The organism is Methanomicrobia archaeon (assembly GCA_016930255.1).
Taxonomy (GTDB): domain Archaea; phylum Halobacteriota; class Syntropharchaeia; order Alkanophagales; family Methanospirareceae; genus JACGMN01.
This window is the reverse complement of record JAFGHB010000066.1, coordinates 1-47,397: the sequence shown is the minus strand read 5'-3', so window position 1 is coordinate 47,397 and position 47,397 is coordinate 1. Positions and strand designations below refer to the sequence as shown.

General features: G+C 48.6%; 50 protein-coding genes, 1 tRNA gene and 1 pseudogene. 31 read left to right on the top strand and 21 right to left on the bottom strand.

Going from position 1 to position 47,397, the window contains the following annotated elements:
* Together JW878_09190 and JW878_09185 are read right to left on the bottom strand one after the other, a co-directional pair.
* On the bottom strand, positions 1–778 hold a 778-nt coding region (locus tag JW878_09190; protein MBN1763228.1), incomplete at its 3' end, for an alpha/beta fold hydrolase.
* 60 nt (positions 779–838) lie between these two features.
* Complete coding sequence (locus tag JW878_09185; protein MBN1763227.1) at positions 839–1,012, bottom strand: hypothetical protein; 174 nt, start codon at positions 1,010–1,012, stop codon at positions 839–841.
* Between the two features lie 141 nt (positions 1,013–1,153).
* Here JW878_09185 and JW878_09180 point away from each other — a divergent pair, with 141 nt between their 5' ends.
* The 5 genes from JW878_09180 to JW878_09160 all read left to right on the top strand — a co-directional run bounded on the left by JW878_09180 (position 1,154) and on the right by JW878_09160 (position 8,817).
* Positions 1,154–1,435, top strand: a complete 282-nt coding sequence (locus JW878_09180; protein ID MBN1763226.1) for a hypothetical protein — start codon at positions 1,154–1,156, stop codon at positions 1,433–1,435.
* A gap of 148 nt (positions 1,436–1,583) precedes the next feature.
* Complete coding sequence (locus JW878_09175; GenBank protein ID MBN1763225.1) at positions 1,584–3,032, top strand: MBL fold metallo-hydrolase; 1,449 nt, start codon at positions 1,584–1,586, stop codon at positions 3,030–3,032.
* A 151-nt stretch (positions 3,033–3,183) separates the two neighbouring features.
* Complete coding sequence (gene polC / locus JW878_09170; protein ID MBN1763224.1) at positions 3,184–6,384, top strand: DNA polymerase II large subunit; 3,201 nt, start codon at positions 3,184–3,186, stop codon at positions 6,382–6,384.
* Positions 6,385–6,549: 165 nt separating this feature from the next.
* The gene (locus JW878_09165; GenBank protein MBN1763223.1) at positions 6,550–7,890 is read left to right on the top strand and encodes a nodulation protein NfeD; all 1,341 of its coding nucleotides are present in this window, start codon (positions 6,550–6,552) and stop codon (positions 7,888–7,890) included.
* Positions 7,891–7,956: 66 nt separating this feature from the next.
* Positions 7,957–8,817 (top strand): sugar phosphate isomerase/epimerase, encoded by an 861-nt coding sequence (locus tag JW878_09160; protein MBN1763222.1) that lies wholly within the window; start codon positions 7,957–7,959, stop codon positions 8,815–8,817.
* A gap of 164 nt (positions 8,818–8,981) precedes the next feature.
* Here the strand turns inward: JW878_09160 and JW878_09155 are convergent, their stop codons facing one another.
* Complete coding sequence (locus JW878_09155; protein ID MBN1763221.1) at positions 8,982–9,509, bottom strand: nucleoside-diphosphate kinase; 528 nt, start codon at positions 9,507–9,509, stop codon at positions 8,982–8,984.
* Positions 9,510–9,772: 263 nt separating this feature from the next.
* On the opposite strand from JW878_09155, the gene JW878_09150 reads away from it, so the two are divergent.
* Entirely contained in the window at positions 9,773–10,093 is a 321-nt protein-coding gene (locus tag JW878_09150) for a hypothetical protein (protein MBN1763220.1), read from the top strand.
* 62 nt (positions 10,094–10,155) lie between these two features.
* On the opposite strand, the gene JW878_09145 is transcribed toward JW878_09150, so the two are convergent.
* Entirely contained in the window at positions 10,156–11,445 is a 1,290-nt protein-coding gene (locus tag JW878_09145) for an ArgE/DapE family deacylase (GenBank protein MBN1763219.1), read from the bottom strand.
* Between the two features lie 86 nt (positions 11,446–11,531).
* Here JW878_09145 and JW878_09140 point away from each other — a divergent pair, with 86 nt between their 5' ends.
* Entirely contained in the window at positions 11,532–12,215 is a 684-nt protein-coding gene (locus tag JW878_09140) for a phosphoribosyltransferase (protein MBN1763218.1), read from the top strand.
* An 85-nt stretch (positions 12,216–12,300) separates the two neighbouring features.
* Here JW878_09140 and mch read toward each other — a convergent pair whose 3' ends face one another.
* Both mch and JW878_09130 read right to left on the bottom strand, forming a co-directional pair.
* Positions 12,301–13,263 carry a methenyltetrahydromethanopterin cyclohydrolase gene (gene mch, locus JW878_09135; protein MBN1763217.1) on the bottom strand — a complete coding sequence of 321 codons (963 nt, stop codon included), beginning with the start codon at positions 13,261–13,263 and terminating at the stop codon, positions 12,301–12,303.
* Positions 13,264–13,563: 300 nt separating this feature from the next.
* Complete coding sequence (locus tag JW878_09130; protein MBN1763216.1) at positions 13,564–14,817, bottom strand: DUF460 domain-containing protein; 1,254 nt, start codon at positions 14,815–14,817, stop codon at positions 13,564–13,566.
* A gap of 74 nt (positions 14,818–14,891) precedes the next feature.
* Between JW878_09130 and JW878_09125 the strand changes: the two are divergent.
* From JW878_09125 to hdrB, 3 genes and pseudogenes are all read left to right on the top strand, one after another.
* Positions 14,892–15,404: pseudogene (locus JW878_09125) on the top strand (metallophosphoesterase).
* Positions 15,405–15,527: 123 nt separating this feature from the next.
* Positions 15,528–16,079, top strand: coding sequence for a CoB--CoM heterodisulfide reductase subunit C (hdrC, locus tag JW878_09120; protein MBN1763215.1), 552 nt, complete (start codon positions 15,528–15,530; stop codon positions 16,077–16,079).
* Positions 16,076–16,966, top strand: coding sequence for a CoB--CoM heterodisulfide reductase subunit B (gene hdrB, locus JW878_09115; protein MBN1763214.1), 891 nt, complete (start codon positions 16,076–16,078; stop codon positions 16,964–16,966). The genes hdrC and hdrB overlap by 4 nt, the downstream gene beginning before the upstream one ends.
* Positions 16,967–17,062: 96 nt before the next feature.
* Here hdrB and JW878_09110 read toward each other — a convergent pair whose 3' ends face one another.
* The 3 genes from JW878_09110 to tuf form a co-directional block, all read right to left on the bottom strand.
* Positions 17,063–17,287: a hypothetical protein gene (locus tag JW878_09110; GenBank protein ID MBN1763213.1), complete on the bottom strand. Its 225-nt coding sequence runs from the start codon at positions 17,285–17,287 to the stop codon at positions 17,063–17,065.
* 106 nt (positions 17,288–17,393) lie between these two features.
* Positions 17,394–17,705, bottom strand: coding sequence for a 30S ribosomal protein S10 (locus tag JW878_09105; protein ID MBN1763212.1), 312 nt, complete (start codon positions 17,703–17,705; stop codon positions 17,394–17,396).
* A gap of 87 nt (positions 17,706–17,792) precedes the next feature.
* Complete coding sequence (tuf, locus tag JW878_09100; protein MBN1763211.1) at positions 17,793–19,058, bottom strand: translation elongation factor EF-1 subunit alpha; 1,266 nt, start codon at positions 19,056–19,058, stop codon at positions 17,793–17,795.
* A 366-nt stretch (positions 19,059–19,424) separates the two neighbouring features.
* On the opposite strand from tuf, the gene JW878_09095 reads away from it, so the two are divergent.
* The 3 genes from JW878_09095 (at position 19,425) to JW878_09085 (ending at position 23,596) form a co-directional block, all read left to right on the top strand.
* Complete coding sequence (locus JW878_09095; protein ID MBN1763210.1) at positions 19,425–20,729, top strand: DUF1015 family protein; 1,305 nt, start codon at positions 19,425–19,427, stop codon at positions 20,727–20,729.
* Positions 20,730–21,454: 725 nt separating this feature from the next.
* A complete protein-coding gene (locus JW878_09090; GenBank protein MBN1763209.1) occupies positions 21,455–22,675 on the top strand; it encodes an MFS transporter in 1,221 nt (406 codons plus the stop codon).
* A gap of 90 nt (positions 22,676–22,765) precedes the next feature.
* On the top strand, positions 22,766–23,596 hold the full coding sequence (locus JW878_09085; protein MBN1763208.1) for a hypothetical protein: 831 nt from the start codon (positions 22,766–22,768) through the stop codon (positions 23,594–23,596).
* Between the two features lie 54 nt (positions 23,597–23,650).
* Here JW878_09085 and JW878_09080 read toward each other — a convergent pair whose 3' ends face one another.
* Positions 23,651–24,412 (bottom strand): diphthine synthase, encoded by a 762-nt coding sequence (locus tag JW878_09080; GenBank protein ID MBN1763207.1) that lies wholly within the window; start codon positions 24,410–24,412, stop codon positions 23,651–23,653.
* Between the two features lie 133 nt (positions 24,413–24,545).
* Between JW878_09080 and JW878_09075 the strand changes: the two genes are divergently transcribed.
* The gene (locus JW878_09075; protein MBN1763206.1) at positions 24,546–26,237 is read left to right on the top strand and encodes an arginine--tRNA ligase; all 1,692 of its coding nucleotides are present in this window, start codon (positions 24,546–24,548) and stop codon (positions 26,235–26,237) included.
* Between the two features lie 173 nt (positions 26,238–26,410).
* On the opposite strand, the gene JW878_09070 is transcribed toward JW878_09075, so the two are convergent.
* Positions 26,411–26,998, bottom strand: a complete 588-nt coding sequence (locus JW878_09070) for a hypothetical protein (protein ID MBN1763205.1) — start codon at positions 26,996–26,998, stop codon at positions 26,411–26,413.
* Between the two features lie 181 nt (positions 26,999–27,179).
* Between JW878_09070 and JW878_09065 the strand changes: the two genes are divergently transcribed.
* The 4 genes from JW878_09065 to JW878_09050 all read left to right on the top strand — a co-directional run bounded on the left by JW878_09065 (position 27,180) and on the right by JW878_09050 (position 32,007).
* A complete protein-coding gene (locus JW878_09065) occupies positions 27,180–28,001 on the top strand; it encodes a hypothetical protein (GenBank protein ID MBN1763204.1) in 822 nt (273 codons plus the stop codon).
* 445 nt (positions 28,002–28,446) lie between these two features.
* On the top strand, positions 28,447–28,965 hold the full coding sequence (locus tag JW878_09060) for a hypothetical protein (protein ID MBN1763203.1): 519 nt from the start codon (positions 28,447–28,449) through the stop codon (positions 28,963–28,965).
* A gap of 222 nt (positions 28,966–29,187) precedes the next feature.
* The gene (locus JW878_09055) at positions 29,188–30,984 is read left to right on the top strand and encodes a KamA family radical SAM protein (GenBank protein ID MBN1763202.1); all 1,797 of its coding nucleotides are present in this window, start codon (positions 29,188–29,190) and stop codon (positions 30,982–30,984) included.
* Positions 30,985–31,041: 57 nt separating this feature from the next.
* Positions 31,042–32,007, top strand: coding sequence for an ExsB family transcriptional regulator (locus JW878_09050; GenBank protein MBN1763201.1), 966 nt, complete (start codon positions 31,042–31,044; stop codon positions 32,005–32,007).
* Between the two features lie 110 nt (positions 32,008–32,117).
* On the opposite strand, the gene JW878_09045 is transcribed toward JW878_09050, so the two are convergent.
* Both JW878_09045 and JW878_09040 read right to left on the bottom strand, forming a co-directional pair.
* Positions 32,118–32,510, bottom strand: a complete 393-nt coding sequence (locus JW878_09045; protein ID MBN1763200.1) for a 30S ribosomal protein S8 — start codon at positions 32,508–32,510, stop codon at positions 32,118–32,120.
* Between the two features lie 105 nt (positions 32,511–32,615).
* Positions 32,616–32,771 (bottom strand): 30S ribosomal protein S14, encoded by a 156-nt coding sequence (locus JW878_09040; GenBank protein ID MBN1763199.1) that lies wholly within the window; start codon positions 32,769–32,771, stop codon positions 32,616–32,618.
* Between the two features lie 221 nt (positions 32,772–32,992).
* Between JW878_09040 and JW878_09035 the strand changes: the two genes are divergently transcribed.
* Entirely contained in the window at positions 32,993–33,754 is a 762-nt protein-coding gene (locus JW878_09035; GenBank protein ID MBN1763198.1) for an AAA family ATPase, read from the top strand.
* Positions 33,755–33,773: 19 nt separating this feature from the next.
* On the opposite strand, the gene JW878_09030 is transcribed toward JW878_09035, so the two are convergent.
* The gene (locus tag JW878_09030) at positions 33,774–34,349 is read right to left on the bottom strand and encodes a nucleotide exchange factor GrpE (GenBank protein MBN1763197.1); all 576 of its coding nucleotides are present in this window, start codon (positions 34,347–34,349) and stop codon (positions 33,774–33,776) included.
* 216 nt (positions 34,350–34,565) lie between these two features.
* Here JW878_09030 and JW878_09025 point away from each other — a divergent pair, with 216 nt between their 5' ends.
* The gene (locus JW878_09025; protein MBN1763196.1) at positions 34,566–34,859 is read left to right on the top strand and encodes a hypothetical protein; all 294 of its coding nucleotides are present in this window, start codon (positions 34,566–34,568) and stop codon (positions 34,857–34,859) included.
* Here JW878_09025 and ruvC read toward each other — a convergent pair.
* A complete protein-coding gene (gene ruvC, locus JW878_09020) occupies positions 34,842–35,345 on the bottom strand; it encodes a crossover junction endodeoxyribonuclease RuvC (protein MBN1763195.1) in 504 nt (167 codons plus the stop codon). The two genes, JW878_09025 and ruvC, sit on opposite strands and share 18 nt — an antisense overlap.
* A gap of 71 nt (positions 35,346–35,416) precedes the next feature.
* On the opposite strand from ruvC, the gene JW878_09015 reads away from it, so the two are divergent.
* From JW878_09015 to JW878_09005, 3 genes are all read left to right on the top strand, one after another.
* Positions 35,417–35,980, top strand: coding sequence for an exosome complex RNA-binding protein Csl4 (locus tag JW878_09015; protein MBN1763194.1), 564 nt, complete (start codon positions 35,417–35,419; stop codon positions 35,978–35,980).
* 39 nt (positions 35,981–36,019) lie between these two features.
* A complete protein-coding gene (locus JW878_09010) occupies positions 36,020–36,331 on the top strand; it encodes a DNA-directed RNA polymerase subunit L (GenBank protein MBN1763193.1) in 312 nt (103 codons plus the stop codon).
* Positions 36,317–36,387: transfer RNA gene (locus tag JW878_09005), tRNA-Gly, on the top strand. The genes JW878_09010 and JW878_09005 overlap by 15 nt, the downstream gene beginning before the upstream one ends.
* Before the next feature lie 99 nt (positions 36,388–36,486).
* Here the strand turns inward: JW878_09005 and JW878_09000 are convergent.
* Positions 36,487–36,804, bottom strand: coding sequence for a hypothetical protein (locus JW878_09000; protein ID MBN1763192.1), 318 nt, complete (start codon positions 36,802–36,804; stop codon positions 36,487–36,489).
* A 117-nt stretch (positions 36,805–36,921) separates the two neighbouring features.
* Between JW878_09000 and JW878_08995 the strand changes: the two genes are divergently transcribed.
* Positions 36,922–37,830, top strand: a complete 909-nt coding sequence (locus tag JW878_08995) for an acetylxylan esterase (protein ID MBN1763191.1) — start codon at positions 36,922–36,924, stop codon at positions 37,828–37,830.
* A 198-nt stretch (positions 37,831–38,028) separates the two neighbouring features.
* Here JW878_08995 and JW878_08990 read toward each other — a convergent pair whose 3' ends face one another.
* Positions 38,029–38,625, bottom strand: a complete 597-nt coding sequence (locus JW878_08990; GenBank protein ID MBN1763190.1) for a hypothetical protein — start codon at positions 38,623–38,625, stop codon at positions 38,029–38,031.
* Positions 38,626–38,704: 79 nt separating this feature from the next.
* Here JW878_08990 and JW878_08985 point away from each other — a divergent pair, with 79 nt between their 5' ends.
* A complete protein-coding gene (locus JW878_08985; protein ID MBN1763189.1) occupies positions 38,705–39,067 on the top strand; it encodes a hypothetical protein in 363 nt (120 codons plus the stop codon).
* Here JW878_08985 and JW878_08980 read toward each other — a convergent pair.
* From JW878_08980 to JW878_08970, 3 genes are read right to left on the bottom strand one after another with little or no spacing between them, the layout of a single operon-like run.
* Positions 39,057–39,629, bottom strand: coding sequence for an aldolase (locus tag JW878_08980; GenBank protein ID MBN1763188.1), 573 nt, complete (start codon positions 39,627–39,629; stop codon positions 39,057–39,059). The two genes, JW878_08985 and JW878_08980, sit on opposite strands and share 11 nt — an antisense overlap.
* Positions 39,630–39,685: 56 nt before the next feature.
* Positions 39,686–40,291, bottom strand: coding sequence for a HEAT repeat domain-containing protein (locus tag JW878_08975; GenBank protein ID MBN1763187.1), 606 nt, complete (start codon positions 40,289–40,291; stop codon positions 39,686–39,688).
* A 14-nt stretch (positions 40,292–40,305) separates the two neighbouring features.
* The gene (locus JW878_08970; protein ID MBN1763186.1) at positions 40,306–40,725 is read right to left on the bottom strand and encodes a hypothetical protein; all 420 of its coding nucleotides are present in this window, start codon (positions 40,723–40,725) and stop codon (positions 40,306–40,308) included.
* Between the two features lie 182 nt (positions 40,726–40,907).
* Here JW878_08970 and JW878_08965 point away from each other — a divergent pair, with 182 nt between their 5' ends.
* The 6 genes from JW878_08965 (at position 40,908) to JW878_08940 (ending at position 45,415) form a co-directional block, all read left to right on the top strand.
* Positions 40,908–41,729 carry a glutaminyl-peptide cyclotransferase gene (locus JW878_08965; GenBank protein MBN1763185.1) on the top strand — a complete coding sequence of 274 codons (822 nt, stop codon included), beginning with the start codon at positions 40,908–40,910 and terminating at the stop codon, positions 41,727–41,729.
* Positions 41,730–41,823: 94 nt separating this feature from the next.
* A complete protein-coding gene (locus JW878_08960) occupies positions 41,824–42,489 on the top strand; it encodes a PIG-L family deacetylase (GenBank protein ID MBN1763184.1) in 666 nt (221 codons plus the stop codon).
* Positions 42,490–43,248 carry a 50S ribosomal protein L11 methyltransferase gene (locus JW878_08955; GenBank protein ID MBN1763183.1) on the top strand — a complete coding sequence of 253 codons (759 nt, stop codon included), beginning with the start codon at positions 42,490–42,492 and terminating at the stop codon, positions 43,246–43,248.
* The gene (locus tag JW878_08950; protein ID MBN1763182.1) at positions 43,223–43,741 is read left to right on the top strand and encodes a hypothetical protein; all 519 of its coding nucleotides are present in this window, start codon (positions 43,223–43,225) and stop codon (positions 43,739–43,741) included. The genes JW878_08955 and JW878_08950 overlap by 26 nt, the downstream gene beginning before the upstream one ends.
* Positions 43,680–44,042: a DUF692 family protein gene (locus JW878_08945; protein ID MBN1763181.1), complete on the top strand. Its 363-nt coding sequence runs from the start codon at positions 43,680–43,682 to the stop codon at positions 44,040–44,042. The genes JW878_08950 and JW878_08945 overlap by 62 nt, the downstream gene beginning before the upstream one ends.
* 2 nt (positions 44,043–44,044) lie before the next feature.
* Entirely contained in the window at positions 44,045–45,415 is a 1,371-nt protein-coding gene (locus JW878_08940; GenBank protein ID MBN1763180.1) for a hypothetical protein, read from the top strand.
* Between the two features lie 62 nt (positions 45,416–45,477).
* Here the strand turns inward: JW878_08940 and JW878_08935 are convergent, their stop codons facing one another.
* Positions 45,478–47,250 carry an aldehyde ferredoxin oxidoreductase family protein gene (locus JW878_08935; GenBank protein MBN1763179.1) on the bottom strand — a complete coding sequence of 591 codons (1,773 nt, stop codon included), beginning with the start codon at positions 47,248–47,250 and terminating at the stop codon, positions 45,478–45,480.
* Between the last annotated feature and the right edge of the window lie 147 nt (positions 47,251–47,397).

Genomic DNA, 47,397 nt, shown 5'->3' with positions numbered 1-47,397 from the left:
CATCCCGGCTTAGTTTCGCGCATGGCTGGATCGAGCGGTTTCTAGGCGAGGGTGTTAAGTATGAATTGTTTGGTTTTTGACTATAAATGAGATACGTTTTAAACCACTCCAAACTCAGGTTGATCACCAGATCTAAGTGCTCACGCTGAGAAAACACATGGTCTGCATCTTCTACGATCTCCAGTCGTTTTGGTTCCGGTGCAGCCTCATAGAGCTTCTGTGCATGCTCGGGCGGAACAACTAAATCCGAGCTGCCGTGCAGAATGAGGATGGGCGGCGCACCGCGTACAGCTTTTAGCAGATCATAGGCCCGCAGATCGTCGTAGAATCCTTTTTTAAATCGGCTCCCTGCGGGGATCTGAAGTATCGTGTACGGAGTGGCTAGACTTACCATGGCTTTGATTCTGTTATCCGGGACCGCTACGGCGACCATTCCGCCAAAACTAGAACCAATAACGCCCACTCTGCGCATATCAACCTTGCCTGTTTCTTCTAGAAATCGTAAAGCACAGTTGTAATCTCTTATTCTCCCCGTCAGGCTTACCTCCTCAAACTCCCCCTCGCTTTTTTCTGACCCGCTCCCGCAGCCCCGAAAATTGAATCGCAAGCATGCGTAGCCTTCCGCAGTAAGTCTCGCGGCTATGATGGGCCATTTACCGCTATCCTTACTACTCTCTAAGCCATGCAACGCGATGACACAGGGCGCTTTTGCGTACGGTAGATGCAGGTTTCCGAATATCTTCTGATTCTCAGAATAAAAGGTGATCAATTCTTCCATCTTTGCTGTTGACGAAAATGCACGACTGCTTTTTCCTGAAAGGCAAAAACGTGATTGCGTCTAATCGTATTCCACGGATAGTATCGCTTCGAACGGAATAAACCCTATCTCGCCGAGTTGATGCAATTTCCCTTTGCCTTGTATACTAACTATCCGATTCTTCTTATCGATTATGCAATCCTTGTATGTTTCTGTCTCTCCGGTTACGAACCTCACTTTTGCGGTTACTACCATTTTACCCTCCCACTTCCATTCCATCCGAGCATCGGACTATTATGGAATAAAGGTATATCGGTATCCTTAAAACTTTCGTGGCGCGCAGCAACGGCTTTAAGTACGATTGGTGGAGAAGATAAATTAGGTAAGGGGACGAAGATGAGCGAATCAGGCAAAAAACGAAAGCTGCTTCGTGATTTGTATACGTCGATGGATGCATCGGAACTGAAGTTTCTTCGTGATTTGTACGACGCGTGCGGTGGAATAGCAAATCCGGTCAGCCTGGAGGATGTGAGCGGCTATAGCGAGGAAGACGCCGAACGTTACCTGAAGCAGCTTCTGGACAAGCGGCTGGTTGAGCGGCTTCCAAGCGGTAGTATCTATCTCACAGGGAACGGCTTTTTTATCTGTGCGGAACTGCTAAAGGTCGACCAAAAGTGAATAGACTGGTGCCTAGCTGGTTTTGTTGCTTCAGCCTCGAGCGTCTAGTCTAACCTCTCTTTCCAGCAAGTATGCCTACGCGAGTAGAGTAAACCTCTCGTAGCACATACGTTTATACTTTGCACGCTAAAATACTCTACGAGATAAAATGCCCGCGCTCACGTTCTACGGCGGTGTGAACGAAATCGGAGGAAATAAGATTCTTTTCGAAGCCGACGGCACAAAGCTCTTCCTCGATTTCGGTATGAGCTTCAACGTTGCTAATCAGTACTTCGCCGAGTTCTTACAACCGCGTAAATGCACTGCGTTAGCGGACTTCTTTGAATTGAGGCTTCTGCCAGATATCAAAGGCATTTACCGAACGGATTATCTCACGCACATGGGCCGGCGGCCAGAAGCGAGGAGTATAGACGCTGTCTTACTTACCCACGCTCACGCTGACCACGCGCAGTATATCCATTTCCTGCGGCCGGATATCCCTATTTACTGTACGGAAGCGACACGAACCATCCTCCAGGTAGTGGAAGAGACGGGCAGCAATCCATTATCAGACTTAACCACAGCCTGCGATGCGTTCACTTTTTATACGAACCAGCGGGGAACCGTAAGCAGAGTAACAAGGAAGAACACGGAGTTTGTCCACGAGCGAAATTTCCACGTGCTGGAGCCAGAGAAGCGCGTTTCAATCGGCTCGATGGAGATCGAAATGGTGCCCGTGGATCATTCCTTACCTGGTGCGTGCGGCTACATCATCCATTCAGGCGAGGACACCTTAGTTTACACGGGCGATATCAGGTTCCACGGCTTTAATCAAGTATTAAGCAACCGATTTGTTGAAAAAGCGAAAGCCGCTAAGCCAACCTGGCTTGTATCCGAGGGCACACGAATTGATAAGAGAGAAAAGGACAGCGAAGCAGGCGTAAAGAACGAAATCACGCAGTTGATCGCTACGGCACAAGGACTGGTCTTTGTCGAGCATCCAATTCGCGATCTTGCCAGGGTGAACACGATCTTTGAAGCTGCTCGGGTGAATCAGCGCGAATTTGTCGTACCTCTGAAACTTGCGTACCTTATAGAAGCGTTGGGCTCGTCAGCTCCTTTCGAACTCGGTTATGTGAAGATCTTAGTGCCAAAGAAGAGCTGGGGCTTAATCGGGAGGGACAGAATTGATAGTAGATTGGTCAAGCAGGACTATGCGAATTGGGAAAGGCCCTTGATCAACAGGGAAAACGCAATAACCTGCGATGGGTTGCAGAACAATCCCGAGCATTACGTGGTCTCCCTGAGCCTCTGGGAGATAAATCAACTTACCGATATCCAGCCGAAAACCGCGATATGGATAAAATCGTCCTGCGAACCGTTCAGTGATGAGATGCTATTGGACGAGGAGCGAAAGAGGCATTGGTTAGACCATTTCGGAATCCGGAAATATTCCGCTCATGCGTCGGGACACGCTTCGGGGCCTGAACTGAAAGCGATGATTACGGAGATAAATCCTGAGCGGGTGTTTCCGGTGCATACGGAACGTCCGGAGCTATTCAAGGAGTTCTTTACGAACGTGGAGCTTATTGAGCAGGGGAAGCGATACACGTTGTGAAGGTTTAGGTTGTCAGAGCACTATTTTGGGAATGAATTGTCTTCACTGCTAAGAGCAAAAACAGCCATTTAACGGTCGTTTCATGACTTTTCACGTATAAAACAGCCCGAATCGAAACACTTATAACCCCTCAGAATATTAGATATGTACGATGTCTTCGACTTCTGAGTACCACGAGACGTTAAAGGAAACTTTATCGGATGAGCTGAAAATAGCGAAAGAGGCGAGGAGAAAGGGTTTTGATCCCGCACCAGCTCCTGAGATACATATCACGAAAGACCTCGCGGAGCGCGTGGAGGCGCTCATCGGCGTTAAGGGCTTGAGTACGCGGATACACGAATTGGAGCGTGAAGGTAATGGCCGGGAAGAAATCGCGTTACGGATCGGCTCGGACTTCGTCGAAGGTAGATTCGGCACGTATAAAAGGATAGAGGTAGTCGAGCACGCTGTGCGAACCGCCGTGGCGATACTCACGGAAGGCGTGGTCGCGGCGCCGATAGAGGGAATCGCGCGTGTGGAATCCGCTAGAAACGACGACGGGAGTGAGTACATCAAGATTTTTTATTCGGGGCCGATAAGAAGTGCGGGCGGAACTGCTCAGGCGCTCTCGGTACTGGCCGGGGATTATATAAGGCGGAAAATGGGCTTTGAGGCGTATCATCCCCGTGAAGACGAGATCGGCCGGTACGTTCTGGAAGTTTCGGTCTATGCACGGATAAGCGGTTTGCAGTACACGCCGAGCGATGACGAGATACGGGAAATCGTACGGAGCTGCCCGATCTGTATTGACGGCGATCCCACGGAAGAGATCGAAGTAGGCGGTTATACGGGACTTCAACGCGTTGCAACCGATAAGGTTCGAGGTGGAATGGTGCTTGTACTCACGGAAGGCGTCGCAATGAAGGCGCCGAAGATCAAGCGGCATGTCGATCGGCTCGAACTCGAAGGCTGGGACTGGGTAACGAAGCTGGTGAAATCGAAGGGCGAGCAACGAAAGAAGAGCTTCTTAGCTGATTTAATCGCCGGGAGACCGGTATTTGGTGGGCCATCGGCGAAGGGCGCATTCAGGCTTCGTTACGGGCGTGCACGCAACACGGGACTGGAGACCATTGGATTGAATCCGACGACAATGTCACTGTTAGGGTTCATTGCGGCGGGAACGCAGATAAAGCCGGAACTACCAGGTAAGGCGGGCTGCGTTGCCCCTGTGGACTCGATCGAAGGGCCAACGGTGAAATTGAACGACGGCTCGCTCGTCAGATTAGATCCCCAGACGTTCGGCAAGTTCGAGACGGAGGTAGCCGAGATAGTGGATTTGGGCGAGATACTCATCGATTACGGCGATTTTCTGGAGACCGGCCATCGCTTAATGCCCGGTGCATACGCGCATGAGTGGTGGTTGAAGGAGTTAGAAGTGAAATCCAAGGAGGAAGCAGCGAAATGGCGGTTGAAACCACCGGATCAAGCAAAAGCGATAGAAATCTCGTCCATCTACGGGGTGCCGCTCCATCCTGTGTATACCTATCTCTGGGGGGATATAACGGATGAGGATAGAGAACATCTCGCTGCGTTTATCTGCGAAAAGGGGATTGTTGAGGGAGAAACGCTCTGGATTCCCGATGATGAGAGCGTAAAGCGAATTCTGGAGGATTTGCTCGTTCTACATCGAACGACGGTTAAGAAAGGTTTTTTGGCGATCGCGGAGCCGACTGCGTTGTTGCGGTGTTTAGGCATAACCGAGGATTTGAAACGTGACGAATCGGTAGGGTTAAGGACGAGGAACAGAGCGCCGACACGAATCGGTATGCGGATGGGCCGGCCGGAGAAATCGAAAGAGAGGAGGATGAAGCCTGCGCCGCATTCGCTCTTCCCGCTTGGCGACTACGGTGGTAAGAACCGGTCGTTGAAGGAAGCCTTGAAGAACGAAGTCATCGACGTGGAGCTACAGGCGATCGGTCGGCCGGGCAAAACGACGACGGTAACCAACAAAACGCAGAATAGAAACGGAACTGCAAAGAAGAGCATTGCGTTGCGGAGCTATTATCAGAAGACGATGAAGCGAATGGGCGAGGATCATACGAACACGAGCAAATTGGACGTGAAATGCGTAAAGGGGCTTATATCAAAGCAGAAAGTGGCTGAACATCTCGGAAAGGGGATTTTGAGGGCGAAGCATGACGTAGTCGTGTTCAAGGACGGCACGATCCGCTACGACTTCACGAATTTGCCACTCACGCATTTCAAACCCAACGAGATCGGCTTGAGCGTGAAAAAGGCGCGTGAGTTGGGCTATTCGTACGATACGAACGGCGAGGTGTTGCAGACCGGGACGCAGGTGGTCGAGCTCAAGCAGCAGGATATTATTATTTCGGTTGACGCCGCATCGTATTTGCTGAAGGTGTCACAGTTTGTGGACTCGCTGCTCTCGCAATTCTATGGCTTAGCGCCTTATTACAGCACATCAGTTAAGGAAGACCTCATCGGGCATCTCGTGCTCGGTCTGGCACCGCACACCTCTGCGGGGATATTAGGCAGGATAATAGGATTCACAACGGCTTCGGCATGTTATGCGCATCCGTTTTTCCATGCCGCGAAACGCCGGAATTGCGATGGTGACGAAGATTCAGTTCTGCTCCTTTTGGATGCACTGCTCAATTTCTCACTGTCATTCCTACCGGAGAAAAGAGGTGGTAAGATGGATGCCCCGCTTGTGCTCATACCGTTCCTCAATCCGAAGGAGGTGGACAAGGAAGCGCACAACGTCTCTACAGCACGCGAGTATCCGCTGGAGTTCTACGAAGCGGCATGTGCGGGTAAGTCACCGAAAGAGGTGGAGATAGAGACCGCAGCGAGTAGGATAGAGGAACCGAAGGATGTGTACGGATTCGGCTATACGCATGAAACCTCAGATATCGCGGCAGGTCCTGTTAATTCGCTCTATAAGCAACTGGATACGATGGTGGAGAAGATGGAGGCGCAACTGCGGTTGGCACGGATGATACGCGCGGTAAATGAGAGCGAAGTCGCAGAAACCGTTATCGATAACCATTTCCTGCGCGACATCAAAGGAAACCTCCGTGCGTTTGGGTCACAGAAGATGCGGTGTAGCAAATGCAACACAAAATACCGGCGGATACCGCTGAGTGGCGTATGCACGCGATGCGGCAGTAAGATCGTTCCCACCGTGCATGCGGCGAGCATCCGAAAGTATCTCGCTGTCTCGCTCCGCATCGCAGAGGAGTACCATGTATCCAGTTATACAAGGCAACGGCTGGAACTCTTAGACAAGGATATACAAGCGCTCTTTCCCGTCGCACCAGAGAAGCAGAAAGCCTTGAGTGATTTCATGTAGCAGTAAGGGACCAGACCCCCAAACCATCCCTCCGCGATTTTTTTAGAAGAATAGGTTTGTGAAGGTATTCAAGATGGGTTTTACCGAAAAGTGCCAGTGCAAACAAACTTTCATAAGTGTTGTTGTGACATATATAGTATAGAACGCAAAGGAGGCTTTTCACAGATGACCAGCAAGCTTGTGCGTGTGATTCTTCTTAGCCTTGTTCTCGTTAGCATTGCAAGTGCTTTGATTACACCATCGGTGGGTGCCGTTATCGGCAACGAACACGTAATTTACGTGATAAGAATCGAAGGCACAATTACCGAAGGCACGGCCTTAGACATCGTTGAGGGCTTACGAGAAGCAGAGGAGATGGGGGCCGAAGCGGCATTGATTGAACTCGATACGCCTGGCGGGATCGTTGGTTCTACGCTGAAAATAACCGAAGCGATCCTGAATTTAGATATGCCTGTGATTACGTACGTAGCACCAAAAGGCGCAATAGCGGCATCCGCAGGCTCATTTATCCTCATTTCGGGGAACATCGCCGCGATGTCGCCCGGAACGACAACCGGAGCGGCAATGCCGGTCGAAATCGGTGTAGAAGGGCGAAAGGCCGCGGATGAGAAAACCATAAACTTCTTCGCAGGACATATCGAGAGCATTGCAGCATCGCGGGGTAGAAACGCAACGCAAGCCAAGCGCTTTGTTACCGATAACGATGCGCTCAACGAGAATCTCGCGTTGGAACGAGGAATAATTGATCTCATTGCAGAGGACGAAACAGCGCTTTTAAACACGGTTGATGGCATGACCGTTAAAATAGGCACTGAGAACAGAACAATAGCGACAAAAGGCGCATCTCTCCACATCAAGGAGAAAACGGTGCGATCTTCGCTGTTAGAAACGCTGAGTGATCCACAAATAGCAGTTATTCTGCTAATGGTTGGCATATACGGGCTGATCTTCGGCTTTATGTCTCCGGGGACCTACGTACCGGAAATGATCGGTGCAATCTGCCTGATTTTAGCGCTGTACGGCATAGGACTGTTCGAGGTAAACGTGTTTGGAATACTCCTGATTGTCGTCGCTGTTCTGCTGTTCATTGCGGAGGCGCTTACGCCTACCTTTGGCATACTCACGACGGGTGGCGCCGTATGCCTGATCATCGGAGCCTTAATCTTACCGAAAGAGCCTTTTCTCATTAGTCCTGAGTCCGGCTGGTTCGGGGGTTTCGCATTGACGATAATTGGCTTTGCGATAGCATCCGCAGCTTTCTTCTTCTTCGCTATGGGCGCCGTGCTGAAGCTGAGAAAGCGACGAGCGCAAGTAGGTGGCGAAGAGCTTATCGGACGAGTAACGAAGGCGGAGACAGAAATTAACGAGGACGAAGGCACGGTGAAATTACGAGGCGAAATCTGGAACGCTCGAACTGTGGCCGGTGACCGGATATCCGGGGGTGAAAAAGTGGAAATAATAGATCGCGACGGGTTAACGTTAATCGTGAAACGGAAAGCGCCGTGAAATTCGTTTGGCAGTCGTAGGGGACGTGACAGTTAAAGACCCGCTTTGAGGGGGGGTAACAAACAAATGGGCGTTTTATTAGGTGCACCAGTATGGTACGGAAACAGACCATTCCAGACGACACTGAAAGAGCTTTACAAACTTGGCCTGGATTACATCGAGTTTTCGCTTGATTATCCGCTGCCCGATAGCATGCCCAAAGCGGAGCGAGAAGAGCTAAAGCAGCTGGTAGAGGAGTTTGGTTTGAAAATCGGATTCCATTCGCCGATTGATACACCCGTAGCGCATCCGCGGGATGAGATAGCAGATGCGAGCATGACCGTTTTAAGAAACTGTATGGCGTTTTCCGCCGTGTTTCTACCGCGATCGTTGTACTACAATTGCCATCTGCATCCACGAGTAACCACCTACAAGCTCGAGGACGTGCGACCGCAGATAAAACAGAAAAGTCTGGGAAGATGCGAGGAGCTAACGCGACTGGCTTCCGAGTTTGGTATACCCATCTGCGTGGAGAATGAGTTAGTCCCGTTTGATAAGTCCGACCTGATACACGATGCGCTTTCGCGCTTCTACCCCCATCTGCAGTTCACCTTCGATATAGGACATGCGATAAAGGCGGAAGCACGCCACTCAAAGACCAAAACGGGTGACGGGGGCTATCTGGATTACCTGAAGAAATGGATAGACAAATGTGGTCAGAAGATACTGGTGGTGCACGTGCACGATTGCGCTTGCACCGGAAATGTAGTGCGAGATCATCTAGCACTTGGTACAGGGGACTTGGACCTCGATGAGGTATTCAAGCTCTTGAAAGCCACCACCTATAAGTATCTGCTGGTAGAGACTTTTTGGAAGAATCGAGAGCGAAAGGAGATGGATTATGAAGAGCTGGAGCGCAACGTGGAGTTAATTAAGAGCTATTTCTGAATTAAGGATTTTAACGATGCAGGAGAAGTATAGTTACAGTATTCATGATCAGAAGAGACACATGTAAGAGTGAAGAAGAGACGAAAGAGTGAAAGAAAGAACGTTTTTGATGAGTAAGCCAGTCACATCAATGAATTCACGCATTGACACATGAACGGAACGCACTATGCCCATTCAATCACTTCGCAATTGTTCTTAATGACTTTTTTGGTGGGATAGATCTCTTCAACAATTTCATCGGGATTGAACCAAAGGTGGATTTCTTTTTTTGCGGATTCTTCGGAGTCTGAGCAATGGATCACGTTCTCCATGATGCCTTGTTTATTAATCCTGCCGTATGCTCCGCGGATGGATATCGGGTCTGCGTCGAGTGGATTCGTTGCACCAGCGATCCTTCGCACTTTTGAGATTGCGTCCTCCCCTGTGGACACAAACACAAGTACGCGTTCATACTTTGGACCATAGGTTTTACCGGAAAAGTATTCATAAAGGTCATCAAAAAACGGTTCGTCTTTTAAATGCGCGTAATGCTGCTCCGCACGTTCCCGAGATACTTTGACAACCTTTGCACCAACAATCCTCAGGCGTGCTTCTAAAAGGCGGGAGAGGATGCTCCCAACCAAGGATTTCACCAGTGCGTCGGGCTTCAGAATAATCATTGTGTATTGCGGCTTCTCTGTTGCTTCGGTCATTGCTTGCACACCTTCTGGTTTGATTTTCAATAGAATTGTCTAATATATATACCATCAAAAATATAAATCCCCGTTATTAAATAGTCAAGGCATATTTTTATATGTGTTCATAGTTTTCATACGAATAATTTCAGAGGCAGATAAATGAAGAATATACTGCTCTTAGGGTCCACAAGCTTGGTCACGACTGTCTTTACAGAGCTGGTGAACCCAACTCATTGGGCTGTTCTTGGCTACATCCATAAATACGCCCTACGCGCTGAGTGGTCTTATCGCAGGTATCGCAAAGGAAGTTCTTCGAGGGTTTCGTTTCCCATAGTATATCCGCACTAACGGTATCAATGAATGGTGATCGATGGCGAAAACGTGATCGCCGTGTGAGAGAAATGGCAGGCACAACAGATCCAAAAGAAGCGGAGCCGGGGACCATACGTGGCGATTACGGGATAGACCTGCGGCGCAACGTCGTACATGCGTCAGACTCAATAGGGGCTGCGATACGTGAAATCGCCCTTCATTTCGATGGCTCTTTTGCAACAAAACTCGTCTCGCAAGAGACAGAGTGTGTAAGTACCGCCAGATAGAACTATTTATTCTCGTGAGCGCAGCGAGGCGGATGGTGAGCAGGGATGGTTGCGTCCGGAATTTACGTCAGCAGCCGTACCAAAAACTTCACGTAGTTTGTTAAATCGCTTAGCCTGACGTTCTCGTCAGGGCCGTGTGCGTTGCTTTCCATCCAATTACCAACACTGAATGCGCACACCGGCTGCTTCGTTCGTTGTACTGCATACGCTACGTCCAGACCACCCTGCACGCCTATTACTCCTTTGGAAACGCCAAAAGCATCCGTTGCCGCAACCTGCACACGCTTTACCCATTTGTCATCAGGATCGGTGAACATAGGCGGGAATCCCGGCTTCGGATACAAATCCAGCGCAATTCCGTGCTTACTCTTTATCGCTTCTACCGCTGCTTCAAACTCCTTTACTACCTCTTCTTCCACTTCTTCGGGGATGTAGCGCCGGTCGCCCCGCACGGTGCAGCTCGGAGGTATCAGATTCTCCTTCACACCGCCGTTTATCATTGTAACGTTAAAAACGGACGTTATGTGTTTCCGGCCCGTCTGTTCCGTCATCTGTGGGCTGGCGGGCGCCTCCGATTCCCTGCGCTCAACGTCTTTCTTCAGGGCTTCTAACTCCCGAATCACGAGCGCTGCGTTTTCTACCGCATTCACACCCAGAAATGGCATCGAGCTGTGGCACGATCGCCCGTGCACCTTCATCTCCCAGTTCATCACACCGTTCGTTGCCACGCAGACACCCTCATTATTGGTATCCATGCACAGTAAATAATCGCCCTTCAAGAGGCCGTCATCGGCAAAGAAGCACAACCCGGAATAAAGCCCTATCTCTTCATCCGTAGTCAACGCAACCTGGATATTGTACCTGCTCTCCAGACCCTGCTCGGCCATAATGCGCAGTGCGGTTAATAGTGCAGCGACGCTTCCTTTCGAATCCGCGACACCGCGCCCGTATATTCTGCCGTCCTTAATTACAGGCTCAAAGGGCGGCGTGCTCCAGCCTTCTCCCGCCGGAACGACATCCAGATGCGTGTAAATATCCACACTCTCTTCTGCGCCGTAATCCTTGGTAGCAAGCAGGTTGACTCGCGCACCGCTCAATTCCGCACTCTTTTGCCGCGTCTCATAAATATCCGCAGGCATCTCTATTCGGTCGCATGTGAATCCAAGATCGTTGAAACTAGGAATGAGCCAATCAATTATCTCGCCGTAATGTTCGCCAGGCGGCACGAACGTTGGTATCCTGACCAAAGCCTCAAGGGTATCAATAAGATACTTCTGCGTCTCTTTGCTTGCCACTATCTCGTCCAGATCTTCTTTCCTGCGCTCTTCCACCTTTCGCTCTTCTTCGTTCATCATCATACAAAACCCTTATATACGCAGACAAAAATAGTAGGGATATACCACCTGCGGGTGAAACGAGAAGGAGTGAGTCGTAAGTCATGCAAGAGAAATTTAGCTGCACGTTCGTTGATTGGAACTGTGCCTACGACCTTTGCAAGGATGCGGGCGAGGAGATAAAGGCCTCGGGCTTCAAGCCGGAGATTATTGTTGGCGTGGCGCGAGGCGGCTGGTATTTAGCTCGCGTGCTCTGTGATTTCTTTCTGCTCAAAGATCTGCTCAGTTTGAAGATGGAGCACTGGGGGCTAGCCGCCACGATTACGGGCGACGCACTGCTGAAATACGGGCTTGACGAGAAAGCACGCGAGATGCTGAGCGGGAAACGCGTGTTAATCGCCGATGACGTCACTGACACTGGCGATAGCCTAAAACTGGTCGTCGAGTATGTTGAATCCCTGGGTGCACGGGAGGTAAAAACCGTAACGATGCACCACAAAACCTCTTCCTCGTACGTTCCTGATTTCTACGGCGAGCTTATGAGCGATTGGACCTGGATCATCTATCCCTGGAGCTTTCATGAGGACGTGATGGAATTATCTGAGAAGATCATTGCGAACGAGGGGCAGGGGCTGAGCGTGCGTGCATTACGGGCTGCTCTGAGGGAAAAATTTGACTTTTATGTGCCCTATTATCAGCTCAAGGACGTAGTGGAGAATATGGCATATCACGGTAAACTAAAAAGAAGAAAAGAAGAAGGAGAGGAAGAGGTGTGGCTGCTGTGCTGAACCTCTTTCTCGGCTCTTCGAGCTAGCTGTATACACTGACGTCTTCTCTGACGCCTAAAGCTTCTTAGAATCCCGAAAGGATTGATTATATCGACTCCACACCAAAAGACTCCAATAACACCTCCGGATTAATCTTCCCGCTGGTGAACGTCTTACCACTGTTCAATTCGTTCACGGTGACCTCCGCAGGTGCGAACGAAGCGGCATCGATCTTATAGAAGTCGAATTCCGCCTCTTTAAAGGTAACGTAAAACGGCTTGCCGTAATCCTTCGAGTTCATTGACGGGACGCTCTTTACGTAGCCTTTCAATTCCTCTACGTCCTCGTAATCTATCGAATAATACATGCGACCGCAGTACATGATGCAATCATTGGTCGAGCCCATGCATTTCAGATCGTCACCGACGAGGGGTGAGATCGGGATGAGGCCGTGCGCGTGTTTTATGCGGTTTATATCAAGACCGAGCACTTCGAGCCGGTGTACGCCGGTTTCTATACCACGCGCGGATATCTGCACAGAGCCTGCAATGGATGCCGTTGGCACAACCACGATGTAAAGATCTTCTGGCTCCACCGTGCATGCCTTCGCTATCGCCGCCGTCACCTCAGCATCCGGCATCGTGTTGCTTTCCAGAACCAGCACCGCCTCATCTGCGTCGTCCGTATAATCTATCTCCTCGTACAGCTCTTTTGGATTGAGCGAAAGTGCCCGTGCAGGCCCCGAGCCCATACCGAAGAACTTCCCTACTTTTATCCGCCATCCCGCGAATTGTGACGCCATGCACGCGATCACCGGATGGTCGGTGGTAAGTTCTACCGCCGGCACAACCAATTTACCAAGGTCAAAACTGTTGAATGTAATATCCGCAAGGTCCGCCATACATATCCGCGAAACGTACAACCCCGCTGCAAATCCCCCCTTTTCTTCCACGCCTGCATCTATGAGCGTTGTCCCATTATCCAACTCCGCTATGCCCACCTGCAAATCCTCTGCAAGGTCCATCATGTCCTCAAAAACGTCCAGTCCATACTCATTCACACTTATCATTGTTCATTCACCTGTGCTACTTTACAATGCCGTGCCACTATTTATAATGATACGATTCTTTCCTTTGTTGCCCCGGTACGAATTGTAACTGTGCGTGTTCTGTGCCTTAAATGTGGTATGAACAAATTAAAGGCCTACTTTAGCTCTTTAGCCACCGCTCAACGCAGCTAATAGTATGATTGCGATGGCAAGGTGCTGCGGCGAACGTGCCTTTGCTTGCAGAGTCAGAGGGACTTACTTCAACGGTCAAGATTAAGTAAAGACACACGTGCAGAGAGAAAACGACCGACTGCCTTTGCGTTAACGATTTAGCAGTACCACCTCCTTTTCCCGCCGCGCCCGCTTCCATTCTTCCATCCGCTCGTTGAGAAGGTGCAGATCCACAAAAGCGAACGCTCCCTCTTCTTCATCATCATCACCGATTGACAGCAGCGGTAGCTCGTGCGTGGAGAACGTAGGAATATCAAACTGAGAGAAGGTATCAACAGCGAAATGCGAGAGCTCTTTGCCGTAGATTACCGCAACGATACCTTTCTTCGCCAATAGTTCCGCAGTACTTGCCCCACCGCCACTGCCGTCTTTAAGGAACACGACATCGCCTTTGTTAAGCCCGTAGTTCTTATCGGCATCCACGATCGCATCATGGCTGAACGTTTGTATCACCGTAATCCTCTTTCCACCCTGTACATCTCGTTTCCCTCCGCCTTTCAGGGCCTCGATGATGCCCCTTAGCTCTGCTTTCTCCTGCTCGCGCGCTCTCACTTCCGCTCTCAAGCTTTCAATCGCCCGGTCCCGCTTTCGTATCTCTTCCGCTTTTTTCAACGCTCTCGTACTCGCTGAACGTGTGGAATCGAGTTTCCGCTTCAAGCGTGCTCTCTCCCACTCCCCTTCTTCTAAACGTGTCTCGAGCGCTGTTATGCGTTCTTCCAGCAGCTCGATTCGCGCGTCTTTATCCTTCAGGAGACCACGTAATCTGAGGATCGTTTTACCATCCCGCTCACGCTCCACACCGCTATCGCCCTCGCTCTGCCTTGGCTCTTCCGTAACTTGCTCTTTCTCCTCTTCAGGAGCGATCAGCCGGTCTATGGCCGCGCTTATTGACACGCCTTGTACCACCATCGCCTTTACCACTTCCACATTTACACCCGCGGGCGTCTTCTTCTGCACCTGTGTGAATTTTCTCTTGTAGTGCTTGAACGCGTTAACGCAGGCTGCTAATGCGTCTCGCTCATGGGCGTTTTTGTATTCGTAATCTTCGCCTTTCGTCAGTGCGATCTTCTCGTCCGTGGACAGAGATTCGCCCAGGTCATGAACCGGAGAAGCGAAGACACTGCTTATCTTCTTCACCATCGCGGGTGTAGGCGTAACGTCAGAAGCGACGATCAAAGGCCTTCCACGCGCTGCGATCCATGCTATGGCATCTGAAATCGAATAATTCTTCGCGCTGAATACTTCTACCAGTTTGCCCCGGAGGTCGATCATGGCAATTCCCACCGTCGTGCCCGGATCAATGCCAACGATGGTGTAGCGTCGTCGTGCGTATGAATCAGCCATTTAACTATTAGTGTTTACCACCACAGGCATATAAAATAAATTATATGGTATGGCTAAAGTGAAAGTGAGAACGCATGAAAGTGGGAATAATATCGGATACACATGACAATCTTGATGCGATAGGCGAGGCAGTAGCGATTTTTAACGATGAAGGCATCGAACTGCTGATTCACGCGGGCGATTTTATCTCACCATTTACCTCGCAGCCGTTTAAAAAACTCAAAGCCTCACAGGCAGGTTTTTTCGGCAATAATGACGGTGATAAACTGCGTTTAAAGAAGGATTACGAATAAGAATGGGTGGGGGAGCTCTACGAAGACCCGTATGAATTTGATTTCGCTGATAAAAAGAGCATTGTGACTCACAAGCCGCAGATCGTGGAACCCCTGGCCACATCGGGCAGGTACGATGCAGTGATCTCTGGGCATACGCATAAAGTGGTGATCGAGCAGTATCCAGGTAGAGCCGATGACCGAGAGACGACGTGGGTGATTAACCCCGGGGAGTGCTGTGGTTACCTCACGGGAAGGAAAACGGCGGCTCTACTTGATTTCGAGATTGATGGTGCGAAGATGGTGAATCTGTAGCAACAACAGTGTTGTTGTGCATTAACGAAAAAGAGCAACTTATTTATATGGACAGCCGAAAAGTTGTAACCATAACGAGGTAGGTACTCGATAGATAAAGAGAGAATATGGAGGAACACCCAAATGGGAACATTAATGGATGAGATAATTGAATGGGGCGGAGGCGTCTTTGGCGAAGAGCACATGGAATCGCTGATGCAGTGCGTGCAGTGCGGGAAGTGTACTGGCGGCTGCCCATCAGGACGAATTACAGCACTACGAACTCGAAAGTTATTTCGGATGGCACAGGAGGATATGAAAGAGGAGATTTTCAACGCTCCTGAACTGTGGTTCTGTACAACCTGTTACACGTGCTATGAACGCTGCCCGAAAGGGGTAAAGTGCACGGATATCATACGGACGATACGGAACCTGGCCGCGAAGGAGGGACACATGTCCGTGCCCCATCGGATGATTGGTGTGTATGCGTTGAAAACCGGCCATGGCGTGCCGATCGGTCCTGACCAGATGAAGATACGGGAATCGATCGGACTGGAATCACAGCCACCAACCACGCAGAAATACAAAGAACAACTGGAGCAAATACAAACAATCTGCAAAGAAACGGGCTTCGATAAGCTGATTGATTTTGATTGGGGTAAAATGAACCTTAAAGAAGCGGAGGAGAAGAAATGAGCGAAGAAACGAAGGAGTATGCTTATTTCCTTGGTTGTATCACACCGAACAGGTATCCGGGAATAGAAGCATCGGCGAAGAAGGTCTTTAAGGAATTTGGAATAGAGACAAAAGAGATGGTGGGTGCTTCCTGTTGTCCGGCACCTGGTGTCTTCGGCTCTTTTGACATGTACACATGGCTACCTATTGCAGCGCGGAATCTCGCCATCGCGGAGGAAATGGGACTTGAGATCTATGTGACGTGCAACGGATGTTATGGCTCGCTGCAAGAAGCCGACCATTTGCTTAAAGAGCATCCAAAGTTAAAGGAAAAGGTCAATGAGATTTTAGGTAAAGCCGGAAGGGAATATAAGGGAACTACGGAGGTGCATCATTCCATTGTGGTTCTTCACGATGAGGTTGGACTAGATCGGTTAAAAGAGCGAGTAACGAAGCCGATGAAGGACGTGAATGTAGCGATACATTACGGGTGTCACTTCCTCAAGCCGAGCGAGGTGCGGGGGCATGGATCTGCGGAAACACCTAACGTTCTAGAGGACATCGTGAAGGCAATCGGTGCAAAAGAAACAGTTTACAAGGATAAGCTGATGTGTTGCGGTGCCGGCGGCGGCGTGCGAACTGCGGACACCCCAACGGCTTTAGAATGGACACGTCAGAAGTTGGTGAGTATGATCGAAGAGGGCGCAGATTGTGTAATTCACCCCTGTGCGTTCTGCCACTTGCAACTTGATCGTGGCCAATACGAGATAAACAAGGCGTTTGGCACCTCTTTTGATCTGCCCGTTCTCTATGCTTTGCAACTCGTTGGACTCGCAATGGGAATGAGCGAAAAGGAGCTGGGTTTAGATCAGCAAACCACCAAGATGTCTGAGAAATTGCTAAAATAAAAGAAGAAAAATAAAAATTTTTTTTCTTCTCTTTCTTTTTTATTTTTTATTTTATGTTTGTGGTACTCTATCGAGATCTGAACAGAATCGAATTATCTACCAGAGTTTTGACGGCGCCGCTTGCACAGCCTTAAACTGCCCTTTCTTCTGCCGCACGGAGCGCAGGTCCTTCTCCTTCTCCGTGATCTTATTTATGATCTCGGTCTTCTGCTCCTCATCACTTGCGGCCTTGAATTCGTTCGTTAAATCGCCTATCTCCTTTATCAGTGCCGCGATTTCAGCATCCTTCTCATTTATTACCTCATCAGGTACAACACCCATCCTTATCACCTCTTTTTAGTTAGTTACACGTTGGTATAGGATAGGATACAACCAACACGCTATTTATAGTTTTCTATATTTGTCTGTCGCGTTTGGTTTGTATCTACTACCCCTTCAGCACAATTTCTATGTGCACATCCTTGGGAATGGGTACGCGCATCAGTTGTCGCAGTGCCCGTTCATCCGCTTCCAGATCGATCAACCGTTTATGTATGCGCATTTCCCAATGGTCCCAGGTGGGAGAGCCCTCGCCATCAGGGCTCTTCCTGCATGGCACAACGAGTTTCTTTGTCGGGAGAGGTATGGGTCCTGACATTCTCACTCCTGTCGTCTCGACTATCCGCTTCACCTGTTGACAGATGTCATCCAATTTCTTATGATCCGTACTCGAAAGCTTTATCCGTGCTTTTTGGTTCATTCTGTTTGTCCCCTTCCCTCTTCCTTTTTGCTTCGCTTCGCTTCGCTTCGCTTCGTATTTGGTTACGTCGCTTTGTGTAGCCTAGCTTTATTTCTCCTTTATATCCATAACCATGCCAGCGGCAACGGTCTGCCCCATGTCACGGATAGCGAACCGACCGAGCTGAGGTATCTCCTTCACACGCTCGATAACCAGCGGTCTCGACGGTTTTACCGTTACAATAGCGGCATCGCCGGTCTTTATGAAGTCTGGATTCTCCTCTTTGGTCGCACCGGTTCGTGGATCTAACTTTTTGGCAATCTCGGTTATTGTGCAAGAGACCTGAGTAGTGTGACAATGGAACACTGGTGTGTAGCCAATCGTAATGGCGGTCGGATGTTGAAGCACAATGAGCTGCGCGGTAAATTCGTCTGCAATCGTTGGCGGATTGTCTGTATGCCCACATACGTCGCCTCGCCGTATATCCGTCCTACCGACCCCTCGCACATTCCAGCCGATATTGTCGCCCGGAATAGCTTCTGGGATTTCTTCATGATGCATCTCTATCGATTTCACCTCACCGGTCTTGGCTGGCGGGTTGAAAATCACCGTGTCGCCTTTCTTTATCTTTCCGGTCTCCACCCGGCCCACGGGAACCGTCCCCGCGCCGGTTATGGTATATACATCCTGCACCGGTAATCGAAGCGGGAGATTAATGGGTTTTTCTGGCACTTTCATGAGGTCCAGTGCATCCAAAAGGGTAGGTCCATCAAACCATTTCATCTTCTCGCTGGGCTTCGTGATATTCTCGCCTTCGAACGCAGAAACAGGAATAAACACGAGCGCTCCTTCTTTATAGCCCACAACACCCAAGAGTTCTAAAAGCGCCTTCTTCAGTTCTTCGTAGCTCTTCTGCTCGTAATTCACCCGGTCCATTTTATTGATAGCGATAATGAGCTGCGTTACGCCCAAGGTTCTTGCTAAGAAGACATGCTCCTTGGTCTGTGCCATTATCCCGTCCTTGGCATCTACCACTAACACCGCTGCATCCGCCTGCGAGGTCCCGGTAATCATGTTCTTCACGAAATCTCGGTGACCCGGACAATCCACGATTGTGTAATAATACTTATTAGTATCAAATCTCTGATGAGCGACGTCTATGGTAATGCCCCGCTCTCGTTCATCCTTCAAACTATCCATCACCCAAGCGAACTCGAATGATCCTTTTCCTATCTCTTGTGCCTTTTTCCTGTACTCATCGATTACATGTGGATCAATGACCCCTGCATCCATCAGCAGCCGTCCCAACAGCGTTGATTTCCCGTGGTCTATGTGCCCTATCATAGCCAAATTCATGTGCTCTTTCTCTGCCATCTTTCATTTTCCTCCTATCTTTCTTCTAATCTATACAACCTACGGATTTATATTGTTTACAGATTTACATCCTATTTGTTTTTATTATATTTATCTTCTGGCGTGTGGCTTCTTCTGAAGCGCACTTTTAAAATTTAAACCGAGTGCCAAAGAAGCAGAAACCTGAATGAGGCCCGCGATTGGTAGAGCGCACGCCGTACACCAGCGCATCTAACGACGATACCAGGGAGGGAGAAGTTACCGTGAAGGAAATCGTCACGAGCTTTCTTGAATAACATACACTCGTTCCGTGGTCGGTCATCGAACGAAAAAGCGGAAAGAATTAAAACAAATGACGAAATAGTGATAGAGTAGGGAAGTGAGGAGATGGTGGAGATAAGACCGTTCAAGGCGACGATACTGAACCCGGAACTGGAGACCAGAGCCGAACTGGTATGCCCTGTCTACGATACCATTGATGCGCAGCAGTACGAGCGTTATGCAGCCGATAGGAACAATGTAATCCATTTTAGCACGAGAAAAGAGGGCGTGGCGGAGGACGATTTCGTAGATTACGCGAAACTGAGTTTAGAGCGCCTTTTCGCCGAGGGGATTTTGAAAGGGCGTGACCACCCCGCGTTCTATATCTACGGGATTCGGTACAGCCTCTCGAGGAGTCTAGTGGAGCAAATCCCCAGAGAGGAGCGAAGAGAGGTCTATTTCGCATTCGGGTTGGTCACATTGGTGAAGGTCGATAAACTCAACGAGCACAGCATAGTGGGGCATGAGAAGACGTTTGAGACGAAGACGCGCGAGCGAAGCCATCTGATGAAAGCGTGCGGCATGAACTTCTCGCCGATCGTCGCGGAATACAACATGCCGGGCCATGAGATAAACAACATCTTTGAGGATTACCTGGGCTTTCACAGGCCGGATTTGGAGCTAGATGAGCAGCGAAAGCCGGTCATGGACGTTGTGATAAACGGCGCTCGCCACCTGCTCTGGGAGGTAGCGGACAAGGACGTTATTGATAAGATCCAGCAGCTCGTGCGTGAGAAGCGGATCATGATTCTTGATGGGCACCACCGATACACCGCGGCGTATCAGGTGAGTAAGGATCAGGAAGAGGGCACGGCATATACGCTGATGATGCTGGTAGAAGGCGGTGATCGAGCGCTTTTATTGCTACCTTGGCATCGCTGTGTGCGGCAATGCCGTAGGGAGGAGTTATGGGCGAGGATAGCGGATTATTTCACGGTAGAATCGTACGACAAGCGTGCGGGCGAGGCACAGATCTATTCGAGGCTTAACGAAAGCACCGATGAATTTGACGTGCGATTTGGTATGTACGACGGAGAGAAGTACTACGTGCTGCGAGCGGATAAGGAAAGAATCGGGAAATTAGCGGAGGCCCGCGGCGAGCGAGTGGGACTGGATGTCATCAGCCTGCACGAATGGCTTATTGGGCCAACGCTTATTGGCGAGCCTGAGGATGTGGTCTTCACCGCCAGTCCGCAAGAGGCGATCGAGAAAGTGGATAAGGAAGCGTACGAGGTTGCGTTCTTCCTCAGACGGCTGCGTATAGCCGATGTGGAATACAAGGCGCACGTGGAGAAGAAGGTGTTCCCGCAGAAGTCAACGCTCTTTCTGCCCAAGGTTGCTGAGGGTATCGTGATGTGGAAATGGAAGTAGTGGTGTGAATTGTTACGGTAAGTCTATCGCACATGAGTGGAATGCTATCCTTTAATATAACCCCACCCGCCACAGGTTGGGCAGGGTAACGCTATGCTCCCCGGCTTCAGACCCGACCCTTCACAGCACATACACTCGTTTTTCAATTTAGACGGCCGGCGCCCAGTACCGCCGCAGATAAGGCAGGGTAATGTTGAATCTCCCCGTCTCGTACCGGTACCACTGCAATAGCCACAGAGGTATCGCAGTTTACGAGGACTTCTTGTGGTTCCTTTCTTATCAAGACTTCTTTTGAATTCCATCCTTTGGTTTATCCCTTAGGTTAAGGTTAGCAACTACTTTGTCCTATATAAGGATTAGTGATATTTTCGTGTTCTTGGATGTAGATTAACACATTTTGTTTCACATTACTACCGTAGCAAAAGCTTAAATTTTACAGTTATTGAGGGACTTGCTTTCGGTAAAACAAGCGACAAGACAAGTAACCTCTATCTGCGAGGAGGTCGATTTTGATCGATCATTAGTTCCGGAGTGGAACACTCAGGGCTACGTAGCAATTTCCGTTCCGAATGATCGTGACGTACCGAAGAGTGAGTGAGTAAGTGAAAGAGAGAAGAGCGAAGGGGAGAAAGATCCTTGAAGAAGTGATTTTGGAGGTACAGTACAAAACAAACCACCCGTGAGAGGATAATGGTTAATTAAGAAGGAAAAATTTATTACTTTACATGCATTCAGACGCTGACCAGAGGCTTACAAAGGTAGTTATTATCGCAGCGATCTGCGTTTTCAGCACGCAATTCGGCGTCACGGTCATTGCGCCACTGCTCGGCACGTGGGTGGAGGCTTCAGGAGCGCCGTTCCTCGTCGCTGCTTTGATCTTCTCGGCCTTTACCATCACGAGCACCCCGCTCAATATACCTGGCGGTGCTATGTCGGATAAAGTGGGGCGAAAGCCGTTGATCATCGTGGGACTTTTACTTTATGCGCTTGCGTCTGCGCTGTTTCCGTTTTCAAACGAGTCGTATGACTGGATCTTCGTACGGGCGTTACAGGGCGCGGGAGCGGGCTTGTTCTTCCCTGCAATCACCGCGTTGCTCTCCGAGGTGACGAAGTATGAAGAACGAGGTCGTGCAATGGGTGTGTATAACATCGGTCTGGGTGTTGGGTTGGCGGTCGGTCCCGCGTCAGGCGGCATTCTATTTGATGCGTACGGTCTTTTCATGCCGTTTTTCGTCTGCGTCGCGTTTGCACTGCTCAGCGTGGTACTGGTGGTGCTCTTTGTTCATGAGCCGACGACCATGCGAGTGCAGAGAAAAGGGACGAAGGTATCGTTATCTGAACGGGAGAGGAAGACATTGACTCTTGCCTGTCTCGTGATCTTCTTCGGGATCGGCGTCGCAGGAATTATGGGCGCTCTATTCTCTCCGTTTGCGTTTGCGCCCGAGAATCTCAGGCTCTCTGCAGGAGTTATCGGTGCAATTCTCTCGACGATGTTCCTCGTCTTTGCAGTGTTGCAAGCGGGATTTAACCGGCTGATGACGAAGATTGGAGAGGTCGTCCTCGCGCTTGGTGGTTTGTTTTTGTGCGCGTGCGGCTTGCTGGTGCTGTACGTCGCAACAGCCGTGTTCGAGCTGGTGATAATGAGCGTTCTCCTCGGTGCGGGGCTCGGTGCGATTTCACTGGGCACGTTAACGCTGGCATCGAAAGCAACGGCGGGAGAAGGTGCACACGATCCGGGACAAGAGCGAAAGCGAGAGCGAAGCGGGAAAGTGATGGGGATCTATTACACGGCATTTTATGCAGGGTTAGGCGGCATCCCACTTGTTTGCGGCGCGCTTTCTGAAGTCTTCGGTGCGCGAGTGCTGTTCCTTGCGTATGCCGTGCTGCTGCTTGTGGTGATGGTTGTGGTGTGGCGGATGGTTGGAATTGCCAAAAAATCAGCTTAAGTAAAAACTCCGGCCGAATTTTTTTTCTGAAGCATCAACAAATAGGCATCTTTATAACTATACACGAAGTATAAAAAAGCGTGAGAATCAATGAACTGGGATGCTGCTGGTGTACTGAGCAACATTATTCTTGTCACGGCTTTGGTCGCGGTAACCGCTTGGTATGCCAGAAAGGTGAGTAAACAAACGGAATTGATGGTACAAGATCGAGAGCGAAACAAAATTTTAGAGGAAGTTCAAGAGGTTTTAACTCCAACTATCAAGCGTCTAGAAAAAGAAATTGAGGCGATCGAACACAATAAAATCAAATGGATTCGCAATCCTACAGGGATGTGTTTCTTCGAAGGATATCCTTCTAAACTTCTCTGTACTGGTATTAAAGCGTGTAGCAGCGCAGAGAGAGATGTCTTCAATAAGTTTCCTGATTTGAATGAAAAGTTTTCTTCTCACGATGCGTTATATGACAAGCTGTATGCTGCCTATGCAACGATTGAAAGAGAAGTTAAAACTCCTGAACTTAAAGAGCGCTTAAAAGTCTTGGTAAAGAAATTCAATGAATCCCGGGAGGGATCTAATAGATTAAATGGAGTACCTTTTGAAAAGCCTGATATAATTTTTGGAAATTTTATTATAAATCGAGAATATGAAATAGAGCGAAGCCCTAATTCTGTCCAACCGAATATTGATTTCTGGGAAGCATACCGAGATGAACTATTAAAATTTAGAGAGAAACCTCAGGTTGATAAACTTGATAAAGAGATTGAAGGTTTGTTAAGGCAATTAAAGGAATTAGATGAGGAGCTTTTAGACGCACTTGAAAAAATAAGAGAAGAGTATCGAGTAAAGTACAACTTTACCAAATACGAGATCGATCCGGAACTAAAGAAACTTGAAAATCCTCTGGGGATAGACTTGATATAACGACTGAAGAATCAGCATCAATAAAAAATTGGAACGCAAAAACTCAAGAAGATTTCAAATATCTTCTGGCGCCCCTGCGATCTTAATCAGCGCCTCCTTCTCAAGGAAATGGCGTTCGCCGGTAACGATGAGCACGTGCGGCAGCTCGCCGAATTCGTAATGCTTCAACGCCTCTAAATGATCCGCTTTCACCACCGGCTTGTCAGAGCCTGCTCGTGCAATTCCCACGAATATCGATTCTTTAAGCACAGTTCCACCCCTTTTAACTTCTACTGCCTCCAGTAACTCGACCGCATCGTTGATACGCATCGAGAGATCGAGATAGAGCAGCGTATGCAGCCCACGCTCCTTGTTCGCCTTTATCGTATCATAAGGCACTTCTGAGATGACGTCCTTGTACGGTGGCGAAACCGTTACGGATTTACCGAACTTGTAATTCTGAAGGCCGCAGATGCCAGCAACTGCCGATGAAATGGACGGCGCGTGTATCACTCGCGTCTCTATCCCTCTATCGATCGCTCGGAGCCGCAGATCGACGTGCGTCGTGGCAATCATCGCATCGCCGCCACTGAGCAGCACTACGTTTTGATCCTTTGCACGCGATAAGATCCTTTCCTCTGCGTGCTCCTCGATGTCGCTGCGGTCTAATAGAACGATTGGCTTGCCGAACAGCGCCTCCATCGTATCGATCGCTTTGCCACCCAGCGGCGAGGTGTAGAACTCAGCGAAAACGGTATCTGCCGCTCGTATCGCCTCCAACCCTTTCACGGTTATGTCCTTTTCATCGTACAGGCCGAGACCAACGAACGTGAGCATATACAGACGTTCCAGTTACCAGAAGAAAAGAGTTTTGGAGAACGGTCGATCCAGTCTGCTCCGATTCGCACGAACGTTTCGTTCTAAAAGCTAAAACCTTTAAAAAGCCGTATTCCTACTACTACCACAGACCATGTTCCTCGAATTCAAAAAGGAAGCTGAGCACGTGCTGAAGGCCGCATTGGAAAAGGCCGCTTATGAGTACGGCGATTTGGCATTGGATCTGACTGAGGGCGATCATGCGGATCTCGCGTCCCGGTTTGCGTTCTCGTTAGCGCGCAGATACAAGAAGCCGCCTGCGGCCATCGCCTTGGATATTGTTGAGCATCTGGAACTCTCTACGGAAGACACGTTGATCGGAGACGTCGCTGCTGTTGGCCCGTATGTTAACTTCTTCGTGAATGACGCATTCTTGCGTAAGACTCTGCGCGAGCTACAACGTGGCTTAGAAGCGGAGAAGAAGCGAGAGAAGATCATACTCGAGCACACGTCGGCGAATCCTGACGGCCCGCTGCACATCGGGCATCTGCGAAATGCGGTTATCGGCGACGTGCTGGTACGCGTGCTGAAGCGTGCGGGGTACGAGGTGGAGACGCAGTATTATTTGAACGATATGGGGCGGCAAATAGCGGTTGTCGTCTGGGGTGCGGAGCGAATACCCTACGATGACACGAAAAAAGCGGACCACGCCGTTGCGGACGTTTACATTGCGGCAAATCGGCTGCTGGAGGCGAACGCGGAATTGCAGGAAGAAGTAGGGGCACTCATGCGAAAGTACGAGGCAGGCGATACGACGATTCTGCAGAAATACAATGCGGCGGTGCAGAAATGCCTTTCTGGCATTCAAGCCTCTTTCGAACGGTTGAATATCCAGCAGGTGGTCTTCGTGTGGGAGAGCGAATTTGCAAGAAGCGGCGCTGTGCAGGGTGTAATCGAGGAGCTAAAACAGAAGGGAGATATCAAGCGCGAAGGCTCCGCGCTACTGCTGCAACTGGAAGGTATTGAGAAGGCGCTGGTGATCCAGAGGACAGACGGAACTTCGCTTTACACGACACGAGACCTCGCGTACCATCGCTGGAAGGGCACGAACTGCGATCGCGTAATAGATGTGTTTGGCAAAGATCACGAGCTGGTCTCACAGCAATTGGCCAAGGCGCTGGAACTACTGGGCGTTAAATCGCCGGAATTCGTCATCTTCGCGTTCGTTTCTTTGCCGTCCGGCTCGGTCTCCACGCGCGCGGGTCGCTATATCGCGGCGGACGATCTCATGGAGCGGATCGAGGAACGGGCGTGTAACGAGGTGACGAAGCGGAGAACCGATCTGGATGAGCGGAAGAAGCGTGAGATTGCGCGAAAGGTGGGAATTGGTGCGCTGCGGTACGATATGGTGAAGGTATCGCCGGACAAGCATATCGTCTTCGATTTCGACGATGCGCTGGATATCGAGAAGAAAGGCGCACCGTTCATTCAATATTCGCATGCACGTGCGTGCAGCATACTACGCGCCGCGGAGGAGCAGGGTTACGTGGTAAGCGAGGATTACGATGTCACACTACTGAAGGATGCGAGCGAAATAACGTTAATAAAGAAGTTATCCAAGCTCGATTCCATCATCGATGCAGCAGCTACGGATTTGAAGGCGCATCAAGTGGCTAAATACGCACGCGAGCTTGCCGAAGGTTTCAATCAGTTTTATAAAGATTGCCCTGTGCTCACGGCGGAAACTGACCTGATGAAAGCGCGGCTGGCGCTCGTCGACTGTGCACGAATCGGTGTACGCGATGTGTTGGCGGTGCTGGGCATCGAAGCGCCTGATGAGATGTAACAACACTTTCTTTCTATAAGAAAGAACCTGTGCTAAGAAAGAATTATTCTTTTTGTGGCGGAACAAGAGATGGTTAAATATGTAACTTTGTTAAAGCGTTCTTACACTTTATCTTTTCTGAAAAAAGAAACCCTCTGCTAAAACGGAAAATAAAAGTGAAAGAGGCCTTTTTTTTAACGCCTCTTTCGTGTGGCTATGGTCATTGCAACAACTGCCGAAAGCAGGCCGACGAGTGCTAGTAATCCAAATAGAGTTAGCACCGGTACTTCCACGGCACACAGCGGACAGTAACTCAATGGGTGGTTGTCTCTACTTCCAGCATTTCCTGGTATTAAGTATAAGTAGGGATCGCCAGGCTCTCCCGGTTCAGGCTCCCAGTAATTCCCATCCCAGATGTTATTGGTGCCGTTATCCCACGCCTGGAGCACGTTATTGAAGAAGCAGTTCCGGCATACTATTGTATCATTCGTATCGGTTTCCAGGTGCACGCCCGTATCAAAGAGCGTGTTATCGCGGATGATAAACCCTTCAATCCGGTTGTTGTCTCCTTCCTCCAGCCATGCCCCGTGCCCGCAGTTGGTTAGCTCTCCGGTCAAGAAACTGACATTGATCGCGTACATATTACAGATGCCACGGGCTGTGGAATTCCCGGAAATGTCGCGGATCGTAGTGTCAATGAAGCTGCCGTTTATTATTATTAACGCAAAGATGCCGCAAGCCCCGCCGTTTGGTGCATTGCCCCTGGATTGAAAGGAGCGCACGAGATAGATTTTACACGAGCCTGAAAAACGAAGTGGAATGAATAACTTGCTCGGGCGGAAATAAGAGTATGAATGAGGTTATTGAGCGGAAAGCGAGAAACGGACGATTGTATTTAATAACCTATCGCCCCGTTATTCCTATTGAAGTGCGAAAGGGCCGAAGGCGTGAGGAATCACAGGAATGAACAAGAAGGAGAAGCATAAACAGGATCTGGTTCCGTTATTTGACGAATTCCTCGAAACGGGCAATGCCGATACGATTGTCAATTATCTTCTCGCAAATAGCAATCTCCCAGGACCGAGAGGAAATCTGGAGCTGGCAGTGACGTTTGCAGAAGTCGTCGAGGAACTGTTTGCAGAAGCTCCTGAACAACTCTGGCGATTCTGTTCACAATTAGCGGTGATTTCCGCAGATGAAGCGCCGGTAAACGATCCGAAAGAATTCCTACCGTTCTGTGGGGCGTGCGCTGTCGGAGCTCTTGGTGCGGTCTCGGCTGCATGCTATCAAGAAGCCCTAACTCAGTTAAGAGGGGTAGCAGGTGATCTTCGCTGGCGAATGCGGGAAGGAGTGGCAATGGCTCTCCAGCGATTGATTGAAACGCAAAGTGAAACGACGTTGACCGAATTAGAAGGTTGGATTGCTAACGGCGACTGGCTCGCGATGCGGGCCGTGGCTGCAGGCGTGGCAGAACCTCTACTGCTGCGAGAGAAGCAGACCGCCGCACGGGCCTTGGCGCTGCATAAAAAGATCTTTGACCGTATTGTGAGCGTGAACGAGCGGAAATCAGAGCAGTTCACGGCCTTGAAGAAAGGGCTGGGGTATACCCTGAGTGTGGTTATTGCTGCGATCCCAGAAGAGGGGTTTGCATACATGGAGCAGCTTATCGAGTCGCGAAAACAGGATAAGGATATTCGGTGGATACTGAAAGAGAACCTGAAGAAGAACCGGTTAGCCAAAAACTTCCCGAATGAGGTGGCTGCACTGAAGCACTTACTGCAATAAGGATGTCCCCTCGTTCGGCACGACTGAAAAATCAGGTTTTGAAGAGAAACCGCGTTCTGAACGAGAAGGTTTGTGCAGCAAGGAAACCGCGGCGTTTACCTACCTGCCTACCTAAAGCGTAACTTCTTCTCGATTCCTTTGCTTAGATGTACGGAGGCACAAACAGCCGTGCAGGTCTGCGCGTTTAAGGTGGTATCAAGAGGTGGTTGAAGAAGACGGGGGAAATAGAGAGAAAACGAAAGGATTATATGTGCTCGTGGGTAATAATTGTAGGGGGTAAGTAGCCTGTTGGATAACTCACAGATACAAAGGTTGGATAAAATTATTAAATATGGGGGAAGTCCCTCAGAAGGGATTGTATGTAAACCAAGTTGAGATATAAGTTATCAGATGCTATCTACCACCATGACAACTAATAAAAAATAGGATTAAATTTAAAATAAACATGTTTGAAAAAATAATCCAAACGATATCTGGTATGAGCCTTTCTGACTGGTTTCACACACTTGGCTCATTAATTGCGTTTGCACTTTTATTCTTAAGATTAATTGAATTTAGAAAAAAGAGAGTGGATCTAAAAATAAATTTAGAGCAAGATTTATTTACATCACACCAAGTTCAAGATTTTGATACATATAATGAAACCGAAATACGAATCAAAGTTGAATTAACAAACAAAGGTTTGGAACCAACTACATTAAATGGTGCTGATTTTTATTCTGACTATGAAGAGTTGAATAATCTATCCATGTCTGATGAGAAAATTATGCATCCATATGGGTTAGAATTTGAGTTCAATCCCATCAGAATTGAAGGAAATGATAGAAAAACAGTTACCTTAACAGTTTTTAAAAATACTCTGTTACCGGAGGATAAAAAACAAATTAATGCTAAAGTGATACTGAAAACAACACATAAGGATATTTCTAAAAAAATCACGCTTAAGAGAAACGACGAGCGGTAAAGTTAAACCCTTCGTTTTTCAACACATCGGCTTTCCTTCCCGTATCTGTAGTTAATGACTAACCAGAAATTTTATTCCTAACATGTAAGTTATAGAGGCCCAAAACCACACCACAACGCCCCTTCACCCCTCCCACCCGCGAACAAAAATCCGTAAAAAGTAAAATGTGTGGAAGGCCATATATGAAGTATGGAAGCTACGGACATGACGCTACGGTGGGACATGGCGATACGCTGGCACGAGTGCTGGGAGGCCGCACCGGAGATATACGTGCTCTTGAAAGAGAGTGAAACGTTAGAAAGCGCTCGTGAGAAGATTATCAGCTACCTTAACGCGTTGGATTGGTCATACCGCCGTGATATTGATCACATTAAATCATGGGATTACATCGTCCTTAAAGATGCCGTTGGCGCCCTGGAGAACATAATCTCTCCACGAAATGAGCGTTTAGCCGAGACGTCAGCGTTGGAACATCTCTGGACTGCTGCAGTAACCGGCGATGCTGAAGTAACCAACGATTTCATCGATGAGTTTGTGCATCTATTTAAAGCGATAAAAGGGCAATCGGACGTCTACCCCTCACGCTTGATGGAAGGCATACCAATACCTGATTTCGACCAGTATAAAGGACGCGAAGCGGCGTTAATACGGTCCGATTACCTTGATCAGATGGGACAGCGCATGAGCACGTATCTTGTGCGGTATCCCTGTGGCCTCAAGCCTGAGATCGTTGAACGACGCAAGGAGCACAAGAAGCGGATTCTCGCAGAACTCGGCGCCTCTGAGGAAGACTGGGACGACTGGCAATGGCACTTCAAGCACGTCTTCAAGAACAAGCAGGGCTTCGAGACGATCAAGAGGATAATCACGTTAAACCCCCTCCAGGAGGAGGCCATTGAGCTCGCGATCGAGAATAAAGTTCCTTTCGGGGTCACCCCGCACTATTTGCAGCTCATGGATCCCGAGCCGACGGATTATGATTACGCGGTACGGAGGCAGGTATTCCCGCCGTTGAGTTATGTCGAGAACATGATTGCGCATAAAGAGGATAAGGAGCTGGCGTTTGACTTCATGCGTGAGCACGACACCTCGCCGATAGAGCTCGTTACCCGCCGCTATCCCACCGTCGCGATCGTCAAGCCGTACGATTCGTGTCCGCAGATCTGCGTGTACTGTCAACGCAACTGGGAACTCACGGAACCGTTAATGGATTACGCCTTAGCGCCAAAAGAGCGCATTGACCGGGCTTTAGACTGGTTCGCGGAACACGAGAGTATGATGGACGTCCTGGTCACCGGCGGCGACTCGCTAGCGATGACCGATACCATGATTGAGTACATCGTGAAGCGGCTGTCGGAAATCCCGCATTTGCACAGTATCCGAATCGCCACGCGCATACCCATTACGGTGCCGCAACGGGTCACCGAGGAACTGTGCGAGATCTTTGCCAGTTATTATGAGGTGGGCAAGCAGACACTCTGCATGGTCACCCATTTCGAGCATCCGTACGAGGTTACGCCCGAGACGGCGAGCGCGATCAGATGCGTTAAGATGCATGGCATGCACGTGTATAACCAGCAGGTGTTCACCTTTGCGAATAGCAGACGATTCGAGACTGCGGCATTACGCATTGCGATAAAGCAGATTGGAGTTGATCCGTATTACACCTTCAATATGAAAGGGAAATCAGAGATCGAAGATTACGCAGTACCACTCGCGCGCATTCTGCAGGAGCGGAAAGAGGAGGCGCGATTGCTGCCCGGGATCTTCCGCACGGACGAGCCGGTATTTAACGTGCCTTTCCTCGGTAAGAATCATCTCCGAGCCTGGCAGGACCGTGAACTCATTGCCATACAGCCGGATGGGCGAAGAATGTATGCATTCCATCCCTGGGAGAAGAATATAGCGAGAGTAAAACCCTACCTGTACACGGATGTGACGATACGGAGCTATCTCGAGAAGTTGAAGGACCGAGGCGAAGATCCCGACGATTACCGGAGCATCTGGTATTATTATTAACGCGAGGTTACTCGTGCTTTGTAAATATTTATAATGCCGATTTGGCCTATTAGAATCATGGAACTTACAGAGCTGAAACTCGAGGATTTGAATCCCGAAGCGTTTATAGAAGAGCAAGTAGAGGAGATTAAATTGGTCGTCGGCAACAGTTTGGCGATCAATGCGTTATCCGGTGGTGTTGACTCGTCTACGGTGACGCTGCTGGGTCACCGAGCGTTAGGCGATCGACTGAAGACCTATTTCATTGAGAATGGCATTATGAGAGAGGGCGAGCCGGAGCGGATCGTCTCGCTCTTTCGGGCGATGGGCATACTGGTAGAGATTGTGGATGCAAAGCAGCAGTTTTTCGATGCGCTCAAAGGCCTTACCGATCCCGAAGAGAAGCGCGAGGCGATTACGCAGACGTTTTACAAGACAGTCTTTGGTACGCTGGTGAAGGAGAGCGGCGCGCATTATCTGCTCCAGGGCACTAATTTTACGGACGTCGAAGAGACGGTTGCGGGCGTCAAACGGCAGCATAACATTCTCGCACAGTTAGGAATCGATACGCAAGCGGCATTCGGCTACACCGTTATTGAGCCCGTCATCCAGCTCAGAAAGCCTGCAGTACGAGTTATTGGGCAGGCGCTCGGGCTACCCGAAGAGCTTTACAGCAGACCGCCATTCCCAGGCCCCGCATTGGCCGCACGAGTCATTGGCGAGGTCACACCGGCACGCGTCGACGTGGTACGGAAAGCAACAGCGATCGTCGAAGCGGAATTGCAGAACACTGGAGCGTTCCAGTATTTAGCCATCCTGCACGAGGACAAAGTCACCGGCATGCGTGAGGGCAAGCGGGATTATGGCATGCAAGTCGAAGTACGATGCTGGGAGAGCACCGATGCGCAGACCGGAACACCGACAAGACTTCCATACGAGACGTTAGAGCGATTAGCCGATCGTATAACGACCGAAGTGCCCGGTGTGGTCAGTGTTACGTACAACATAACCCAGAAACCGCCATCAACGATCGAAGCGGTTTAATTGCTCACACTCTGATTAGAGTGAGTAAATAAGAATGCACCCGTGCAAGCAACAAATGTGCGGGTGGTTTTTTCGTCTTTTTGCTTTCTAGCTGTTTAGACGAACTCAGATTAATAAACGAAAGCCAGCAACTGGCCGCCAACTCCGTTCTCGATCGCTTTGGCGTGCGACATGACGCCCTTAGAGGTCGTAACGATGAGCATGCCGAAATCCCGTGCCGGGAGAACTCTCTTCTCCCATTCCTCAAACTCCCTCATGTGGACGTAAAACCTCGGCTTTATCGCGTTGCAATCGTTTATCTTACCGCCGAGCTTCACCTTGAAGAATCCGGCCTTTCCGTCCTCTACAAATTCAAATTCGGCTAAATAGCCGCCTTCCTTCATTACACTCAGCACGTTGCCAATCAGCTTTGAGGCCGGTTTGATCGTACATTCCATCTTTCCGACTCTCTCTGTATTCTTGATATGCGAAAGAGCATCTGCAAGCGGGTCATTGAGCGACATTTTTCTTCCTTTTTCCTATTTCTTATTCACCCTCGGTATATAAAAACCTATGAATGGAACGCGTTTAAATAACTCCCCTCTCATGCCCAGCCTTCCGAAAATCAGCTAATTATACTTCTTAAATCCGATTTCACTCGCTATCTCTCGGAAGCACTGCCTGCACAGATAGATCCCGTGTTTACGAACCAGACCTCGCCTCCTACCGCATCGCCTGCACGTGTTCGCGCCTCTACCAAATCGCTTTGTCCTCTCTTTTACCATCTTGTCTCACTTCATTATACCCCTGTTACCATAAAATATTTATCTCCCTCTCCTATATCTTGTTTAAGTGCCTGCCTGATATAAATATTTGAGAAATTCGATTTGCCACTCGTTCACTCCGTTCTGTTCTCATCGGCTCTTCGACTATGCCACTTTTGAACACTGCCACAATCCTCTTATGCGACAAAAAGGTTAGGACTATTAACAGGAGAGTCGCGAACATGAAGATAGCAGTTGCGGGAAAAGGCGGTGTGGGTAAAACCACCCTTGCAGGCACGCTCGCTCGTCTCTTTGCGCGTGATGGGCAGAGCGTCGTGGCTGTGGACGCAGACCCTGCAATGAACTTGAAATTCGCACTGGGCATAGAAAAGAACCCGCCGTCGATCTCCGAACTCAAGGATCTCATTTTTGAACGCACCAGTGCGCATACCGGGTCAGGCATTTACAAATTGAACCCCAAAGTGAGCGATATCATCGGTACGTATGGTGCGGAGGGACCGGATGGCGTGACGTTGCTGGTAATGGGCACGATAGAGAAGGGCGGAACCGGCTGCACCTGCCCGGAAAACGCGTTCCTTCGCGCGTTGTTACGACACGTGCTCTTCAAGGAAAGCACGGTTGTACTGGACATGGAAGCGGGAATAGAGCATTTAGGGCGGGGCACTGCAAAAGGGGTCGACCTCATGCTGACCGTCGTGGAGCCGGGGATGCGATCCGTAGAGACTGTAGCCCGGATAAAACAGCTCGGTGAGGATATCGGTATCACTAACATCGCGGCGGTGCTCAACAAAGTTACGGATCCCGCGCTGGTAACCGGGATAGAAACGAAGCTGGATGAGCTGAACCTGCCGCTGCTGGGGCTTATCCCGTACGATCCGACCTTGATACGTGCAGATCTGGAGGGCAAAGCGCCTCTGGACGTGGGAGGTGCAGCGGTTGAGCAAATAAAAGCGATAAAGAATAAAATCCTGTCATTGGCCTAAGTAGGGCTATTTAGTCGGTCTATTCCGCGTTTGGAGGCGCGGGAGGCGTTTTTGAAATCCGCACTTTCGAGGTCCGTAGCACTCTCGCACCCAGCATATAGCCTTTCTCAAGCTCTTCCAGAATGGTGTCTTCCGGATGGTCGGTATCCATGACCGCCATCACTACCTCGTGCTTATACGGGTCAAACTTCTCGCCAACTGCTTTTATCGGTTTCAACCCCTCTTTGCTCAGTTCGTCTATTAAATCCTTATAGATTAGCTCAATTCCGGTAACGAACGACTTCAGATCCTCACACGTCTCAGCAGACGCAAGAGCCGCCTCAACGGTATCGATAAGCGGCAATAAGCGCTTTATTAACCCCTCCGTCGCGCACTGCTCATACCGCTCACGCTCGCGAGCCACCATCTTCTTGTAATTCTCGAAATCCGCCTGGAGGTATGTCAGTCGCGATAAATACTCGTCTGTTAACTCAGTCTTCGCCGTCAATTCTTGCTTCAATCGCTCTAATTCAGCGCGGGGGACCTCTACCTGGGCCTCTGCAACCTCCTCATCTCCTACCTCTCGCTTCGGTTCCTTCTTCGGTACTTTTGTCAAATTCGGCTTCTCCGGTTACTCTGCGTTTTTAGTTCAGTATGCGTTCATTGGTTAAATATTTTTGGTATGTCTCACCGATTACGAATGCGTGACGAATCAGCGGCGATACGGAAGATTGCAGCGCAGAAATTCTGAGATTTGCCGGTATTGAAGCGCGAGAAGCGCGGCTAAGAATACTTATATAGCAGCGACAATTAAGTAAAAGAGGACAGTCCAATGGCGACCGAGAAGACCGCGGTGGATAAAAAAAAGAAAGAATACGTGGAAGGCATAGTAAAAACGGTTATACCTGCTTTATGCGGTGTTATCGCGGGCTTTATATCACTCTATGCGGTAGCCGATCCTACATCGTCCGATGGCTTGCTTATTGCGATCCTCCTGGTCATGGCGCAGAAATTCGTCTATCCGCTCTTCCACATGAACATCGAGGGGCCGAAAGATTGGCTTTATATCTCCTTTATGACTATCTTCTGCTGGTTTGTCACGTTCGGATTACTGTTGAATGCCTAGCCCACCCAAATCCAAATTCAACTTCTGTGTTATATGTGTGGCGGCAATGGCGAGGGCGTCGGTGACGTCGTCCGGCTTTGGCATTACCTCTAACTGAAGCAATTCCTTTACTCTGTTCGCTACGTCGCTCTTTGCCGCCCGGCCGTAGCCGGTCATAAAATTCTTCACTTCGGTAGTATTGTACTCGGCTATCGGCATTCCCATGGTGGCAGCAGCTAAGATGCAGACACCTCGCGCCTGGCCAACGCTCAAGGCCGTTTTCACGTTGGTGTTGAAGAAGATTTTCTCGATCGCCATTTCGTCCGGCTTCGTCTCCGCTATCAATTCGAGCAACTCCTCATAAATCAGCTTTAATCGTTCCCCGCCTGATTGCTTCGTGGTCGTCTTGATACAGCCGAACGTGACTGCTTTTAAGGTGCAGTTACTGAACTCGATAACACCCCAGCCAGTTCGCGCAGTCCCCGGGTCTATGCCTATTACACGCATACCTAAACTAATAAATAGCATTGAAGTAAAGTATTAAGGGAGAAGTGTAAGAGAAAGAAGGAGAAAAGTGAATGGAGAACGAAAAGGGATTTGTAGTGCCGGGTGATTTCTTGGGCACATCAGAAGAGTTCACGCCAGGCAGTGGTGTGTATGATGAGAAGGGGAATATATATGCTACAGTGACGGGAGGAGTTAATATAACGGATAAAAGGGTTATAGAGGTTCAACCAAAGGTGGAGACACCGCCAACGCTGAAAGAAGGCGATGTGGTATTGGGCCGGATCGAGGACATACGGGACACGATCGCGGTCGTTAATATCGCGTGCATGAAAGGTCATGAGGAGCGTGCAATTGCCGCTTCCACTCAAGGTGTTATCCACATCTCAAACGTAAAGAGCGGCTATGTGAACGAATTGCAGCACGAGTTCGGTTACCTTGACTTGGTGAGGGCGCGCGTGATAGACGCAAAGGCGTTGCGGCTGAGCACCGATGGGAAAGACTTAGGCGTGATAAAAGCGATTTGCGTGAAATGCAAAGGCGATCTGAAAAGGAAGGGGAATACGCTGGCATGTGAGCGCTGCAAGCGGGTAGAAGTACGGAAGATGTCTGAAGATTACGGTAAGGGATTGATATAACGCCTTACCGGAAGGGAAAGGGGAGAGGATACGATAAGCATGGCGACAGAAGAACGCGAACTTGAACAAGAACCCAAGAAGGTACGAATAGTGGAGCGGAAGGATAAAGAGATACGGATAGAGATAGACGGGGAGGATCATACCCTTTTAGCGCCACTCGCGTCCAAGCTGCTCGATAATGAGCAGGTAGACATTGCAACCTACACCATCGAGCATACGCTGAGAAGCAACCCGGTATTGTTCGTGAAGATGAAGGAAGGGGATCCCGTGGAAGCGATAAAGTCCGCTGTCGCTTCACTAGCGTCTGATTTTGAGGAGTTTGCGCAGAAGTACAAAGCGGCAATAGTCTAGTGGCAGGACAGGGGCTTCCCAAGCCTCTAACCCGGGTTCGAGCCCCGGTTGCCGCATGAACTTACTTACTTACTTTAGAACGCGAACCGTTTACGAACGATTCCCGGTCTGATTGATCTTCCTGTTTAACGCAGAGCGTTGTGCCTACGACCTATTCATTCGGTTGTATCGAGCCGCATTACTCGCTCTAACAAACCGTTCAGCACGTCTAGAGGTATTTCAACGTCCGGACGCAGTCCGGCAGTCGTTGCGATCCAGGTATTTAACGCGGTGCTGATCGTTAATATCCGCTGCTCATCACGCGTCTTTTCGGTTATCGCTGTGATAACCGCGTCGAGATTAACGATCCTTATCCCGTAGGCGGCTTCGATCATGGTGAGAAGTGCGCGGGTCCGATCCTGAGCTTCTTCTGGATTCAGATTCATAGTAGTAGTAATCGCCGCCACATAATAAACGGTTTTCTTTTTCGACATCGAGAATAGAGGAGCAGGACTAAAATACATGTACTTAATTACTGCCAGAGTTTCAAATTATTTGGATGCCTTTATCAGATCGCTAAAAAGAATGAAGAAAAGAGAGGGCACGGAAAAATGACGGATTCTCGCATGGTGATTCGTGTGCTTGCCATTGGCTGTATCATTGCGGCACTCGCCGGCGTGATACTCCTTTCCGATACCGGGCAGAATTGGTGTGTAACCCCGGAGGGGCTGCTGGAATACTCTTTGAGTACGCCAGATTATGAACTTGAGGAACTCGAAACGGCGGACAACTACACGCTTTATGAAGTCCGATTCACCAGCCGTGAAACGGAGATTGAGGGACTGCTGCGAATGCCCGTGGCACAGTCGCAGCAGCAGGTGGAAGTTCCCAGTGTCGTGCTGCTTCCCGGTGCGACCGTAACGAAAGAAAGCGAGCAAGGGCTTGCAACGTATCTTTGCAGCCTCGGCTACGCGAGCATCGCTCTTGACCAGCGTAATCTTGGTGTTATAGATATACCGGGCGATTTACAGGTGTTTATGAACGGTGAAGAGCCGACCGAGCACAAGATGGTGTACGATGCACTCGCGGCGGCTGCGATCTTACGGAATCAGCCCGGGATCGACCCGAACCGTGTCGTATATGCGGGCGAGAGCAATGGAGCGCGATTTGCCATTATTGCCTGTGCGCTCGACCCCGAAGCACGGGGCGTGGTTGCCATTAGCACCTGCGGGTATGGCATAGATGCGGCAATTGCCTCAGGTAGACTAACCGATCCTGAAATGATGCGATTTTACCAATCGATCGATCCGGAAACGTATCTCGGTGAGATCCCACCGCGGAAGTTCGTGATGCTGCATTCCATAAACGATACCATCATCGATTACGAGAGTGCCGAGCAGACCTTTTCGAAAGCATCCGAGCCGAAGGAGTTGCATACCGTTACGTGCACTACGCACGGGTACTGCGCTGCGGAGATGGCTGAGGCGCTCAAAGCAGAGCTTGAGGGGATGGTTGCGTGATTTTCACTGGACTGTTTCGTTGTAGGGGAAGTCAGGACTTAACGTGATTTCTGCCTTTAGATTTAAAGTATGATTGGCATCTTCCTGTGCGAGGGCTATTGCTAAACCATTATTTGGGCCCTTTACGTGAAACAAAATATGAATTGGTTCATCGTTTTGTAATAAAACCAATTATGCACCTAATAATGACTTTTATGACTATATATAAGTGATGATAATAGAAAACATAGCAAGCCATATCACATACGTGATACCAAAGATACATAAAACTATGGAAAACTTCATCAATCTTTTCATCCATCTACCCTCTGTTTTATCGATTATTTTTTTAAACTGGTCAATATCCCCTAAAAAATCACCAAAAATAATACGAACACCAACGAAAGCACTACCCCAGGTAATTAAGCCTATTATTACAGAACAACTGTCTGTGCTTGCGATATCAGATTTCACATATAAGTATGCAAAACCACTAATAAAAAGAAACATAATCAGTACTGCTGTGCATACTGGGAATACCATCAAATAAATGGTGGATGCTCTTTTATTCAACCATCTTGTTCTTTCATGATTAGCTACTTCTATTGAGTAACCTTTAATCAAAATATACAAAAGAAGGCAAAATACTAAAACCACCGCGATAGAAAATAATCCACAAATAAAGAAATACCAGAAGGAGTCAGACGGGGTTTGCAAATAAGTGTATGAGGCATACAAGATAGTCCCAAGTGCGGCAAGAAGAGCTACCGCAAACGAAAGACCTCCCGTTTCATTTTTGTCCTGTTCTTCATTCATAATACGCTGCCAACAACCCTATGGATACAATATTGTCGCAACAAATAAAGCTTTTGGTGCAAAATGGCTTATCAGGGAAATGGCGCTGATTTTAGAAGCTGTGCTCATCCGCAAGTGTAACGATGCGCTCCCTGCCAGATCAAGCGGCTATTGCGTTCGCCTCCCGTCTGTTTTCCTCGCCAAGTTTCCTGATGGCGCTGAGTTAAGAGGCACGCTAACGCAGGGCGGAGAAGAGCGAGAAATAACACTGATTCTGGAGCAGGCGAGTTGCGACGATTTCCTGCATATCGCCGCTGCTGATTGGACTGATACGCTCACGGAAGGTCGCGCGAATTTCAAGCTGACAGAAGCGTTTCACGACGGCAAACGGGCTTTGTTGTACGCGAAGCGGGATGTGATCACCTCGCCAGCGCACTCCTGCAGGATAAAATCTAAACGCTGATCCGTTTTGTTGCGTTCGCATTATCAACCAGATATTTAACCATGCAGGCGTGTTCGATCCCGCTGAGAATGACAAATGCTTCATCGACCGTTGCGCCGCGTGCAAACGTGCCGTGGCCCTGAACGATAATGCCCTTATGGTCACGAAGCGCGTTGGCCGCGTTACGCGCCAGTTCGTCCGAGCCCACACCGCCACGGACTACCGGTATCTCATGCAGCACGTACATGCTTTCCGTATCTTCCGGCACGATCTGCTCGCCCGGCTCGTAGAGCATGGACATCGCCACCGCGTATTTCGAATGCCCGTGGAGGATGGCAAGCGCGGACGTCTCTTTGTAAATCGCACGGTGGACATTCACCTCAGTCGACGCGATCACGTCAAGCTCATCGGGCGATTCGGGATCGACAGGGACCGTAACAATCTGGCCTTCAAGCTCGTCCAGCATGCTGCCCGTCGTGCTGATCAGCATCTGGTCGCCCACGCGTTTGCTCACATTGCCGAAATGCGAATGCGCAAGCCCCGCCGCCACGATCTTCCGCCCGTATTTTATTAGCTCCTCCATTTCGTTCGCTACCTGAATATACTACTTAATGGCAAAGGAATCGAAAAGCTTTTTCATTACTCGTGTTTCACACGCGCTTTCTCGAGCTCCTGCTCGTATAGCTTCTTGCATTGCTGGAATGCCGCGCGCTTCTGCTCGTCTAAGGTTGATTCGTGGTCCTGAATCTTCGTTTTGACACGGGCTTCGTTTATCACGGTTAACACGGCGAGCGATCGCGCAGCCTCGCGGCGAACACCTGCGTTTTTATCCGTCAAGGCCTGAATCAAAGGTTCTACCGCTCTGAGGTTCCGTAGAGCACCAAGCGCCCACGCTGCCTGCTCGCGAACATCCGCGCGTTCATCTTCTAACGCGTGAATTAACGGCTCAATCGCCCGGGGAGCCTTGATGTTACCGAGCGCCCATGCCGCTTTCCGGCGAACGTCCCAGCGTTCATCATTCAACGCGTGAATAAGTGGTTTTACCGCAGGATCGCCGATATTACCGAGTTCCCACGCTGCCCTTCGCCGGACGTCCCAGTGCTCATCGTGTAACGCACGAAGGAGCGGTTCAACAGCGGGCTCGCCTAAAGTCCCCAGAGCCTCAACTGCCTTTGCCCGAGCAAGCGAATCTTTATGCGTCTTTAAAATCCGCTTCAAGCGCTCAACATCTTCTTTTGATTCCATTTTTCCACGCCTCTTCATAGGGTCATATCAATTCCAATTCGTTTAAGAAATGATGCGCAGAAATTCGGCTTTCCACGTATCAATTCTTCATGCAAGCTCTCAATTATCTCTGCTTCCATCTCTTTATTCCTCCGTGTGGTCACGGAAAAGACGTTTCTGTAGAACGTGATATCGAAGGTCTCCGCGCCTATCGTAATGGTGAAATCCACGGGTTTACCCCCGTTCATGTCCTTTTCAACCTTTTCTAAAACCTCACCCGACAATCTAAGTAGTTTCCCTTGCTCTGAATGGTACAGTGCTTCGCCGGTAGCTATCTTCTCAATCCGAAATGGTGCACACCCCTCAGTCCTTATAGCCTTCCGGTTCGCCCAGAACAAGCACCAGAGCAATTTCCGTCTGACATCCAGCTCGGTATCAAGTGTGAGAGATTTCATAGTCAAAACCTACTCATACTCCTGTGTACTAATCAAGACATACGTTAAGATAAATTTTTTCATTGGGCGTATATCTAAGTTATCTTGTCCTTAATTTTATAGGCGCTGTATCAGCGGCAAAGTATCAGCTGAAAATGAGGACGATGCGAGACGATAAGAAACGCGGAATGGTTACGGTAGCGATGATAGTCGCAGTAGCACTTGTAGCACTGCTTGCAGGATGCGTTGAGAACGAAGCGCCTTTGCCGACATCGACGCCGATATCGACACCGATGCCGACACCCACGCCGAATACTCCCCAGGTTTACCGCTACAAAATCGTCACTACCTACCCCCACGACTCCAAAGCCTTCACGCAGGGGTTGGTTTTTGATAACGGCTTCCTGTATGAAGGAACCGGTGGACGCGGCGAATCAACGGTGCGCAAAGTCGAATTGGAAACAGGGAAAGTCCTCAAGAAATACCAGTTGCCCCGCCAGTACTTTGGCGAGGGCATAGCCCTCTGGAACGATACGCTGATTCAACTGACCTATCAGTCGGGGGTTGGCTTCGTTTACGATACAGAGAGCTTCTCTTTAACGAGAAACTTCACCTACGCCACCGAAGGCTGGGGGCTCACCCATGACGGCACGCACCTGATCCTGAGTGACGGAACGGCAACGCTACATTTCGTGGACCCCGAGACATTTGAAGAGGTCAAACGCATCGAAGTCAATGATAACGATACACCTGTTACGCACCTCAACGAGCTTGAATATATCCGCGGGACAGTATACGCTAATGTTTGGCCAACAGACCGCATCGTGATTATCGAACCGGAGAGCGGCAACGTGATTGGTCGGATCGATCTCGACGGGCTTTTGAGCGATAAAGACGCCTATCAGCCTGTTGGTGTGCTTAACGGTATCGCTTACGATGCAGCGAATGACCGGCTCTTCGTTACCGGGAAATACTGGCCGAAACTGTTCGAGATCGAATTGGAGGAAGTTCAGGGGAGTGCGTGACAGGTTCAACGAAAAGATTGAAAAATGTTCTTCACTTCACTATAGGAAAAGATATAACTACTATTATTGCTTTTTGAATACCGGGGAGACTGCGATGCGAATCTTAGCTATCGGAGCACATCCAGACGATGTCGAATTGGGATTAGGTGGATGTTTAGCCAGGCACGTTAAGCGGGGCGATACTGTAAATGTTCTGATTTTTTCACGAGGCGAAGGAGGAGTTCCAGATGAGGCACTCACAGAGGGGGGACAAATAGACGAAGAAGAGAATAAAACCTTAAAAGGAAAATTACGGGAAAAAGAAACGAAAGATGCTTTGGCGTTCCTCGGTGTTAAAGAAGAAAACATAAAAATATTCGGACTGCCCGATGCAAATATTGACATTTCTAGAGGCACTCTCGAAGAGGTTTATCAACAGGTAATGAGACTGCAACCTAATATAATCTACACCCATTATTTAGAAGACGATCATTTGGATCACGTAAGAACGTCACTTATCACTTTACACGCAGCGCGAAAAGCAAAGACGATTATATTTTACGAATCACCTTCAACACGAACCTCTTTCTCACCTAATTATTTTGTCGATATTTCAAAGTATCGGGCGAAGAAGGTAGAAGCGTTGAAGATGCATAAAACACAGGTGAAGAAACCATATATGGATGTGGATGTGATAGAGTCAAATGCACGGTTCAGGGGGGTTCAAGCGAAAGTTGAGTATGCGGAGGCGTTTGTGGTGTATAGGGTGGTGATTGAATAAGTGAAAGGGAATAAGATAAAATCTATAAAAGAATATATGGAATCTTATGGTTTGGAAATAGAACTGCCAGACATGAAAATAAGTCTTTTTGAAGGGGTTTATCCCCCAAAATTAGATTCTTTTTTGCTGGCTAAAGAATTACTAGAAGTCGTTAAGGAAGGTCATAGGGTGCTTGATGTTGGTACTGGTTCTGGTATTCTCGCAATTTTAGCTGCTAAGAAAGGTGCTTCGGTGGTAGCGACTGATATACACCTCCCATCAGTTAAATGTACAGAGTATAATGCATCCCTAAATGATGTTAAAGTGGATGCGAGGACCGGGGACCTTTTTGAACCGATTAAAAACGGAGAAACTTTTGATATTATTGTGAGTAACATGACAGCACTTCCAACACCTCCAGATGAGCAACACGATGAATATATTACAAGAACTGTTGATGCTGGCCCTGATGGGAGGAAATATTTAGATCCTTTGATAAGCAAAATACCTAAATATCTTAAAGATGGTGGCTGCTTTATAACGCAACATTCTAATTTCGCTAACATTGAAATGACTAAAGAAAGGTTGGAGAGCTTTGGATTTGATGTGAGATTGAAAATACACGAATACCAGATCGGAAAAGCATCTGGTAAAAGAGTGGATTATTTTATCAATCATCTCCAAAAGAATTGCTATCCTTTCATAAAGGATGAAAAATGGTTTCAGAGAATAGGTGTATTTAGGTGTCATTACAATGAACTCAAAGAAAAAGGAAATTGAGACCATCTGGAAAGAGTACGAACTCCTAGATCGAAATTATGCTTACCGTGATAGACTTGTACCTTACGAATTCTACATCGCTCTTGGTATATTGGGTGTTCTAATAGGGCTAAAAGGACTTTGGGAAAATGATAGAGCATCAGTGATTCTCGTGTTTCTTATTGGAGTTCTGGCATTGTATGTACTACATTTAGATATGATGTCCAATGTAAGCTGCAAAGGAGCCGTGAAAGAAAGAATGAGGGAAATTGAACGTGATATTGGCAATTATAATGAGGGCGAAATTGTGATTTGTTCTCTCCCAGATCTTCAAAATGTGCTAGATAGAAGAAAAAAATTTTGGTTGGAAGAGAAACTTAAGTTTATGTCTGCGGGAAAACATATGATTTGGTTTATTAGGCTTCTATTATTAGGCTGGATTGTATATTTTATTGAAATATGGTGTAATAATCCAGTATTATCTCTTTTCATTTTGGTTAGAAACATCAGATAACATAAATTGTAACTTTCTGCTGGACTTAGCACATATGATCATATCAGCGCATAACTTTGGCATGGATGTGATTGATTTTGTCGAGAAAATGGGCATTAATAGAGTGTATGAAGTGCACGTGAATTTACCACAGTATAAAAATGAGGAGTGGTATGCTATCAACGAGCCGTTCTATTACTCGGATGAAGCGAAGAGGATACTTGAACATATTGTTGAGAAGAAAAAAGCGAAAGTTTTAAATATAGAATGTGATAGAGAAATAATATTACAAGTAAATGCACTAATTAGGGGATTGCGATAATGATGCCTCTTGAAGATTTAATACAAAGCATGGTCATTGACGTTAATCAGGCGAAATTTCAAGAGGGGGACCCTATAAGCGTATTTCCAGAAAAATTTGAATTATACGAGCACATATATGGGATTTATCGTCGAGGAGATAATAAAGCGTATCAGGGAAATTTCATACCAATTTGGATGTATTCTCTAATTCCCTATTGTAGGAAAACCATAATTTATATAAGGCCAACAAATGATAAGAAGGATTTTGTAAATTATTGTGGAGTTACTCCTAAAGAGTTAAGTAATTTAGTACTGAAGGGCGATGTTGTGCCTATTTTAGCTAATCATTTTGAAGAGTATAAGAATGATGTATTTGAGGATTTTTTTATCACTTTAAAGAAAGAAGGATTTGAGTTAATTCGGGCACAATTATACGAAGATTTACTAATAGCATCAGCTAATAATGTCGAGCCATATCTTGCTTTTGAACAAGGAGTAAATATTTTGGAAACGAAATATGAAACGATAATTCAAGGATTGCCTCAAAATACCCTCGATGAATATTCTAAAGAGGTAGAGAAAGGACTAGCACCAGAGTTAAACAAATTACCACATTTCATTGCTGAGAAAGTAAGTTGGCAGAAGTTGTGTGGGCACCCACAAAATGTAGTAGAAATAGAAAAGGGATTAGAGCACAGAAATCCACTAGAAGCCTATCTTAATGCGAGATTTTGGCATTATATAGTTGTTCCTGATATATATGCACGTTACGGCATTTCATGGCTAGCTGACGGGGAGGATTATGAAATAGAAGATAGGGGTATTCAAGTCGGGTTAAATTCCTCATCTAAGATTGAAAGAATAGAATTTGATTATCCTACATCGATAGAAGATCGTAAAAGAATTCTAGAGCCGTTATCAAAATTAATAGATAAATATAGTAAAGATGAACTTGAGAAAGAATTGAGGAAGAAGGGTCTAGTAAGCTCAGAAAGATATTACAAAAGTATCTCTAGATCTTATGAGGAAAATACTAAGATATTGCAAGAAAATGCAGAATCATGGAATGATATTATAAAGGATTATGTACAAAAAGAAAAAAGTAAAGAGGTTGCAAGATTACACCTCTTGCATGGCGCATATTGTGCTTTTTATATATCTCAACTTAAAAGCTTTTTGAGCGGAGAGGGGCTTATTTCAGATGATGAATTAAAAGGATTAATTGATAATATTGCTTATTTGTTTAAACTTCCAAAAAGGAGAGAAGAAAGAGAGAGATATGCTCAGACTTACTTAGGGAAACTGACGGCTCTAGTTAAAGGAAACGAGAAAATTAGAAATATGCCTTTTTCAGTTATAAGTGTATCAAATACTGTAGAATCTACTTTATGAAGTGGTTTTTAGAGGTAAATCCTATCCGCTTTTTCATGAAGTTTCATTTGTTGTTTATTAGGTTACAGACAGATCTCGCCCATTGGATCTATTGGGGCACTCAAATGTTTTATCCCCAACCGCCTCAACGTCCTTTTCGTCGGTACGCCATGCTCGTCCCAGCCCCGCATCCGGTAGTATTCATCGCGCGCCTTTAAGAACTCGTTTTTGTCTACAATGCGTCCGTTTACTTCCTCAGTGAAGAACCGCTCGGGCAGCATATCGTCCTCTTCCGTAAACCCTTCCCGCAAATTATACAGCCGTTCTACATTCCATATCCGCTCGCCAACCCGCATAAGATCCTCTGATGTATATGAGACGCCGGTTACCGCACTCAGAATGTTCGCGTACTCCTCCTCACCGACGCCGAAGAACGCGAATTTACACACCACGAGCGAATCCACCGCGGCAAACCGGTCCTGGAATATCTTTGTGTGCCCCGCCTTGCCCGCAAGCGTGTACGGATCAATCGCCTTGGGCTTCCGCAGTATCTCTGGCGCGACGAGGTACGCACGGGTATGACAGCCGCCGCGATTGGACGTGGCATAACTGAACCCCAAGCCTTTCACACCACGCGGGTCGTACGCAGGCAGTTCCAGTCCTTTAATCTGCATGGCCGCTTCTGGTTTGCCTTTGTCGATTGCGAATCGTCTGGCGCCTTTGCCAAGACGTTCGCCCACACCCTCCTGTTCTCCGATCAGTTTTGTGAGCGTTGCCAGTTCATCCCCTGAAATGCCCCTGTTATGTATTTCAGCGTAACTGCCCAAAACCACACCGACCGAGACGGTATCCAGGCCGTAATCGTTGCAGAGCCGGTTTGCCGTAACAATAGCCTCATAATCGGCATTGCGAATGTTCGCACCCATCACGCCGATAGTCTCGTATTCCGGCAGTTCCTCTCCCGTCTCAGCCTCCCGTTTACAGGCAATGGGGCAGGAATAGCACGCCTTTCTCCGGGGCGACTTTCGTTCCACGATGCTCTTGGCAAAGAACGGGTTCAGATCGACCTCAGACTCGGCCTTTTCGAAATTCGCGATCGGCAGGATCTTCATCCAGTTCGAGATCTTCATCAAAAACGGCGTGCCGAAGACCGCCAGACCTTTAGTTATCGTCGGACTCGCAATCAAGAGCCGGTTAATCGACTGCTTCTGCTTGATGAATTCGTTGTGGTCAAAGATATCGACGCTGCCGGTGCCCTTTACGACCACCGCCTTCAGGTTCTTCGAGCCCATTACCGCGCCCACGCCGCCGCGACCAAACGTATGAACCCTATCAGACATGATTGAAGCCAAAAGCACTTGTTTCTCACCGGCCCGGCCGATACAGGCGACGCGGCCCTTATCGTCGAGCAGCTTCGTGGTTTCTTTGGCGTTCTTACCCCAGAGCGCCCCCGCAGGTTTAATATCCACGTGCTCATCCTCTATCGCAAGAACAACCGGCTCCGGCGATTTATCCGTAATAACGATCGCATCGTAGCCAGCCTTCTTCAGTTCGGGGCCAAATGAGCCGCCACAGTTGGAATCGAATATCGTGCCAGTTAACGGTGATTTCGTGGAAAGGGAGACTCTGCCAGACGCTGGCGTCGTCGTGCCGGTTAACGGCCCCGCAGCAAATACCAACAGGTTTGCGGGCGAGAGCGCGTCAACACGCCCTGCATCGTAAACTATCTTCGCTCCAAGCCCGCGGCCGCCGATATATTCCTGTAGTAAGGACCTATCAGGCGTAAAGCTATTCACCTTACCCTTTGAAAGGTCGATCTGGAGTATTCTCTTCTTCCAGCCGTGTGCCGTCGTCATAGCTACCCTTTACTTAAGGTTAGAATGGTAATAACTATTTGTTGTGGTTCAATCGGCTAAAATAGCTCGTATTCCGTTCTTCTCGACCAGCAATTTGCAGATCATCATGATCTGCTCTTCTTTGAGGTGTCTGTTGGAGAATACCGT

What these genes read in the sequence shown, in the direction of transcription:
- JW878_09185 (MBN1763227.1), bottom strand. Translation starts at nt 1,012, where the DNA reads ATGGTAGTAACCGCAAAAGTGAGGTTCGTAACCGGAGAGACAGAAACA.
- JW878_09180 (MBN1763226.1), top strand. Translation starts at nt 1,154, where the DNA reads ATGAGCGAATCAGGCAAAAAACGAAAGCTGCTTCGTGATTTGTATACG.
- JW878_09175 (MBN1763225.1), top strand. Translation starts at nt 1,584, where the DNA reads ATGCCCGCGCTCACGTTCTACGGCGGTGTGAACGAAATCGGAGGAAAT.
- polC (MBN1763224.1), top strand. Translation starts at nt 3,184, where the DNA reads ATGTCTTCGACTTCTGAGTACCACGAGACGTTAAAGGAAACTTTATCG.
- JW878_09165 (MBN1763223.1), top strand. Translation starts at nt 6,550, where the DNA reads ATGACCAGCAAGCTTGTGCGTGTGATTCTTCTTAGCCTTGTTCTCGTT.
- JW878_09160 (MBN1763222.1), top strand. Translation starts at nt 7,957, where the DNA reads ATGGGCGTTTTATTAGGTGCACCAGTATGGTACGGAAACAGACCATTC.
- JW878_09155 (MBN1763221.1), bottom strand. Translation starts at nt 9,509, where the DNA reads ATGACCGAAGCAACAGAGAAGCCGCAATACACAATGATTATTCTGAAG.
- JW878_09145 (MBN1763219.1), bottom strand. Translation starts at nt 11,445, where the DNA reads ATGAACGAAGAAGAGCGAAAGGTGGAAGAGCGCAGGAAAGAAGATCTG.
- JW878_09140 (MBN1763218.1), top strand. Translation starts at nt 11,532, where the DNA reads ATGCAAGAGAAATTTAGCTGCACGTTCGTTGATTGGAACTGTGCCTAC.
- mch (MBN1763217.1), bottom strand. Translation starts at nt 13,263, where the DNA reads ATGATAAGTGTGAATGAGTATGGACTGGACGTTTTTGAGGACATGATG.
- JW878_09130 (MBN1763216.1), bottom strand. Translation starts at nt 14,817, where the DNA reads ATGGCTGATTCATACGCACGACGACGCTACACCATCGTTGGCATTGAT.
- hdrC (MBN1763215.1), top strand. Translation starts at nt 15,528, where the DNA reads ATGGGAACATTAATGGATGAGATAATTGAATGGGGCGGAGGCGTCTTT.
- hdrB (MBN1763214.1), top strand. Translation starts at nt 16,076, where the DNA reads ATGAGCGAAGAAACGAAGGAGTATGCTTATTTCCTTGGTTGTATCACA.
- JW878_09110 (MBN1763213.1), bottom strand. Translation starts at nt 17,287, where the DNA reads ATGGGTGTTGTACCTGATGAGGTAATAAATGAGAAGGATGCTGAAATC.
- JW878_09105 (MBN1763212.1), bottom strand. Translation starts at nt 17,705, where the DNA reads ATGAACCAAAAAGCACGGATAAAGCTTTCGAGTACGGATCATAAGAAA.
- tuf (MBN1763211.1), bottom strand. Translation starts at nt 19,058, where the DNA reads ATGGCAGAGAAAGAGCACATGAATTTGGCTATGATAGGGCACATAGAC.
- JW878_09095 (MBN1763210.1), top strand. Translation starts at nt 19,425, where the DNA reads ATGGTGGAGATAAGACCGTTCAAGGCGACGATACTGAACCCGGAACTG.
- JW878_09090 (MBN1763209.1), top strand. Translation starts at nt 21,455, where the DNA reads ATGCATTCAGACGCTGACCAGAGGCTTACAAAGGTAGTTATTATCGCA.
- JW878_09085 (MBN1763208.1), top strand. Translation starts at nt 22,766, where the DNA reads ATGAACTGGGATGCTGCTGGTGTACTGAGCAACATTATTCTTGTCACG.
- JW878_09080 (MBN1763207.1), bottom strand. Translation starts at nt 24,412, where the DNA reads ATGCTCACGTTCGTTGGTCTCGGCCTGTACGATGAAAAGGACATAACC.
- JW878_09075 (MBN1763206.1), top strand. Translation starts at nt 24,546, where the DNA reads ATGTTCCTCGAATTCAAAAAGGAAGCTGAGCACGTGCTGAAGGCCGCA.
- JW878_09065 (MBN1763204.1), top strand. Translation starts at nt 27,180, where the DNA reads ATGAACAAGAAGGAGAAGCATAAACAGGATCTGGTTCCGTTATTTGAC.
- JW878_09060 (MBN1763203.1), top strand. Translation starts at nt 28,447, where the DNA reads ATGTTTGAAAAAATAATCCAAACGATATCTGGTATGAGCCTTTCTGAC.
- JW878_09055 (MBN1763202.1), top strand. Translation starts at nt 29,188, where the DNA reads ATGGCGATACGCTGGCACGAGTGCTGGGAGGCCGCACCGGAGATATAC.
- JW878_09050 (MBN1763201.1), top strand. Translation starts at nt 31,042, where the DNA reads ATGGAACTTACAGAGCTGAAACTCGAGGATTTGAATCCCGAAGCGTTT.
- JW878_09045 (MBN1763200.1), bottom strand. Translation starts at nt 32,510, where the DNA reads ATGTCGCTCAATGACCCGCTTGCAGATGCTCTTTCGCATATCAAGAAT.
- JW878_09040 (MBN1763199.1), bottom strand. Translation starts at nt 32,771, where the DNA reads ATGGTAAAAGAGAGGACAAAGCGATTTGGTAGAGGCGCGAACACGTGC.
- JW878_09035 (MBN1763198.1), top strand. Translation starts at nt 32,993, where the DNA reads ATGAAGATAGCAGTTGCGGGAAAAGGCGGTGTGGGTAAAACCACCCTT.
- JW878_09025 (MBN1763196.1), top strand. Translation starts at nt 34,566, where the DNA reads ATGGCGACCGAGAAGACCGCGGTGGATAAAAAAAAGAAAGAATACGTG.
- ruvC (MBN1763195.1), bottom strand. Translation starts at nt 35,345, where the DNA reads ATGCGTGTAATAGGCATAGACCCGGGGACTGCGCGAACTGGCTGGGGT.
- JW878_09015 (MBN1763194.1), top strand. Translation starts at nt 35,417, where the DNA reads ATGGAGAACGAAAAGGGATTTGTAGTGCCGGGTGATTTCTTGGGCACA.
- JW878_09010 (MBN1763193.1), top strand. Translation starts at nt 36,020, where the DNA reads ATGGCGACAGAAGAACGCGAACTTGAACAAGAACCCAAGAAGGTACGA.
- JW878_09000 (MBN1763192.1), bottom strand. Translation starts at nt 36,804, where the DNA reads ATGTCGAAAAAGAAAACCGTTTATTATGTGGCGGCGATTACTACTACT.
- JW878_08995 (MBN1763191.1), top strand. Translation starts at nt 36,922, where the DNA reads ATGACGGATTCTCGCATGGTGATTCGTGTGCTTGCCATTGGCTGTATC.
- JW878_08990 (MBN1763190.1), bottom strand. Translation starts at nt 38,625, where the DNA reads ATGAATGAAGAACAGGACAAAAATGAAACGGGAGGTCTTTCGTTTGCG.
- JW878_08985 (MBN1763189.1), top strand. Translation starts at nt 38,705, where the DNA reads ATGGCGCTGATTTTAGAAGCTGTGCTCATCCGCAAGTGTAACGATGCG.
- JW878_08980 (MBN1763188.1), bottom strand. Translation starts at nt 39,629, where the DNA reads ATGGAGGAGCTAATAAAATACGGGCGGAAGATCGTGGCGGCGGGGCTT.
- JW878_08975 (MBN1763187.1), bottom strand. Translation starts at nt 40,291, where the DNA reads ATGGAATCAAAAGAAGATGTTGAGCGCTTGAAGCGGATTTTAAAGACG.
- JW878_08970 (MBN1763186.1), bottom strand. Translation starts at nt 40,725, where the DNA reads ATGAAATCTCTCACACTTGATACCGAGCTGGATGTCAGACGGAAATTG.
- JW878_08965 (MBN1763185.1), top strand. Translation starts at nt 40,908, where the DNA reads ATGATAGTCGCAGTAGCACTTGTAGCACTGCTTGCAGGATGCGTTGAG.
- JW878_08960 (MBN1763184.1), top strand. Translation starts at nt 41,824, where the DNA reads ATGCGAATCTTAGCTATCGGAGCACATCCAGACGATGTCGAATTGGGA.
- JW878_08950 (MBN1763182.1), top strand. Translation starts at nt 43,223, where the DNA reads ATGAACTCAAAGAAAAAGGAAATTGAGACCATCTGGAAAGAGTACGAA.
- JW878_08940 (MBN1763180.1), top strand. Translation starts at nt 44,045, where the DNA reads ATGCCTCTTGAAGATTTAATACAAAGCATGGTCATTGACGTTAATCAG.
- JW878_08935 (MBN1763179.1), bottom strand. Translation starts at nt 47,250, where the DNA reads ATGACGACGGCACACGGCTGGAAGAAGAGAATACTCCAGATCGACCTT.